Source organism: Bradyrhizobium sp. B124 (assembly GCF_038967635.1).
Lineage (GTDB): Bacteria > Pseudomonadota > Alphaproteobacteria > Rhizobiales > Xanthobacteraceae > Bradyrhizobium.
On sequence record NZ_CP152413.1, the window covers coordinates 1,475,524 to 1,531,139 of the forward strand.

Sequence of the window (55,616 nt, forward strand, 5' to 3'; positions counted from 1 at the left end):
TACAAGCAGAACGTCTATGATCCGAAGGAATCCAAGATCGGGACGATCGACGACGTGCTCGTCGACAAGGCGGGCAAGGTGACCGGCCTCGTCATCGGCGTCGGCGGCTTTCTCGGCGCCGGCGAGAAGGACGTGATCGTGCCGTACACGGCCGTCAAATCGCAAAAGAAGGACGACAAGTGGTGGCTCACGCTCGACGAGACCAAGGACAGCCTGAAGGCTGCACCGGGCTTCAAGTACGATCGGGCCAGCACAACCTGGATGCCTGAGAACAAGTAACACCGAAAGTCCCGTCTGCTCGGCGGTGCATTGCCGATCAGGCAGCTTGACGAGCAAAGCGGAAACACTAGCCCCGGCGCATTCGCGCGCCGGGGCTTTTGCTTGCGCCTCGAACTTCGCCGCAGCCGGGTGAACAAGACGCAGTGAAGCCGGATTCCCGCGTTGATGACGATACCGCTGGCGACCAACCCTTGGGCGTGTTTCGGTTTCAAGACTGCTTGCTTGATCCGCAAACCAACGATCCCCGGGCGCCGGAGGTTTCACAGCGCCGGGGATCGCTACTCCCGGAGGGCTTGGGGGCAAAGGCCGGGAGCTGCGAGTCTACTCTGTCGATTTTCGTTGGTTCCTCGACAGAACAAGGGCCACGGACCGTCAGAGATCAGCGGCTCTGCTGGGTGTCGATCCGTTTGGATATGTGTCCCTCGCTGCTGCTCGGGCCGCATGTGAGCGATCTCACCAAAGATCCGCTGGTCAACTACGCCGCCAGGGAGCCAACGGCGAAGCCTGATCCGGAGAACTCGCGGCCCCAATACCTGCTCGGTGAAAGAATCGTCACGACTTCGACGAGCAGGGACAAGCGAACCCTGCAGTGCAGCGGCGGGATTTCGGTATCCGTCGGCGACGTCAAGGCGTCGAAAGAGGTGGAATTCACCGCGCAAAAATCAGCCGACGGAAAATTGTCCGTTTCGGTCGCTCCATTTCAGTTTTGACTTCGTAGCGGCGGCGTGAAGTCCGCCAATATGACGGCGGATCGCATCGATCGTCGCTTTGCCTGGAACCGGAACGGCAAGCTCAGAGTTGTGGTCATAGTCCGGGAGCGCGGAGAAACTTCCGTCCCGGCAATTTTCAATTCGGAAAGCCAGGTCGCTTCATTCATTCGCGCTCGCATCGCGAAGGGACGGTCGTGCATGCCGACGAAGCGGCATCATGGGATAACTGACATGAGCGTTTCGAGATCAAGGGAATCAACCATCAGGCGACATACAGCCTCGATGGCGCGTGTACTGACATGGCTGAAGAATACCTGCCCCGCCTGCGACGTGCCGGGACCAGAGCTCGCCACATCGCCGGTGCGCGTCTCCACCGATACGCGCCGGAGTACCCCTGGCTTCAGGGCTGCCGCCCGATCTCGAACCGGGATCAGGTGAGCCGGATTGCCGGTGAGCGCTGACGCGCGGCAACGCTCTTGCCGCGCGCATTGGAGCAAGGGAATTGGTTGCTGAAGAAGCTTTGAGCTTGGAACCTTACGGTGTCCCGACAATTGGGCTCTTGTTCCGGGCAGGAACCGATAAAGGGAAATGCATGGGACAAATCCGCCGCCGCGTGAAGCAAGCCGATACGCTCGAAATCCGGCTCACGCAGGGAGCGAAAGAACTTCGCGACCGTGCCGGGCAACTTCCCGCTGGTCGAGACCGTGACGCGCTGCTCCAGCGAGCGCAGCATAATGAAGCCGCCGCGCACATGTCGGAATGGCTGATGTCCCCAAGTCAACGGACGCCCATCTAGGAGGGCGACGATGCAGGCGAACCATCACCGCAACCATCATCATTTCGACGGCGTGGAGCTTGCCTTTGTCGGCGCTGCGGTGGTGTCGCTGATGGCCCTGCTCGCCAGCGTGGCGTGGCTCCTGCTGCGGTGAGCAATCGAATCGAAAAGGACCGTCACACGGGCGGTCCTTTTCTGCCGGTTGGAATGGATCTGTAAAAACTCAAAAGTTAAAAAGTGCTCTGTAAACAAAAGTAGTGCCGGCAGAGTTGTACTACGGCCATCCTGGCTTGCGATGAAATCCGGATCAGTACGGTGTTCCGGCGACGGAACCAGGCCGGCGGCGTTTCCGGACACACAGAGAGCCGCAGAAACCAGGCCGCGTGCTTGACTTGCGCGGCCCCCCTCCCCGCGACGTGCGGCAAAACAACCCGACGGGCAACTCAGCAAAAACCTGTCAACCGCCTTGCGCAAAAATATTTCGCTTTATCCGAAATACAACTCAGTGTATGGTCTGCCCGTCTCACCCGATCGAGGGGCGCTGCGCATCGTCACGGGTGTTGCGGTGAGATGCGGTGGACGCCGAGCGTGCGACTGACGAAGGCACGCGAAGCGGACGGTGAAGTCGTGTGGTCCTGACGCCCTAGCGGTAGGTGTCTTTTCGCATTGCGCGATGCGCGTTGTGAAGACGGTGACAAACAAGCCCAGTCTCGCCGGGGAGAGCACGAAGTAAGCCGTAAGCCATCGCGCAGGGAAAGCCGGATTGCTCCGGTTACACCTGTGGTCCTACCCCCGAGCTTCCTACCCATTGCTCGGGGCCCATGGGTGCGATCGGCACCCGGCTTTCCCTGCGCCCTCTGCGAGAGAGAGGGCGGAACGAGTTGCAAAACTTCGGACAGATGATGTCGCGAGAATGCGAAGCTGCGTCCTCATTCTCACCTCATTCTCAGCTGTCATCGCCCGGCTTGACCGGGCGATCCAGTACGCCGCGGCCTCTCGGCTCAAACACTAGCGTCTCTGGAATACTGGATCACCCGCATGCGCGGGTGATGACACCGAATAAGCTGTTTGACAGGTGAATCAGGCTACGATGCCAGACCGCTACAGCCCGGTAAACCCGGCCTTCACATGGTCGGTGCTGCCGTCGAGCTGGCGCAGATAGGTCAGACCGCACACGGTCAACCGATGCGTATCGCGCTCGCCCGCCTCGAACAGCGTCTGCACGTACTCTCTCACCTTCGCCCGTGCTTCGTCGCTTGCAGCGGACGTGCGGTTGAGCAGCAGATCATACGTCTGCATGATCCGATCGATCGCGGCTTCCATTGATGTCTCCGGGTTGACGCTCAGGCGACCACCAGCGTCTCGGCCTCGAACTTCGCGATCGCCTTGTTGGCGAGGCGGAGTCGGTTCAGCTCACCGCGCTGGAACAGCTTCACGACGATGCCGAGCAGGCGCTCATTGGTGGCGAATGTGTCGGGAATGACGCCGGATTTGCGCAGGTAATTCGACGCGATCGCGTAGGCGTCACCGACGACCTCGACGTTCAGCACCTCAATCCCGCGTTCGACCAGCATATCCCTGCCTCTCCATCAGCGTTTTCAAGCGAAGTGGACACCGGTTCGCGTGAAGAGAACGCGCCCAATTAAAGGATTGCAGCGTCATGAGGTCCAATTGGTCCTCATGATGCCCGGGCTAACGGATAAGCCGCAGGGAACGCCTTGGTTCCTCGCCGGGACCTATTTATTTTCGCAGGTGCAGCACGAAAAACGCATCGGCCGGGCATGACCGATGCGTTGACTGGAGGGAGGCTGCCGGTCTTGTGGGGGGGCCGGCTTGGCCATCAGGCGAAACGAGGAAGGCTCAGAGGCGATACAGGATCTGGTCGGTCCAGAAGCGCTCGAGGCGGTGCAGCGACTTGTTGAGACTCGCGAATTCCTCGTTCGAGATGCCGCCGACCTGCTCGACCGTCTTGACGTGCTTCTGATAGAGCGCATCGACGATCTTGCGGACTTCCTGGCCCTGCGGGGTCAGACGGATGCGGACCGAGCGGCGATCGACGCGCGAGCGCTGGTGATCGAGGAAGCCGAGCTCGACGAGCTTCTTCAGATTGTAGGAGACGTTGGAGCCGAGATAGTAGCCGCGGGTGCGCAGCTCGCCGGCGGTCAGTTCCTTGTCGCCGATATTGTAGAGGAGCAGCGCCTGCACCGAGTTGATGTCGGCGCGGCCACGACGATCGAATTCGTCCTTGATGACGTCGAGGAGCCGGCGATGCAGCCGCTCCACCAAAGTCAGGGCTTCGAGATAGAGCGGCTGCACCGGAGCTTGACCGGTAGCGCGATCAGCGGCATCCGCCGCCGTTGTCGCAACGGCTTTCATCATGACACTTCCCCTGTTTGTCGTTTTTATCGACTTTATTTCGACGAAACTTGTGTCCCGCCTGATAGGTCCAACGTAAGGGGGGCCGTTTGAATATCCGCTTAAATAAGAGAATAAAGAGATCATGAATTTAAGACAGTGAATCGTGGATTAAGCCCATGGATCAAGGACTTTTCGCAACTGTTCATTGACGGTGGCGGGCCCTTGTTCACGCTTCGTGTGCCTCACCTGTCACATTCGGAAACAGCAGCGTCTGAATTCGAAACGGTGGCGTAACGGGTATGAGGGAACCCTTTACGGTGACCGATCGGTTACCGGAAAATTCTTCGAAAATTTTATGGGAGTGCCTCGGGGCGGGACGCGTGGGATGCGCGCAAGCGGCCCCCGTTCGTCGCCGCGGCAGATCGGTTCCGCCGTCGGCCCGCGCAAAGCCGGCCGGCACACGCGCCGAGATCCGGTGAAATGGGTCCCGACGGCAGGTCCCGCAAAGGCGCTGCCGCGATGGGACGCCTTAAATGGGGATGCGATCTGTGGCATCCACCTAGCAGAACCAGCGACGCTGTCTTCTCGTTGCGCGCACGACTGGCAAATATTGGCTGTCACCGTCAGCTCTTCGCCGCGCTGTCGCAGCCAGGCAACAGTGCTCAAGCCATCGCGGTGCGCAAGGCCTATGGCGGGCGTTCGCGCGCCGACATCCAGGCCAGCGCCAGATAAGCCGCGAGCATCACGGCCTCGAGCCCGACCACGGTGAGGCTGCCGCCATAGATGCCCGGAAACATCAGCTCGATGACGGCCATCGACACCACGGTGGTCAACCAGACCACGGCGCCCCACGGCGTCGCAAGCCAGAGCCCGACGGCGGCGACGAGCTCGATGACGGCGAAATAGATCGTGGCGGTCTGCCAGGCCATCGACTGGTTCTCGAAGGCCTCCTCCTCGCCGCCGACGAAGCCCGTCACCTGGGCCCAGTGATAAAGGCCCTTGGCGACCGAGACGACGGCCATGATGCGCAGGAAGATGACAAGGCGCCGCGTCCACGCATTGTCGTCCGGCTCGATCCGGTCGGACGAGATCGCGCTCACCGAGATGGCGTTGTCCCGCGCCTGATCGCGTGCAGAGGTGTCAGACATCCGAATCGCCGCATGGCGGCCGCAAAATGGGGTTCATGGCGCAGTCTTGGCCCGCCGGGGGCCCAAAATCAATCGCCGTTGCGGCAGATCAAGGGCGTCAAGGGTGCAACAAGGGTGCAACAGGGCTGCAATAGCGGCGCAATGACGGCGCCCCTGACAGGTGCTAGAAGCGAACTTATATCAAGTCCAGACCAGCCGTCCGTCGAGGAGAAGACAATATGGCGATCAAATTCGGGCGCCCGATCGAACTGCGCGATACGCCGCGGCGCCAGACTGATGCCCTCGCCTCCCCCTCACTCGACCTCACGATCCGGATGCGCCGCAATCGCAAGTCCGAATGGGCCCGCCGCCTGGTGCGCGAGAATGTGCTGACCACCGACGACCTGATCTGGCCAATGTTCGTGGTCGATGGCCACAACGCCCGCACGCCGGTGGCCTCGATGCCCGGCGTCGAGCGGCTCACCGTCGACCAGATCGTCCGCGACGCCGAGCGCGCCGCAAAACTCAACATCCCCTGCATCGCGCTGTTCCCCTTCACCGAGCCGGCCCTGCGCGACGAGCAAGGTTCGGAAGCCCTCAACCCCGACAATCTGGTCTGCCAGGCCGTGCGCGCGATCAAGAAAGAGTTTCCCGATATTGGCGTGCTCTGCGACGTGGCGCTCGATCCCTTCACCAGCCATGGCCATGACGGGCTGATCGAGGGCGGCAAGATCCTCAACGACGAGACCGTCGCGGTGCTGGTCAAGCAGGCGCTGACCCAGGCCGAGGCCGGCTGCGACGTGATCGCACCGTCGGACATGATGGATGGCCGGATCGGCGCGATCCGCGAGGCGCTCGACGACAACGGCTTCGGCGACGTCCAGATCATGTCCTACGCGGCGAAATATGCTTCCGCTTTCTACGGCCCGTTCCGCGACGCGATCGGCTCGGCCAAGACGCTGACCGGCGACAAGCGCACCTATCAGATGGACAGCGCCAATTCCGACGAGGCGCTGCGCGAGGTAGAGCTCGACATCGCCGAGGGCGCCGACATGGTGATGGTGAAGCCGGGCATGCCCTATCTCGACATCGTCCGCCGCGTGAAGGACCATTTCGCGATGCCGACCTTCGTGTACCAGGTGTCCGGCGAATACGCGATGATCGCGGGCGCCGCCGCCAATGGCTGGATCGACGGCGAGCGCGCGATGATGGAGAGCCTGGTCGGCTTCAAGCGCGCCGGCGCCGACGGCATCCTCACCTATTTCGCGCCGAAGGCCGCCGAGAAGATCAAGGCGGAATCGTAACGGCGCTATGCGGGTCCGGCCGGCGCGGCTGGACGTGGACCGCAGAGCGGGCGCAGCGCCTCGCGCTCGTCCTGCGACAGCACCCTCAGCGGGTAGATCGGTTCATTTGTCTCGCGCTTGAAGAACGGATGCGGCCAGGCCTTGCCGCGCAGGCGCCAGCCCAACACCTTGCCGATCGCGCGCAGGATCAGCGGCAGGTTGAAGCCGGTCGATCCCTTCGGAGCTTCGCCGATCGCATATTTGCCGAGGATTGCGCCGGTTGGCCTGCCGAACACCTCGTCCACGCGCACCGCGCCGCCGTCGAAGGCCTGCGCCACGATTCCGACGAACGGGACGGCAGGTGTCAGCGAGTTGCCCACCGGCGAATTGCAGCAGGTGGTGTGCCATCGGTACAGCCCTTTGGGGCGTCAGGCGCAGCCCGGCGATCCTGTCATGCCCCTGCACGAAACTGAGCGACGCCGGGGCGACCTGGACGATGTCGGTACCGCCGTGGACATCGAGCAGATCGGCCCGGCCGATCCGGTGCATGAACGCCTGGCAGTCGTCGCAGTAGCAGACGACGCGGTTGGCGGCCGTCGGCGCGGCGTTCGTGACCACACCCCGAACCTCGCCACAGCGGCAGCGCAACCCGATCTGTGTGCCCATCTGTCCCCCGCCGTCACGCAACCGCCAGCCTACACCGAGGCGGGCGGTTTCGGCCGCCGAATCGCCGGAATATTTCGGCTAGTTAATGTTCGCGCGGACTTGGCAGGCGAGCCTCGTGCTCCCATGTCCTGCGCGGGAGTTTCATCGGAGGTTGGTCATGTCTTACGGCAATGACAGCGGCACCTGGCGCAACGACGGCGGCGTTCCGCCGCACGCGTTCGATCCGTTGATGCAGCCGGAACTGTTCCGCGGCGTGCTGACGCGGCGTATCTTTGCGTTCCTGATCGACCTCTTCGTGCTGTCGGTGCCGGTGATCCTGGCGGTGATCTTCATCGCGATCTTCGGCGTCGTCACGCTCGGCCTCGGCTGGGCGCTGTTCTGGCTGGTGTCGCCCGCTTCGATCGTCTGGGCCATCGTCTATTACGGCGCCTCGATCGGCGGGCAGCACTCGGCCACGGTTGGCATGCGCATGATGGATCTGGAACTGCGCACCTGGTACGGCGCGCGCGGCTATTTCGTGCTCGGCGCCACCCACGCGGTGCTGTTCTGGGTGACGATCTCGTTCCTGTCGCCGCTGGTGCTGCTGGTCGGACTCCTCAACGGCCGCCGCCGGCTGCTGCACGACATCATCCTCGGAACCGTCATGATCAACAGCTCGGTCCGGACCCAGGTCACCCCGGCCGCGCGGGCCTCTTATTAGGCCCGCCTAAACCAATTGACCGTTAGCCTCCGGGGGGCGATGCTAACTCGGCTGCCTGTATTGTATGTGGAGCCCGACGATCAGACGTGACCCAGCACTCGCGTGATACCCCCCAGTTCTATCTGACGGCGCCCTCACCCTGCCCCTATCTGCCGGGCCGGCATGAGCGGAAGGTTTTCACGCACCTGGTTGGCGACAAAGCGGGCGATCTCAACGACTTGCTGACCCATGGCGGCTTCCGCCGGAGCCAGTCGATCGCCTACCGCCCGGCCTGCGACGCCTGCCGGGCCTGCGTCTCGGTCCGGGTCGTCGCCAACGAATTCCGTCCCTCCCGCAACTTCCGCAAGGTGCTGGCCCGCAACGCCGACATCATCGGCGAGCAGCGCACGGCGGTCCCGACCTCGGAGCAATATTCGGTCTTCCGTGCCTATCTCGACCGCCGCCACCGCAACGGCGGCATGGCCGACATGACCGTGCTGGACTACGCGATGATGGTCGAGGACAGCCATGTCGAGACCCGGATCATCGAGTACCGCAAGCGCAATGCCGACAGCGCCATCACCGGCCGCGGCGACGAGCTGATGGCGGTGGCGCTGACCGACGTGCTCAGCGACGGGCTGTCGATGGTCTATTCGTTCTTCGAGCCGGGGCTTGAGGCCCGCTCGCTCGGCACCTTCATGATCCTCGACCACATCGCCCGCGCCCGCCGGCAGGGCCTGCCCTACGTCTATCTCGGCTACTGGATCGAGGGCTCCAAGAAGATGGACTACAAGGGCCGCTTCCTGCCCCAGCAGCGGCTCGCGCCGTCGGGCTGGCTGCGCGTCGACGCGTCAGGCGAGGCGCTGGCCGAGCCGCAGGACTAGCGCCTCTTCAGTCAGGCGCTCTAGGTGCCGAAGATCGTATCGATCAGCAGCTTCACGTTCAGGATCACGATCAGGCCGGCGACGATCCATGCTGCCACCGCAACGGGGCGCGAAATCGCGAACGCGCCCATCTTGCGCTTGTCGGACACGAAGCGCACCAGCGGGATCACCGCGAACGGCAGCTGCATCGACAGCACGACCTGGCTGAACACCAAAAGCTGCGCGGTGCCGCTCTCGCCATAGAGCGCCGCCACCACGATGACCGGCACGATCGCGATGCCGCGGGTCACCAGCCGCTGCAGCCAGTCGGGCAGCTTGAGGTCGAGAAAGCCCTGCATCACGATCTGGCCGGCGAGCGTTGCAGTCACCGTCGAGTTCAGGCCAGAGGCGAGCAGCGCCACGGCAAACAGCGTCGAGGCGATGCCGAGGCCGAGCAGCGGCGACAGCAGCTCGAAAGCCTGGTCGATCTCGGCGACATCAGAGTGGCCGCTCTTGTGGAAGGTCGCGGCCGCCAGCACCAGGATCGCGGCGTTGACGAACAGTGCCAGCATCAGCGCGATGGTGGAGTCGGTGGTCGCCCATTTGATCGCGTCGCGCCGGCCCTCCTCGGTGCGCGGATAGGCCCGGGTCTGCACGATCGAGGAGTGCAGATAGAGGTTATGCGGCATCACGGTGGCGCCGATGATGCCGATCGCGATGTAGAGCATCTCCGGATTGGTGACGATCTCGCGCGACGGCATGAAGCCGCCGATCACGCCGGCAATCGGCGGCGCGGCAGCGGCGATCTGGACCACGAAGCAGACCGCGATGACGATCAGGAGCGCGATCACGAAGGCCTCGAGGAAACGGAAGCCGCGGTTCATCAGGAGCAGCAGCAGGAACGCATCGAGCGCCGCAAGCAGCGCGCCGCCGATCAGGGGAATGCCGAACAGCAGCTTGAGTGCGATCGCAGTGCCGATCACCTCGGCGAGGTCGCAGGCGATGATCGCGGCTTCGCAGGCGAGCCACAGCAGCAAATTCACCGGCCGCGAATAGGTCGCGCGGCAGGCCTGTGCCAGGTCGCGGTCGGTCGCGATGCCGAGCCGGGCCGAAAGCGCCTGCAGCAGGATCGCCATCAGGTTGGAGAGCAAGATGACCGACAGCAGCGTGTAGCCAAACTTCGATCCGCCCGCGAGGTCGGTCGCCCAATTGCCGGGGTCCATATAGCCGACCGAGACCAGGTAGCCCGGCCCGGCGAAAGCCAACAGCCGCCGCCACCACACGCCCGTGCTCGGCACCGCAACGGTCGCGTTCACCTCGGGCAGGCTGCGCGCATGGCCGGCATCGCCCCGCCAGCCATCTGGCACGGCGTCAGGAGCAGAAACGGAAGACATTTCAGGAGTCCGAGCGTCCATTCGAGAAGCATGACCGATCCCTCCCGTTATTGCAACTCATTTGCAACTGCATCTAGGCTCACGAAAATGATACCGACTGCCTGTCTTGTAAAGTACTCAGGAAGTGCTTTACGTTAGACGCATGATCAAGCTATCCGTCGAGACGCCAACCGCAACGCTGCGTTACGCCCTCGCCCCCTACCCGTCGGGCATCGAGGCGATCGAGGCGACCTTTGCGGCCTACGACCGGATGATGGCGATCCTCGCCGAGGTCGCCCCCGTCGGCGCCAACCTCGTCTCGCTGCACGCCCAGGCCTACGAGAAGATCCGCAAGGAAACCGGCCTGCCCGCACGGCTGGTGACGCTCGGCCTGCGCGACCGCGCCAACTACATCGCAGGCGCCGCCGTCCGCCGGATACCGCTCGACGACAAGTTGTTTGCGATCAAGGGGCCAACTTCACTGACCATTAGCACTGTCAGCGGACGCGTCTTGGTGCCGTTCGACGTGCCGGGATATGTCTCGGGCTGGGAAAGCCCCTTCCCGGCGCATTTGATCTCGGATGGACGCGGCTACGAAATCCACATCGCCGTCAAATCGAAATCAGCACAACCGGAGGAGAAGACCATGCTTCACGAAGGCATCCTTGCGCGCATGGGCCGGCTTCTTGCCGCCATCGCCAGCCAGACCATCGACAACGTCGAGAGCAACAACAAGGTCGCGCTGGTCAAGCAGGCGATCCGCGAGATCGACGCGGGCGCCGACGAAGCGCGCTATGCGCTCGGCAAGTCGCGCGCCGAGGAATTCCGTTTGAAGAGGCGCCGCGAAGAACTGGATACCGAGACGACTGCTCTGAACGAGAAGATCCGTCTCGCACTTGCGGAAAGTCGCGAGGATCTCGCGCGCGCCGGCGTCGCACGGCAAATTGACCTGGAGTCGCAGGTGATCGCGCTGGAACGCGCGATGGATTTCATCGAACTCGAGATCGACGAGCAGACCAAGGCGCTGCAAGCCATGCTCGGCGCGCGCCGCGAGGCAGAGGCGCGATTGGCCGATCTCGAACAAAGTCTGATCCGCGAGGCCAAGGACGAAACCAGCCGGAGCCCATCGACGACCAATACATTGAGTGCCGAACGCGCCATGGCGGCGATCGCCCGGGTTACCGGTGTCCCCGCTGCAAGCGTGCTCGGCGACAAGGAGCTCGACGAACTCGATCGCCTGCACCGCGAAAAGGAAATCGCGGCGCGGCTTGAAAGGATCAAGTCAGAAAAATGAGTGCAGTTGGCGACATTCTGCTCGCCCCGGACGTGCGGCCCTTCGCGGTCGCGGCTGCGATCATGGTGGCACTTGGCGGTATCGAGCTGCTGACCACCATGGTCGGACTTTCGATCAGCGAACTCGTCGGTAAGGATTTCGCGGTCGAGGCCGAGAGCCACAATGCTCTCAGTGGCCTGTTTCTCTGGATCAACGCCGGGCGGCTTCCCCTCCTGATCCTGATCATCCTGATACTTGGCATATTCTCGATCGGAGGCTTCCTGCTTCAGGGACTGGCGCATGCCGCAGGCACCGCCATTCCGGTCTCGATTGCCGCGGTGATTGCTGCCGCAGGCAGCATCCCCGTGATCAGAAATACGAGCCGCGGCCTCGCCCGCATCATTCCGCGCGACGAGAGCTATGCGGTCAACGACAGCGACTTTGTCGGCAAGGTCGCAACCGTGTCGGTCGGCCCGCTCGATCAGGGCCTGCCCGGCAGGGTCCGTCTCAAGGATGTCTTCGGCAACTGGCACACCGTGTCGGCGCGGGCCAGCGCGGAGTCCGAGGCATTGCCGGTCGGCGCCAGCGTGTTGCTGGTCGACCGCGATACCAAAGGATTCATTGCGATCGCCGCTCCTTCCGACCTCATTGAACAACAACGATCTTCCAACAGGGCATAACATATGTGGGAACTTGCTGTACCCGTCGCCATTGGCGTCCTCGCGATCCTCGTCATTGGCCTGCTTTTCGCAAAACTCTACAAGCGCTCGACACGCGATGAGGCCTATGTGCGCACCGGCCTCGGCGGCCAGAAGGTCGTGCTCGACGGCGGCTCGCTCGTGCTGCCGATCTTCCACTCCACCGCCGCGGTGAACCTGAAGACCCTGCGGCTCGAGGTCGCGCGCGGCGGCCCGGATTCATTGATCACCAAGGACCGCATGCGCGTCGATATCGGCGCCGAGTTCTATCTGCGCGTCAAACCCGACTCTTCGTCGATCGCGCTGGCCGCGCAGACGCTCGGCAACCGCACCAATGACGCGGCCGAGCTCCGCGAACTGGTCGAAGCCAAGTTCGTCGACGGCCTGCGCTCGGTCGCCGCGACCATGAACCTTGAGGAATTGCAGGAGCAGCGCGCGACCTTCGTCAAGGCGGTGCAGGACGCGGTCGGCGCCGACATCCAGAACAACGGCCTCGAGCTTGAATCGGTGTCGCTGACCCGGCTCGACCAGAGCGACATCAAGCACTTCAATCCGAGCAATTTCTTCGACGCACACGGCCTCACCACCCTGACCAAGATCACCAAGGAGCGCGAACAGGAGCGCAACCAGATCGTCCGCACCACCGAGGTCAATATCGCCCAGCAGGATCTGGTGGCGCGGCAGACCACGCTGACGATCGAGAGCACCAAGCGCGAGGCCGAGCTCGCCCAGCAGCGCGACATCGCCAACAAGACCGCCGCGATGCGCGCCCAGACCGCGCAGGTCGAGCAGACCGCGTTGCAGAACGAAGCCGAGTACCGCATTCAGCAGGAGCTTGCGGTCGCCAACAAGCAGACCGAGGCCAACCAGGCCCGCGACACCCGCAAGATCGAGGCCGATCTCGCCGTCAAGCGCCGCACCACCGAAACCGACCGCGAGCTCCAGATCGTGGCGCAGGAGGCTGCGATCGCGGTCGCCACCAAGAGCAAGGAGCAATCGGAAGCCCAGACCATCGCCGAGACCGCACGCGCACTCGCGATCGCAGCCGAGGAAAAGGTCACCACCGCCCGCGCCACCGAGGTCGCCGAGCGCGACAAGATCATCAACGTGATCGCCGCGCGCAAGGTCGCCGAGACCAATGCGATGCCGATCACGGTGATGGCGGAGGCCGAAAAGCAGGCTGCAGCCAACAAGGCCGAGGCCACCAACGTGCTGGCGAAAGCCGACGCCAACGCAGCCACCACCCGCGCCGCCGGCGTCAAGGCGCTCGGCCAGGCTGAAGCGGAAGTCGCGACGTTGAAGGCCGAGGCGCGCAACAAGCTGAGCGCCGACATGATTGCCTACGATCTCAACCTCGCGCGGATCAACGTGATCCCGAGCGCGCTCGCCGAGGCGGTGAAGCCGATCGAGAAGATCTCCGACATCCGGATCTTCGACACCGGCAGCATGCTGGGCCGCGGCGGCACCAACGGCCATGCCAACGGCAATGGCGGTCTCGGGCTCGGCGACGGCCTCGCCGCGCAGTTGCTGTCGGTCTCGGCGTTCAAGCCGATGATCGACAAGATCCTCTCGGAGGCAGGCTTCCCGGCCGGCCCCGATGCGCTCACCAGCCTGACCAGCGCGCTGGCGCAGCGCAAGACGGAGGTTACTCCGGCGCCTGCGGTCAGCGACGACAGCCGGCCCGCGACGTTGGTCGGCACCATCACCGGTCAGCTCGCTCCGGGGCCCACACCGTGATGGTGTGACCGCGCTCTGCTATCAGTGACAAGGCCCGCCTCTCACGGCGGGCCTTGTTTTTGGCGTTGTCGGGAAACGGGTGGGATCGGGCGTCTTCCAATCACACACTATGGCCAGATCGAATTTCCCTGAGGATTCTGCCATGTCCGCCGATACGCCGCGCCTGCCCGCCACCTTCAATCGCCTGGCCTGGTCCAACCTCGCCGCGCAATCGGCCGAGCAGATTGCGCTTGCCGCCGCCCCCATCGTCGCCGTGCTGGTGCTCGGCGTCGGCGAAGGCCAGACCGGCCTGTTGCAGACCGCACTGACGCTGCCGTTCATCCTGTTTGCAATTCCCGCCGGCCTGCTGGCCGACCGCGTGTCGCGGCGCTGGGTGATGGCGGGCTCCGAGGCACTACGCGCCGCCGCACTTGCCGCGATCCTGCTGTTGCTGTGGTTCGGCGCGATGACCTTGCCGATGCTCGCCTTGCTCGGCTTCATCGCGGTCTGCGGCACGGTTGCATACAGCGTCGCAGCTCCTGCGCTGGTCCCGTCGCTCGTGACCTCGCAGCAGTTGCCGGCCGCGAATGCCCGTATCGAACTTGCGCGCACCGTCGCATTTGCCAGCGGACCCGCGCTCGGCGGCGTGCTGGTCGGCTGGGTCGGCGCTGCGCCCGCATTCGGCTTTGCCGCGGCGCTGTCGGCGATCGCGGTCGTGCTGCTCGCCGGCATCTACGAGCCGGCACGCCAGCCTGCCCCGCGGCGTCATCCGATGCAGGACATCAAGGAAGGCGCGGCCTTCGTGATGCATCACGCCTTGCTGCGGCCGGTGTTCATCACCCAGTTCATCTTCAACACGGCATCGTTCCTGCTGCTCGCCGTGTTCGTGCCGTATGCGGTGCGCCATCTCGGGCTCAGCGCCACCGGTGTCGGTACGACGCTCGCGATGTACGGGGTCGGCATGGTGGTCGGCGCGCTGTTCGCAACCCGCGTGATGAAGCGGCTGGCGTTCGGCACCGTGATCGGGCTCGGCCCGGTCACCGGCCTCGTCGCCTCACTCGTAATGGCGCTGACCACCTGGATTGCGACGCCGCTGCTCGCGGGCCTCGGCTTCTTCCTGCTCGGCGTCGGCCCGATCCTGTGGGTGATCTCGACCACCACGCTGCGGCAGTCGGTGACGCCGCCGTCGCTGCTCGGCCGCGTCTCGGCGATCAACATCATGAGCTACGGCGCCCGGCCGCTCGGCTCCGCACTCGGCGCCGTCGTCGGTGGCCTCTACGGCGCCGAAGCCTGCCTTTACCTCGCCGCTGCGATCTTCGCCGTCCAGGCGCTGGTGATCCTGATGTCGCCCGCGGTGTCGCTGAGGCGTCAGCCTGACATGGTCGGCGAACCGGTGCGGTGCTAGTCTCGCCCCTCAACGTCATTGCGAGCGAAGCGAAGCAATCCATTCCCCCGCTTGTGAGGACATGGATTGCTTCGCTTCGCTGTGCTCCTCGCAATGACGGGGAGAGAGATCAGCTCGCCAGATAGCGCTCGTACTTGCCGCCGACGACCTCGTCGGCGGTAACGGCCGGATCCAGCGTATAGAGATCCTGCGCATGGCTGATGCCGCGCAAGGCGAAGCGGCCGGTGGAGACCAGATAGTTGCGGCCGGCGGCGTCGAGGCCGGTGCGGAAATCGGTCGAGGTCAGCAATTCGCGGTCGACCGAGGCGCACATCGAGGCAATCCGGCTGACCTCGTTGACGGCGGGCCCGACCACCGTGAAGTCCAGCCGGTCCTCGCTGCCGATATTGCCGTAGAAGACCTCACCGACATGGAGGCCGACATAGGCCGTGGTGGTCGGCCGGCTCTCGTTCTCGCGACGATCGTTCAGCACGCGGATGTTATGGCGGAATCTGTGCTCGGCGCGCAGTGCCGCGCGCCTGGCGCTTGCCATGTTCTCGCCGGTGAACATCGCGAGCACGCCGTCACCGATCAGCTTCAATACTTCGCCGCCGGCATCATGGATCGCGTCGATCGAGGCCTGCGCATAGTCGTTGAGGAACGGGATGATCTCGTCCGGACCGATGCGCTCGCTGATCGCGGTCGAGCCGCGCACGTCGGAGTACCACAGCACAGCCTTGATCTTCTCGGTGATGCCGCGCTGCATGCGCCCGCGCAGCACCTGCTCCGCCGTCTCGCGGCCGAGATAGACCCGTCCGAGCGTGCGGGCGATCTCGACCTGGGCGGCCGATTTGATCGCGAGCCCGAGCACCGGCACCAGGTCGCGCAGCGCCGACATATGGTTCTCGTCGAAGCCATCCGAACGGCGGGTGGTGTAGTAGGAGTAGAAGCAGTCCATCTCGCCGATCGTGCCGGCCTCGCCGAAGCGATGCACGAAGGCGGCGAAGTGTTTGTGGCCCTTCTCGGCGAGCTCACCGATCATTGAAAAATCGTGCGAGCCGTTGAGATCGATCACCATCTCGTCATGGCCGTTTTCGAGCATGTGATGGAACGCCGACCGCCGCCAGTTCTGGCTGGCCTCGCCGCTGCTGGTCGAGCCGTATTCGAAGATGTCGGCCTCGTTGCTCTCGCCGTCGTTCCAGCGGAAGCCGCGTCCCTCGAAGATCGGATGCAGGGTGTCGATGAAGACGATCGCCCGCGACAACGGCATGCCGGCCGCCCGGCAGCGCTCGCAGAAGCCGCGCAGCAGGTCGTTTTCCGGCAGGCCGGTCAGACCCTGGCGGACCAGCCAATTCATCAGGCGCAAACGGGGCGTCAGTTCCATACGTAGGATTATGCCGGGCAATTGGTGCGGGAGGAAGGGCTGGTCGTCGCGTGACAGATGCGGACGCTAGTCCAGTATTGCAAGGCCGCCCGCCTCGCCATTTTCGGGCGGAACGATGCCGCCGAACGGCGGCGATTCCGCTTCCCTTTGCCCCGGCCTTCGCGCAAAAGGGCGCATGGATAACGACGCCGGCCAGCCGAATCCGATCCGACGCCTCATGCGATGGGCGATCACCCCGCCGCAATCCTATGGGGTCTATCTGGCCGGCATCATCCTAGTCTACGCCCTGTCGTTCTACGCCGGCACGATGAAGCCGAAGCACGCGCCCGCCCCGCCGGTGACCGCGCCGTCCGCCCCGCACAGCTGATCAGGCTGGTTTGGTCGCGATCCAGATTCCAGCGAAGACGGCGATCAGACCGACCACCAGATTGGTCGTGATCGGCTCGCCGACCAGCTGCTTGGCCAGCAGCCCGGCGGCGATCGGATTGACCGTCATGGTGTTGGCGACACGGGTCGGTGAGGCCCGCTCGAGCGCCAGCACCCACAGGATGAAGGCCAGCGCGCCGCCAGCTATCCCGAGATAGAGCCCCGCGATCCACTGCGATGGACCGAAATCGCGCAGCGTCGCCAGGCTGCCGGTGAACGCCCCTACCGCCACGAGCGCCGCCGCGCCCGCGCCCATGCCCACCGTGAGGAAGCCGAGCGCGCTTGAGCGGCGGATGAACGGTCGCGACAGCACGTTGTAGAACGCCATGCAGAGCACCGCGGCGGCCATGATCAGTTCGCCGCGCCATGCACCCGCCGGCGCCGCCGACAGCCCGGATGCCAGCGCGGCGGCCACGCCGAGCACCGCAATTGAAACTCCGATCGATTTGCGCATCGTCAGCGGCTCGATGCCAAGCAAGGCACCGACCACCATGGTCGAGAGCGGCAACGTCGCGAGCGCAAGGCTGGCGCGCGCCGCCGTCGTGTAGGACATCGCGATGTTATAGAGCACGAAGAACACGCCGAAGAAGGCTATGCCGAGCGCAGCGACCGCCGGCAGATCCTCGCGCGGCGGCCACTTCGCCCCGAGCAGGAGCGCGGCGGGAAGCACGCAGAGAAAGCCGATCGCCCAGCGCAGGATCGCAAGGGTGATCGGATCAGCATTGCCTGCCAGGTAACGCGTGATCGCCGCCGCCGTGCCGCCGAGGCAGCTCGAGACCAGTGCAATCGCGACGCCGATCCACTCGCCCATCCCGGTCCCCATGCGTTTCATGCTCGCTTGTGGCATCTTGCCCGGCGAGACCATTCCGGCAACTACCTGGTAGGTATTCATGTCGCAGCAGCGCGATTTTGCAGCCAGCCTGCGCTGGTGCCGGCAGCGCAAGGGCCACTCGCAGCTCGAGCTCGCCGGACGCGCGGATATTTCGCAGCGCCATCTGAGCTTCCTCGAGCTCGGCCGCGCCGCACCGAGCCGCGACATGGTGATCCGGCTCGCCGCGGCGCTCGACGTGCCGCTGCGGCAGCAGAACGCGCTGCTGGTCGCGGCCGGCTTCGCGCCGGTGTGGCGGCAAACCGATCTTGCCGCGCCCGAGCTCGCCCAGATCCGTTACGCACTCGATTTCATATTGGCGCAGCAGGAGCCCTTCGCTGCGGTCGTGGTTGACCGGCACTGGAATCTGCTGCTCGCCAATGCGGGCGCCGGGCGGCTGGTAGAATTCCTGGTCGGGCCGCTGGCGCCCGGCACGCCCATCAATCTCGCCGATGCACTGGTCGCGCCAAGCGTGCTGCGGCCCTGGCTCACCAACTGGACCGAGGTGGCGGCCTACTTCGTCCGCAGCGTCGAGGCCGATGCCGCCGCCGACGGCACCAGCGCGACGGCTGACTTGCTCAAGCGCCTCTTGGCCTATGGCGGCGTCGAGGCTGCGTTGGCCGCGCCGCCCGCGGCGCCCGTGTCCGGACCGGTGCTGCCGATGCTGTTCCGCAAGGGCGACGTCCGCCTCCAGCTGTTCACCACCATCGCGACGCTGGGAACCCCCCAGGACGTCACGTTGCAGGAGCTGCGCATCGAAAGCTTCTTTCCGATGGACGAAGAGACCGCGCAGATTTTTCGAAACTGGTCGAAAGCGCGCGGCCCCGAAGCCGTTCAGTCATAGAAGTCCGGCGACAGCTTCAGCCCGTCGCGCTGGGCCTTGTCGTGGTTGATCCAGAGCTGCGCCTTCTCCTTCGTCAGCGTGTCGGCGATCTTCTGCATCGAGGCCAGCGTCTGCTCCTTGCTGGCATTCAGGCTCGGCACGCGCCGATTGTCCCAATTGTCCCTGAAGTGAACCGCATCGCCGGTCAGCACGACCGCGCCGGTGTTCGGCAGCTTCACCAGCAGCGACTGGTGGCCGGGCGTGTGGCCCGGCGTCGACAGGATGGTGACGCTGCCGTCGCCGAACACGTCGCGGTCGCCGTCGAGTTTCGTCACGGGATGCTCGGGCTTGAAGCGTGGCGCGTTGTTGGCGCCGGGCCATTCATACTCCGCCTTCTGCACATACAGCATCGCGGCCGGGAACAGCTCGACATTGCCGATGTGATCGGGATGGGTATGCGAGACGGCGATCGCCTTGACGTCCGACGGCTTCACCCCGATCTGCTCGAGCTGCGCGGCCAGCGTCTTCGGCCGCCGCCAGGTCACGGCCTTGGGATCGGCAGGCGCAAGACCATTCGGCATCGCCGCCACCGCATCGGGAATGCCGGTGTCCCACAGGAACCAGCCCTGCGCGTGCTTGATCAGATAGCAATTGTCGACGAAATCCATCGACTTGCCTTCATTAACGCCGGGCGACCAGCGTGAGATGTCGCCGGCAACGCCTTCGCCGCAGTTGAGGATGTAGAGCCGCTCGACGCCTGTTTTCGCCGGCTCAGCGTCTGCCTGCGACGTCGCGCCCACGAGCCAGAGCAACATCGCAAGACCGATTGCCTTCTTCACGTTGCCCTCCATTGATCGAGCCCGCTTTTTGAACGCGCGCGGCCGCAATGTGCCGCCTCATCGGCAGGCGTGGAAGACACGGACATGGGTCGATCGATCAATTGAACGCGAGTGAGAGCTCGCCGCGGGCTAGACCATTTCCGCCGGCGCCAGCCGGCAGGTCTCGCTGCTGATCTCGACCTGCAGGGTCGCGTGGTGGATGCTGAATCGCTCCGACAGCTCGGCGCAGACGCGATGCAGGAAGACATCGTCATGTCCGCCGGGCCGCACCAGGTGTGCGGTCAACGCCGTCTCGCTGGTGCTCATCGCCCAGATGTGCAAATCGTGCACCTCGGTGACGCCCTCGAGCGCGCCGAGATAATCCCTCACCCGCTTGAGATCGATGCCCCTCGGCACCGCATCGAGCGCGAGATTGACGCTGTCGCGGGCAAGCTCCCAGCCGCTCAGCAGCACCACCACGGCAATCACCAGGCTGATTGCCGGATCGAGCCACTGCCAGCCGGTCGCCATGATCAGCAGCGCGGCGATCACGACGCCGAGCGAGACGCCGGCGTCCGCCGCCATGTGCAGATAGGCGCCGCGCACGTTGAGGTCGCTGTCGCGGCCGCGCATGAACAGCAGCGCCGTGCCGCCATTGATCAGGATGCCGAGCGCCGCGACCCAGACCACGGTCCAGCTTGCGACTTCGGCCGGCTCGCGGAAGCGGTTGATCGCCTCGACCGCGATGCCGCCGACCGCAATCAACAGTAGCCCGGCATTGAACAGCGCCGCCAGGATCGAGGCACGACGATAGCCATAGGTGTGGGTGTCGGTCGGACGCCGGCCGGCCAGCCACGCCCCGCCCCAGGCCAGCAGCAGCGCGATGACGTCGGAGAGATTGTGAACGGCGTCGGAGACCAGCGCCAGCGAGTTGGCGGAATAGCCGAAGATCAGCTCGGCGATGACGAAGGCAGTGTTCAGCGACGCGCCGACCGCAAAGGCGGTGCCAAAGCTCGCGGGCGCATGGCTGTGCCCGGCATGGGAATGCCCGGCGTGCGAGTGCCCAGCGTGGGAATGTCCCGCGTGGGAATGTCCATGAGAATGACCGCTGTGGTCGTGGTCGTGATTGTGCGCCATGGCAACCGTCGCCCGATATCGTTGGCGACGGTTATAGCGCGGTGAAATGCGGATACTATCACACCGCGGCTGTCGAACGGCGGGTTACGGCTTGCGCCTAACCCGCCCTACGCGACTACTCCACGCCGCGATTGAACTTGTTCGACTTCGGCAGGCCATGGGCGAGCCGGCCGGCGTCGGCGCGGTTGCCGCGCCAGTCGGCCAGTTCCTTCAAGGTCATGCTGTGCTCACGGCCGGCAGAGTCCTTCCAGGTCAGGCCGGTCTTGGCATCGAACACCGCGACATCGGACAGCTCAGAACTGGTGTATTTCTGCAGCCGAACGCCGCGGCCGCGCGCCATCTCCGGCACCTGGTCGAGACCGAACAGCACCATCTTGTGGTTGGTGCCGATCACCGCGACGGTGTCGCCGGTCACGGTCGTGATCGCACGGGCCTCGTTCGGCATCTCGACATTGAGCACCTGCTTGCCCTTGCGGGTATTGCCGACGCAGTCCTCTTCCTTGACGACGAAGCCCTGTCCCTCGCTGCTCGCAATCAGGAACTTGCGCTCGCCCTTGTTGACGAACAGCGAGATGATCGCGGCGTCCTGCTCGAGGTCGATGAACATGCGGATCGGCTCGCCATGGCCGCGGCCGCCCGGCAGCTTGGCGACGTCGAGCGAGTAGAACTTGCCGTTGGTGGCGAACAGCAGCAGCTTCGAGGTGGTCTCGGCAAAGAACGAGTGCTCGAGCTTGTCGTCGGTCTTGAAGGCGAGTCCCGAGAGATCCTCGACGTGGCCCTTCAGCGTCCGCACCCAGCCCTTCTCGGAGATCACGACCGTGCACGGCTCGCGTTCGACCAAGGCTTCCTCGATCGCGGCGAGGTCATGCTCGGGCGCATCGGCGAAGGTGGTGCGACGCTTGCCGAGCGGGGTCTTGGGCCCGAAGATATCGCGGACCTTGCGGACCTGATCGCTGACCTTGGCCCATTGCTCGGTCTCGGAGCCGAGCAGGCCCTCGATGCCCTTCAGCTCCTTGCGCAGCTCCTTGTCCTCGGTGCGGATCTCCATCTCCTCCAGGCGGCGCAAATTGCGCAGGCGCATGTTGAGGATGGCATCGGCCTGGACCTCGGTGAGGTTGAAGGTCTTCATCAGGACCGGCTTCGGCTCGTCCTCGGTGCGGATGATCTTGATCACCTTGTCGAGGTTCAGATAGGCGACGAGGTGGCCGCCCAGCACTTCCAGCCGGTGCTCGATCTGCGTCTTGCGGAAGTTGGAACGGCGGACCAGCACGTCGCGCAGATGATCGAGCCATTCGCGCAGGCACTCGGCAAGGCCGACCACCTTCGGGATGCGGCCCTTGATCAGCACGTTCAGGTTCAGCGAGATCTTGCTTTCCAGCTCGGTCAGCCGGAACAGCGATTCCATCATCAGCGCCGGATCGACGGTGCGCGATTTCGGCTCGATCACGAGGCGGATGTCTTCGGCGGACTCGTCGCGGACATCGCCGACCAGCGGCAGCTTTTTCTCGTTGATGAGTTCGGCGATCTTCTCGACGATCCGGGACTTCTGCACCAGCCACGGGATCTCGGTGACGACGATCACCCAGGTGCCGCGCGCACCCTCCTCCTGGGTCCAGCGCGAACGGGTGCGGAACGAGCCGCGGCCCGTGGTGTAGGCCTCGATGATCGATTCCTTGGAATCGACGACGATGCCGCCGGTCGGGAAGTCCGGGCCCTTGACCCATTTCAGCAGCGCCTTCGACTTGGCGTCGGGCTTCTCGATCAGATGCAGCGCGGCGTCGCAGAGTTCGGCGGCATTGTGCGGCGGGATCGAGGTCGCCATGCCGACCGCGATGCCCTGCGCGCCGTTGGCGAGCAAATTCGGGAAGCCGCCGGGCAGCACCACCGGCTCTTTCGTCTGGCCATCGTAATTGAGACGGAATTCAACACCGTCCTCGTCGATACCTTCGAGCAGGAGCCGCGCGACCTCGGTCATGCGCGCTTCGGTGTATCGGTAGGCGGCCGCGTTATCGCCGTCGATATTGCCGAAATTGCCCTGGCCGTCGACCAGCGGGTAGCGCGAGGAGAAATCCTGCGCGAGGCGCACCATGGCGTCATAAATCGCCTGGTCGCCATGCGGATGGAACGAGCCCATCACGTCGCCGACGATCTTGGCGGACTTCTTGAATGCCGCGCGCGGGTCGAGCCCGAGCAGGTCCATGCCGTAGAGGATACGGCGATGCACCGGCTTCAGCCCGTCGCGGGCATCCGGCAGCGCACGATGCATGATGGTCGAGAGCGCATAGGCGAGATAGCGCTCCTCGAGCGCATCACGCAGCGGCACCTCGTGAATTTCGGCCGGCTTTTCCGGCGGTACCTGTCGTTTTCCCATGGGGAGGCGTTAAACCTTGGCGGTGAATCGGGCAAGCCGCGAATCACCGGGAATTTAGGGCCCGAAGCGGCCTTACGGAACCGCCGTTCGGCTCCGCGGCCTGGTTACGGCGTTGATAAACCCGTCGCGGGCGTCGGAATGGCCCTGACCGCGGGGCTCCAGCACGTGGCGCAGCAGGAACAGGCCGGTGATCTGGAAGCCGTCGCGCAGGTCCTGCTCCGACCAGCCGTTGGCGCCGCCGTCGCCTTCGCGCAGGAACGCCGGCAACGGCAGCAGCCGGTCGCGCCACGGCTCGCCGGCAGCGCGGGACACGGCGCCGCCGGATTTCGGCGACACGTAGATCAGGTCGGTGGTCTCTCCGGTCGCCGCGCAGTTCTCCAGGTCGAGCCCGAAGCCGAGCTCGGTCAGCATCGCGAGCTCGAACCGGATCAGGTGCACGGCCGCGACGCCGGCATCGTCGAAATCGTCGAGCGTCCCCTGCAGCATCTCGTAGATGTCTTCATGCGGATCGCGCTCCGGCAGCAGCCTAGCCAGAGCCGCCAGGTGCGTGACGCCATAGACCGCATGCGACGAGGCGAGCAGCGTCGCCGCGCGCAGCCGGGTGCCTTCCAGCGCGTACATGCCGAGATGCTCGTCGAGCCGCGCCCGCCACACCGCGGTGACGCTGTTGCCGGGCTGCAGCAGCGGCCGCATCCGCGAACTGGCGCCGCCGCGCACCAGGCCGAGATGGCGGCCGTGCTCGCGCGTCAAGAGCTCGACGATGGCGGAGGATTCGCCATGCCGCCGCACGCCCAGCACGATGCCTTCGTCGGTCCATTCCATGGTTGCAAAAGTATCATGTAGGGCGGATTAGCGCAGCGTAATCCGCCGATATCGCCAGGAAGTTACACGGCGGGTTGCGGCGGAGCCTGTCATCGGGCCGCGCTGGCGCGGACCCGTTGGGCTAACCCGCCCTACGCAGCCCTACGCGTTGAACCAGCCCTGTGCGTCGCCGGTGAAGGAGTAATACAGCCCGGCCGTGGTCAGGATGCAGGACACCACCTCGATGGCGCTGTCGAGCTCCAGGCCCTTCTCGCCGATCACCTGCACCAGCGAGATCACCGACAGCACCAGCATCGCGCCCAGCGCCCAGCGCGGCCAGTTCTTGCGGTGCTGCGCGGCGAGCCGGACGAAATACACCAGCAGCAGGATCATGCAGCCGGCGGTCAGCGTCTCGCCGCTGATCATCTGATCAGTCCTCACGTCGGTCGGCGTGCGGTCCTGGAACGCCACCGACAACGCATCGAGCGTCAGCGACAGATAGAGCAGCACCTCAAACCACAGCACATTTCTGGGCACGTTCATCGCTTTGGGCACGCTCACTGCTCTGGGCACATTCAGGCGCCGGCTCATTCCTTGGGGAAGTCCAGTCCCATTTCCTTGTAGCGGTCGGGATCGTCGCCCCAGTTCTCGCGCACCTTGACGAACAGGAACAGGTGCACGGGCACGCCCATGATCTCGGCGATCTCGGCACGCGCCTGCGCGCCGATCGACTTGATGGTGGCACCGCCCTTGCCGAGCACGATCTTGCGCTGGCTCTCGCGCTCGACAAAGATCGTCTGCTCGATGCGGATCGACTTGTCCTTGCGGTCGGTCCAGCTGTCGGTCTCGACCGTCGACTGGTACGGCAATTCCTGATGCAGATGGCTGTAGATCTTCTCGCGGGTGATCTCGGCCGCCAGATGCCGCATCGGCGCATCCGACATCTGGTCCTCGGGATAGAGGAACGGTCCCGCGGGCACGAGCTTGGCCAGCGCCTCGCGCAGGTCGGCAACGCCGTCGCCCGACAGCGCCGAGATCATGAAGGTGTGCTCGAAGCGCATCCGCTCGTTGGCGGCCTGCGCCAGCGCCAGCAGTTTCTCGCGCTGCACGAGGTCGACCTTGTTCAGCACCAGGATCTTCGGATGCGCGACGGTTTCGAGCCTGGCCAGGATCGCGTTGGCCTCTTCGTCGATGCCCGACTTCGCATCGAGCAGCACACAGACGAGATCGGCGTCGTGGGCGCCGCTCCAGGCGGTCGACACCATGGCGCGGTCGAGCCGGCGCCGCGGCGCGAAGATGCCGGGCGTGTCGACCAGGATGATCTGCGCGTTGCCCTCGATCACGATGCCGCGGATCAGCGCGCGTGTGGTCTGCACCTTGCGCGAAACGATGGTGACCTTGGAGCCCACCAGCGCGTTGACCAGCGTCGACTTGCCGACATTGGGCGCACCGATCAGCGCGACGAAGCCACAGCGCGTCGCGTCCCCCTGCCCTTTGGGTTCGTCAGTCATTGGTGCCGACGCCTTCACGCTCGATCATCGCGGATGCTGCTGCTTTCTCGGCCGCGCGCTTGTTGCCCCCGAGGCCCTCGGCGGAGGCGAGGCCCGGCAGGTCAACCGCAACGCGGAATTGCGGATCGTGGTGCGGGCCGGTGCGTTCGACCTCGCGATAGACCGGCGTCGGCAATCCCTTGCCTTGCGCCCATTCCTGCAACACGGTCTTGGGATCGCGCAGCGGCCGGCGCAGCTTGTGCATCCGCTCGGTCCAGTTGCGCTCGACGAACTGGCGCGCGGCCTCGTAGCCGCCGTCGAGAAAGATCGCCCCGATCACCGCTTCGCAGATATCGCCGAGCACGGATTTGCGCAGCCGGGCGCCCTCGACCGCCTTCACCATGCCGAGCTTGATGTCCTCGAGCAGCCCGAGCGACTTGGCGACGTCGGCGCAGCTCTCCTTGCGCACGAGATCGGCGAGCCGCTTCGACAATTCGCCCTCGTCAGCCTTCGGGAACGCCCGGAACAGCATGTCGGACACGATCAGCCCGAGCACGTGGTCGCCGAGGAATTCCAGCCGCTGGTAGCTGTCGGCGCGGTTGCGGGTGGCGGGCTTCAGCGCGGAGACGTGGGTGAACGCAGTGGTCAGCAGCGCGGCATCCGAGAACGTATACCCGATACGCGCCTCGGTGCCGGCGATCGCGGCCTTCTCTTCAGCCGCCTTGGCGGCCTTGCTGCGCCGCTTCCTCGGCGCGGCCGTGCTTTCGGCGGCGGGCGTCTGGCTCGGCTCGCCGGTGGGCGCTTGGTCGTTGATGGCTGCGGTATCGTCGTTCATCGCACGATGGAGAATAGGCGGTTCCACCGCACTGCGAACGGCCAGCGCCAGATCATCCAGGCCTGCTCGCCTTCGGCGATCGAGAAGAAGATCATCTGGGCACGCCCGATGATGTTCTCGAACGGCACGTAGCCGACCTGCGACAGGAAGCGGCTGTCGGTGGAGTTGTCGCGGTTGTCGCCCATCATAAAGAAATGCCCGGGCGGAACGGTGTAGACGATGGTGTTGTCCATGTAGCTGTTGTCGGTGCAGTCGAGCGACTCATAGCTGACGCCGTTCGGCAGCGTTTCCTTCCAGCGCTTGACCCGCGCGGTGGCGTCCGCCGAGCCGCAGGGATCCTCGCCGACGAAATCGCTCAGCCGCTCGCGCTTGATCGGCTCATCGTTGATGTAGAGCAGCCCGTTCCGGACCTCGATGCGGTCGCCCGGCAGCCCGATGACGCGCTTGATGTAGTCGGTGGAGTCATCCCGCGGCAGGCGGAACACCACGATGTCGCCGCGGCTCGGTTCCGAGCCGAAGATGCGCCCCGAGAAGATGTTCGGCGAGAACGGGATCGAATAGTGGCTATAGCCATAGGAATATTTCGAGACGAACAGGTAGTCGCCGACCAAGAGCGTCGCCTTCATCGACCCCGAGGGGATGTTGAACGGCTGGAACAGGAAGGTGCGGATGACGAGCGCGATCAGAAGGGCATGGATGACGACGCGGATGGTCTCGCCCAAGCCGCTTTCAGATTTGGTGCCGGTGGTCGCGCTCATTGCTTTCCCAATTCCCGCGGGCCCTGATGCCCACGCGGTGGCAGAACGTTCTCTCCACGCGAGGCGTTCGACCCCCGCGTGAGGAAAATGGCCTTGATTCTGATCTTGAGGGCAAATTCCGGCTTAAAACTGGAATCCGCGTCTCGCTCGATACCCTGCGGCGTTTTAGACGGTTGTTCGCAGGGGCGCAATCAATCGCCGCCTCAAAACTTCGCAATTCATTGAAATGTCAATGATTTTTTAGTTTGCTGAAGTTTTCTGGCAAATTCCGGCGCCGCGCGCTCATCTGGCGGGAGCAACCGCCGAAATTATGACGAAGGCCTGTGCCAGCGGCCAATCGTCCGTGATCGAAAGGTCGATCTGCGCCTGCATGCCCTCGGGCGTCAGCTCCTGGAGCCGGGCCAGCGCCCCGCCAGTCAGCTGCATCGACGGCCGCCCTCCCGGCAGGTTCACCACCCCCATATCCTTCCACCACACCCCGCGCCGGATACCGGTGCCGAGCGCCTTGGAGCAGGCCTCCTTCGCGGCGAACCGCTTGGCGTAGGTTGCGACCACCATCTTCTCGCTGTTGGCACGGCGCACCGCCTTGGCGCGCTCGGCGTCGGTGAAGATGCGATCGAGAAAGCGCTCGCCGTGCCGCTCGATCACCTTCGCAATCCGGGTGATGTCGATCAGATCGGAGCCAATGCCGATGATCATGCGCTGACGGCACCTTGCGCCCTGGCACGGCCGCGGTCCATTGCCGCACGCATCTCGCGCACCGCGGCGGCGATGCCGACGAACAGCGCCTCGCCCATCATGAAATAGCCGATGTTGAGCTCGCGGACTTCGGGCAGCGCGGAGATCGTCTCCGCGGTCTCATAGTCGAGCCCGTGGCCGGCATGGACCTCGAGCCCGGCCGCCTGCGCGAGCTTGGCGCCGGCGACGATGCGCTTCCACTCGGCCTCCGCCTTCTCCTTGTGACCGTCGACCACGGCGTCGCACCAGCCGCCGGTATGGATCTCGATCACGGGCGCCTTCAGTTGCGCGGCCATCTCGATCTGCCTTGGATCGGCGGCGATGAACAGCGAGACCCGGATGCCGGCATCATTGAGCCGCGCGATGAACGGCGCCAGCGCATTGTGCTGGCCGACCACGTCGAGGCCGCCTTCGGTGGTGAGCTCCTGGCGCCGTTCCGGCACGAGGCATACCGCATGCGGCTTGGTGGCGAGCGAAATCCGCAGCATGTCGTCGGTCGCCGCCATCTCGAAATTCAGCGGCTTGGAGATCTCGGCCTTGAGCCGCGCCATGTCCTCGTCGCGGATATGTCGGCGATCCTCGCGCAGATGCGCGGTGATGCCGTCGGCGCCGGCCGCGATCGCGGCAAGCGCCAGCCGCACCGGATCGGGCCGCGCCCCGCCCCGCGCATTGCGCAGGGTCGCGACGTGATCGACATTGATACCGAGACGGAGCGGAGCAGCCTTTGACATGTCCCTAACCTGCAATTCTAGCCTGTCATGCGCGGGCAAAGCCGTCCGAAGGAAGGCGTCGCTTCCGCCCGCCTATGCCCTGCGCATGCATCTTTACCCATTGACGCGTTCGACCCGTGCAACGACGGCCTTGGCGCGCAACTGCGCGATGATAGCGCTGAGATGCTTGAGGTCATAGACCTCAAGATCGATGGTCAGCTCCGTGAAGTCGGGCGATTGGCGCGACATGTGGATGTTGTCGATATTGCCGTCGTGCTCGGCGATCACGGTCGCGATCTGGGCGAGGCTGCCCGGCTCGTTGACATTGTGGACCAGGATGCGCGCGGGGAAGCGTTGCGGCATCGTCTCATCGATGTCCCAGCGCACGTCGAGCCAGCGCTCCGGCTCCTCCTCGAAATCCTTCAGCGCCGGCGACTGGATCGGGTAGATCGTGATCCCCTCGCCCGCCGTGACGATGCCGACGATCCGATCGCCCGGCACGGCGCCGCCGTTCGGCGCGAACTTCACCGGCAGTTCGGAATTGATGCCGCGCACCGGGATCACCGAGGTAGCGCGCGCCGGATGCGGCGGGGTCTGCGTCTTCAGCTTGGCGGCGAGCCCCTTCTTGGCGCCATAGCGCACCATCCGCTCTTCCTTGTAGTCGGGATACATCGCGCGCGCGACGTCGGAGGCCTTGATCTCGCCGCGTCCGACGGAGGCCATCACGTCCTCGATCGAGGTGCGGGCGAGCCGCGGCAAGGCGCCCTTCAGCTTGTCGTCGGCATATTCGATCTTGGCGCGGGCAAACAGGCGGTCGACGATGCGGCGGCCGAGGCCGGCATACTGGTCGCGCACCGCATCGCGGGTGGCACGCCGGATCGCGGCGCGCGCCTTGCCGGTGCGGGCGAGCGCTTCCCAGGCCGACGGCGGCGCCGACTGCGCCTTCGAGGTCAGCACCTCGACCTCGTCGCCATTCTGCAGCTCCGAGGACAGCGGCGCGAACTTGCCGTTGATCTTGCAGCCGACCGCGCTGTTGCCGACACCGGTGTGCACGGCATAGGCGAAATCGATCACGTTGGCGTTGCGCGGCAGCGCGATCAGCTTGCCCTTCGGCGTGAAGCAGAACACCTGGTCGTGGAACAGTTCGAGCTTGGTGTGCTCGAGGAATTCCTCGGGATTGGAGCTTTCCGAGAGGATGCCGATGGTGTGGCGCAGCCAGGCGAAGGCGTTCGACTCGTGCTTCAGCCGCTCATGCGGCGAGCCCGCCCCTTCCTTGTAGAAGGCATGCGCGGCGATGCCGAACTCGGCGATCTGGTTCATCTCCTCGGTACGGATCTGCAGTTCGACGCGCTGCTTGCCCGGCCCGATCACGGTGGTGTGGATCGAACGGTAGTCGTTCTGCTTCGGCGTCGAGATGTAGTCCTTGAAGCGGCCCGGCACGACCGGCCAGGTGGTATGGACGATGCCGAGCGCGCGGTAGCAGGCGCCGACATCGTCGAGGATGACGCGGAAGCCGTAGATGTCGGACAGCTGCTCGAAGCCGACCGACTTGCGCTCCATCTTGGTCCAGATCGAAAACGGCTGCTTGCGGCGGCCGAACACCCGCGCGGTGATGCCATTCTTCTGCAGGTTCTTGGAGAGCTGGGTTTCGATCTCGCCGATCAGGTTGCGGTTGCGCTCGGCCAGTGAATCGAGCCGCTGCTTGACCACTGCATAGGCCTCGGGATCGAGCACGAAGAACGACAGGTCCTCCAGCTCCTCGCGCATCTCCTGCATACCCATACGGCCGGCCAGCGGCGCATAAATATCGAGCGTCTCCTCGGCGATGCGGCGGCGCGAGGCCGGCGGCACGAATTCCAGCGTGCGCATGTTGTGCAGGCGGTCGGCGAGCTTGATCAGCAGCACGCGGACGTCGTCGGCGATCGCCAGCAGCAGCTTGCGCAAATTCTCGGCCTGCTTGGCCTCGCGCGACACCAGCTCCAACCGCTTCAGCTTGGTCAGGCCTTCGACTAGCGCACCGATCTCATGGCCGAACACATGGTCGATCTCGGCCCGCGTCGCCTCGGTGTCCTCGATCGTGTCGTGCAGCAGCGCCGCCACGATCGTGGCATCGTCGAGCTTTAGGTTGGTGAGGATCGCGGCGACCTCGAGCGGATGCGAGAAATAGGGATCGCCGGAGGCGCGCGTCTGCGTGCCGTGCGCCTTCATGGCGTAGACGTAGGCGCGGTTGAGCAGGTCTTCGTTGGTGTCGGGGTTATAGGACCGGACGCGCTCGACAAGGTCATATTGTCGCATCATTCGGGTCCGCGGCTTCGCCGGCCTTTCCGCCGTGGACGAGGCCGGCGCGACCGCGACCGTTTCGGTTGCAGCCTGCATCTGGATGGAACTGCGGCGTCGATACGCCATGAACTCGCTGCCTCTCGCGGGACCGGAACGTCCCTTCTTCCTCAATCTAGTGCGCTTTCGAACGAAGCAGCACCCCGCGCGGGCCCTGGAACCATTCAATTTCCCGCGCCCGCATAGGACGCACCGTAACAGCAAAATTGTCAACAAAAGCAAAGGCCCGGAGCAATGTCCGGGCCTTTGGCAAATTGATCCGAGATGCGGAGCCGAAACGACGAGCTTACTCGTCTTCCTCGGGCTGCTCTTCCGGGGGCGCCAGGCCCTCGAGGCCCTTCAGCAGCTCTTCCTCGGTCATGCGCTCGACCGCGACCTCGGTGTCGTCGGCGTCGACACTGGCACCGGCGGAACCGATCAGCGGCACAGTGTCCGGCTCGGGCTCGTCGACCTCGACGAACTTCTGCAGGGAGTGCACGAGTTCCTCTTTCAGGTCCTCCGGCGAGATCGTCGAATCGGCGATCTCCCGCAGCGAAACGACCGGGTTCTTGTCGTTGTCGCGATCAACCGTGAGTTGCGATCCCGACGAGATCATCCGGGCACGATGCGCAGCCAACAGGACGAGGTCGAAACGATTGTCGACCTTATCAATGCAATCTTCGACGGTGACGCGAGCCATCTCGAGGCGCTCCGTGGTAAAAGGGACCGAACATGTAGGTTATGAGGGTTAGTTATAGGGCTAGCCCTCGTTTCGCAAGGTAAAATTTGTGATTTGCCTTCCCAACAGGCTCTGATAACCCCCTCTGCCGGGGCCAGAAGGGCCGGAGCGTCTGACGACATGGCTAGGTTGCTGTCCCAGACAAGTAAATCTCTTCATTGCAATGTCAAAGCTCTAGGCTTTTTGCCCTCGCCTCACCATAATTGCGGTGGTGACTGTCGTGGGGAAAGATTCACAGAACTTTAGGCAGCAACGCCGGAAATTACGCGCGGTTGATCACCGCCGCGCTAAGAACACTAACAACCACGCGAGAACACTTTGATGTCGTCACCTGTTTCCAACAAGATCGCGCTCTTCATCGATGGAGCCAATCTTTACGCAACCGCAAAGACGCTCGGCTTCGACATCGACTACAAGCGCCTCCTCAAGGAATTCCAGAGTCGCGGCACCCTGCTCCGTGCGTTCTACTACACGGCGATCATCGAGGATCAGGAGTATTCGTCGATCCGTCCGCTGATCGATTGGCTCGACTACAACGGCTACACCGTTGTCACCAAGGCGACCAAGGAATTCATCGACGCCAGCGGCCGCCGCAAGGTGAAGGGCAATATGGACATCGAGCTCGCCGTCGATGCCATGGAGCTGGCCGAGCACATCGACCAGATGATCCTGTTTTCCGGCGACGGCGACTTCCGCTCGCTGGTCGAGGCCGTGCAGCGCCGCGGCGTCCGCGTCACCGTCATCTCCACCATTGCGAGCCAGCCGCCGATGATCGCCGACGAGCTGCGCCGCCAGGCCGACGTCTTCACCGACCTCGTTGAGCTGCAATCCAAGCTTGGCCGCGATCCGTCCGAACGTCCGGCCCCGCGCGAACCGCGTCACCACTCCCCGCAGTTCCTGCAGCGCGCGACAACGATGGCCCCCCGGGGAGCCGATGACGATTTCGACGAGTAATCTCGTCGCCGCACCGACGCGCCCCGACAGCAACTGTCAGCTCTGCGTCAGGCTGGCCGATTTTCGTGCACAGGCCCGCACACTCCACCCGGACTGGTTCAACTCGCCGGTGGAATCGTTCGGCGATCCGAATGCGCGGCTGCTGATCGTCGGGCTCGCGCCGGGCATGCAGGGCGCCAACCGCACCGGCCGTCCCTTCACCGGCGATTACGCCGGCGATCTGCTCTACGCGACCTTGCTCGAATATGGCTTCGCCAGCGGCGTCTATCAGGCGCGGCCGGACGACGGCTTGAAGCTGGTGGACTGCCGGATCAGTAACGCGGTGCGCTGCGTGCCGCCGCAAAATAAGCCACTGCCGGCCGAGATCAACACCTGCCGGCAATTCCTCCGCGCAACCATCGCCACGATGCCGAAGCTGCGCGCGATCGTGCTGCTCGGGCGAATCGCACACGAATCTACGTTGAAGGCGCTGGATGTTCGTCTGGCGGCGGCGCCCTTTGTGCACGGCGCCGTGCATAGCGCGGGCACTTTCAAGCTCTACGACAGCTACCACTGCTCGCGCTACAACACGAACACGGGCGTGCTGACGACCGACATGTTCCGCAAGGTCTTCGCGACCGTGCGTAAGGAGCTCGGCTAGAGCCCTTCTCCCGGTATCCACTTCGCGAACCGGTATCCACTTTACATGGAAGCGCTCTCATCTTTCCGCGGATTGGCCTGCAGCCATTCCAGCACGTCGCCGGCATTCCGGTCAGGCGGGAACACCGGATAGAACACGTGCGTGATGCGCGCATCGTCGATGATGAGCGCAAGCCGCTTGATCAGCGTCAGGCCCGCCACTGACATCGTCGGCAATCTCAGCGCGTGCGTCAGTTCCAGCGCTTCGTCCGACAGCACTGGGAACGGCAGATGCAGGCGCGACGCCATCTCGGTCTGGTACGCATTGCTCTGCGTCGACAGCCCGAACACCTGGGCGGCACCAGCCGCCTTCAGTTCGGCGAACAGGTCGCGGAAGGCGCAGGTCTGCGGCGTACAGCCGCGGGCCCCGGGGATCATGTCCCAATCGTCGACCAGCCCGATCTTGCCGGGCTCGCCGGTTCGCGGATAGGCGAACACCACGATGCGGCCCTCGAGCGCCGACAGCGCCACCGAGGTGTCGTCGGTGGCGCGCAGCCTGACCGGCGGGATCGTCATGCCGGTCAGATGCGCCGCGCCGCCATCGTCCGTGGGTGCCGGGATCCTGCTCCAGTCGACGTCGGTGAGGCTGCTCTGGTTCATCGGACCAATCTCCATCCGCCGTCGTCGCAGTGACGGCACTCGGAACGCCCTAGCCCCGCGCCCGCATCAGGCGGCCCTTTTCGCGGCCCCAGTCGCGCTTCTTCTCGGTCTCGCGCTTGTCGTGCAGCTTCTTGCCCTTGGCGACCGCGAGCAGCAGTTTGGCACGGCCGCGCTCGTTGAAGTACAGCTTCAGCGGAATGAGCGTCATGCCCTCGCGGTCGACGGCCCCGAGCAGCTTGTTGATCTGCTTGCGATGCAGCAAGAGTTTTCGCGGCCGCTTCGGCTCGTGGTTGAAGCGGTTGGCCTGCAGATATTCGGGGATATTGGCGTTGATCAGCCAGATCTCGCCGTTCTTGGAATCCGCATAGGATTCCGCGATCGTGCTCTTGCCGCTGCGGATCGACTTCACCTCAGTACCGGTCAGCGAAATGCCGGCCTCGACCGTATCCTCGATGGCGTAGTTGAAGCGGGCCTTTCGGTTTTCAGCGACAACCTTGATCTGACGTTCGTTCTTGTCGGCCACGTTAGCCCTTCTTGAGGAGGTCGCGGATTTCCGTCAGCAGCACGACCTCGTCGGACGGCTTCGGCGGCTCGGCGGACTTGGCCTCGTCCTTGCGCTTGAACTGGTTCATGGCGCGAATGACCATGAACAGCACGAAGGCGATGATCAGGAAGTTCAGCGTCAGCGTCAGGAAGTTGCCCCAGGCCAGCACCGCGCCCTGCTTCTTGGCATCGGCCAGGTTGGTTGCGGTGACGGCCTTGGAAAGCCCGGTGAAATAGTTGGAGAAATCGAGTCCGCCCGTGATCGCGCCGATGATCGGCATGATGATGTCGCCGACCAGCGAGGTGACGATCGCGCCGAAGGCTGCACCGATGATGACGCCGACGGCGAGGTCGACGACATTGCCCTTCATGGCGAATTCGCGGAATTCCTTCAGCATGCCCATCCCCTTCCCTTCGACATTGCGCACGGCATTGTTCACGGCGGTACCGGCCTGGCTCAGTTGATCAGGCCTGCATGCACCATGGCGCTGCGGACGGCCTGGCGGGTCGATTCAGAGACCGGCACCATCGGCAGGCGCAGCTTCTCGTCCAGCTTGCCGAGCAGCGACATCGCATACTTCACCGGCGCCGGATTGCTCTCGATGAACAGGTTGGTGTGCAGCGGCATCAGCTTGTCGTGGATCTTCAGCGCGGTCGTGACATCGCCCTTCTGCCAGGCGGTCTGGAACTCCGAGCACAGCCGCGGCGCGACGTTCGAGGTCACCGAGATGCAGCCATGGCCGCCATGCGCCATGTAGCCGATGATGGTCGCGTCCTCGCCCGACAGTTGATTGAAGTCCTCGCCCATCGCGGCGCGCTGTTGCGACACCCGCACCATGCTCGCGGTCGCGTCCTTGACGCCGGCGATGTTCTTCAGCTCGAACAGCCGTGCCATGGTGTCCACGGACATGTCGATCACCGAGCGCGGCGGGATGTTGTAGATGATGATCGGAATGCCGATCGCATCGTTGATCGCCTTAAAGTGCTGGTACATGCCTTCCTGGGTCGGCTTGTTGTAGTACGGCGTCACCACCAGCACCGCATTGGCACCGGCCTTCTCCGCGTGCTCGGCGAGCTCGATCGCCTCCTTGGTCGAATTCGAGCCGGCGCCGGCGATCACGGGCACCCGGCCCTTGGCCTCCTCGATGCACCACTCGACCACGCGCTTGTGCTCGTCATGGCTCAGCGTCGGGCTCTCGCCTGTGGTGCCGACCGGCACCAGGCCGTGCGTGCCCTCGGCGATCTGCCAGTTCACGAGGCTGCGGAATGCCGCCTCATCCACCGAGCCGTTTTTGAAGGGCGTCACCAAGGCAGTGAATGATCCCCGGAATTTTGTCTTGGCTGCCATGGACTTCCTCCAAACGCTTCAGGCTAAAGGCTAGGTCGACGGACCCTTGTTATTGTCGTGCTTCACGTCCGTGCAACCGGCACCCGGTTGATGCGAAACGCCATGAAAGGCAATTCATATCGGGTCTGACCGGCAGGCGAAAGGGCCGTACCGAACCTATTCCCAGGCGGTTCCAGCCGCGATTTCGCCGTTGTGCTGGCGCAAACAGCCGCACCGGCAGGCTTCTTAGTATTTTGTCTACGTTTTCAATCAAATAAGAACCCATGGCCCAACCGACCAGATGATTCGGGGCCGCAGAGGACTTCTGTGATCCGTTCCGCCCGCGCAGGCACAGTGCGATCGACGGCGCTGGCGACGAGCCTGGCGCTCATCGTTGGCCTTGCCGCCATCACGGCCGATGCATGGGCCGCCGAGGATGTTCCGGCCGCGAGGCCGGCTGCCCAGGATGCAGCTTCCAAGACAGCTGCCTCGAAGAATGCGACTTCCAAGGGAGCTTCCAAGACCGACGCTTCCAAGGCCGGCACCTCGAAGGCGCACGCTTCAAAGCCAGGCGCCGCCAAGAGCAGCGAAGCCAAGACCAGCGCTGCCAAGACGGAGGCTGCCAAGACGACCTCTTCGAAGTCCGGCGCGGCGAAGACCGACGGCGCCAAGGCCGCGCCTTCCAAGACCGACGCTTCGAAGGCCGCCGCGTCAAAGAGCAGCACGTCCAAGACCACTACGACGAAGACCACTGCGTCGAAGCCCGCTGCTCCGGCTGCGACAGGAAGTCTGCCGAACAAGCCGGTGCCCGTCCGCGCCGCCGCCCCCGCGCTCGTTCCGGCGACCCGCCAGCATGCCGCGCCGATCGTGCGCAAGCCGGTGCTGCCTGCAGCCGTGGCCGCGACGTCGTCGACGTCGCAGTCCGACAAGGAGGCGCTTGCGAGCGTCGTCGAGCTGCTGCGCAAGCGCAAGCCGGCGGACGCCACCGAGGCCGAGGCCTCGATCTCCGATCCGGTGGCGCGCAAGCTTGCCGAATGGCTGATCCTGCGCAGCGAGGACAATGGCGCCTCGGTCGAGCGCTACCGCGCCTTCCTTGACGCCAATCCGAGCTGGCCCTCGCAGACCTTCCTGCGCCGCCGCATCGAGGCATCGCTATGGGACGACCATCGCGACGACTCCGCGGTGTGGGCCTGGTTCCAGAATGAATCGCCGGTTTCGGCCAAGGGCCGGCTCGCGCTCGCCAAGGTGATGATCGGACGCGGCGACCGCGGCAATGCCGAGCGCCTGGTGCGCGAAGCCTGGCGCAACGACCCGATGAGCGAGGACACCGAAACCACCGCGCTCGATCTGTTCGGCTCGTTCCTGACCGCAGGCGACCACAAGGCGCGCATGGACACCATGCTCTACGGCACCGACAACGAGGCCGCCGGCATCCGCGCGGCCAGGCGTCTCGGCTCCGGATACCTGGCGCTCGCCAAGGCGCGCATCGCGGCCAACCGCAAGGGCTCGAACCTGCGCGCGCTGCTCGAAGAGGTACCGCGCGAACTCTCCGGCGATACCGGCTATTTGTTCGCCAAGATCCAGCTGCTCCGCCGCGAGGAGAAGTTCACCGAAGCCGCGCAGCTGATGCTGAGCGCGCCGAAGGACGCGGCGCGGCTCTTCAACGTCGACGAATGGTGGGTCGAGCGCCGCCTGCTGGCGCGCAAGATGATCGACGTCAACGAGTTTCGCACCGCCTATCTGATCGCGCGCGACGCGGCGCTGCCCGCCCGCGACATCTACAAGACCGAGCAGGAATTCACCTCGGGCTGGATCGCGCTGCGCTTTCTCAACGACCCCGCCCTCGCCGCCCAGCATTTCGCGCGGATCGGCGTCGGCAGCGCCAACCCGACCGCGCTGGCGCGTGCCGGTTATTGGCAAGGCCGCGCCGCGGAGGCCGCCGGCCGCAGCCAGGAAGCGCGCGCCGCCTACGCACGCGCAGCCGAGCAGTCGACCAGCTACTACGGCCAGCTCGCGCGCGCCAAGCTCGGCCTGCCGCAGATCGAATTGAACAGCGCGCCGCGCGGCCGTGGCGCCGATCGGCTGGAAATCGTGCGCGCGGTCGGACTGCTCTACGAGATCGACGCGCGCGAGCTCGCGATCCCGATCTTCGGCGACATGGGCGACAATGGCGATCCGGAAGCGCTGGCCGGCCTCGGCGAGCTCACCGCGCGCCATGGCGATGCCCGCGGCATGCTGCTGATGGGCAAGGCGGCGCTCAATCGCGGACTGCCGTTCGACCACTACGCCTACCCGGTGAACGGCATTCCATCGTTCCGCCAGGTCGGACCGGAGGTCGAGCAGAGCGTCGTCTACGCGATTGCGCGCCAGGAGAGCGCGTTCAATCCGGCGGTGGTGTCGCCGGCCCAGGCCTACGGCCTGATGCAGGTGACGCCGGACGCCGGACGCTACGTCTGCAAGCGCGCCGGCATCGGCTTCGACCTCAACCGGATGAAGACCGACCCGGTCTACAACGCGATGCTCGGCGCGGCCGAGCTCGGCGGCCTGCTCGAGGACTATCGCGGCTCCTACATCCTGACCTTCGCCGCCTACAATGCCGGCCGCGGCAGCGTGAAGAAGTGGATCGAGCGTTATGGAGACCCGCGCGATCCCAAGGTCGATGCGGTCGATTGGGTCGAGCTGATTCCGTTCTCGGAGACGCGGAACTACGTCCAGCGGATCATGGAGAACCTGCAGGTCTACCGCGCCCGCTTCGGCGGCGGCACCAGATTGCAGATCGACGCCGACCTGCGCCGCGGCGCCAGCGTGGAATGAGCCGGCGCAGCCGGTTTTCAACAGCCTTGCAACGGGCGGCTGTCGGCCCCGCCCAAACCTCGATCTAATCTATTGTTATAGCTTGCATTTCTTGCATTCACCCGAGCCGCCGCGTCCAAATCGGGGCGCAATATAAAGGCTCAGTGCCCGCTCCCGGGCCGCCGGCGGCGCAGCTGCCACCAAATCACCTTGCCGCAAACTGAATCTGCCGCTTGCGGCTTAGCGCCCTCTCGGGCATATCGGCGCCATTGGAGACGTGGCCGAGTGGCTGAAGGCGGCGGTTTGCTAAACCGTTATAGGCTTGTAAAGGCCTATCGAGGGTTCGAATCCCTCCGTCTCCGCCAGCCAACCTTTCGGATCTTGACCAGGACGGCCCGTGTAGCGGCTGCCGATCGGGTGCCGCTGATATCCGACCCAACTTCGTTCCATGGTTCGCTAGCCGCCAGAGCCTCCCTGGCTCGAACCGGCAGTCACCTCCGCGTGAATGAAACACCATTTCCGGTGCGTTGAAGCGAGCGCGAAACAAACCGCGCGCAGCATCCCCTCAATTTTTCATCACCTGAATATTTCCGGAGCAAAGCCATGCAGCAGGACAGTGGCATTCAATTCCAGGATATCGACCAGGTTTTGCGTAACGCCCAGCTTCGCCGATCCGCCGATTTGGCTCCCTGGTTACGGCAGCGTTTCTCATCCAAAGCCGGCAGGCTCGTCATCGCAACTTCGCTGGCCTGCATGGTTGTTGTGCTGGCGATCGCTGCAGCCCCACGGCCCGTCTCGAGCGCTGCACTTGGCAGCGATTGGCAATGTAGCAAGGCAGCGTTTGTCTTGACGACCTGTCGTCAAACCGACCCTGCGCGCTCATAGCAAGCGGCCTCGAATGGTCGCGACGTCAATTGGCTGGCGAAACCATCTATCCGGTGACACCGTAGCTCGACAGCCGGCCCACTCTTCCATTTTGGTACCGCGGGCCGGCTGAGGCCGTTCGGTCGATCCCAGTCACGAACGGCCTCACCTTTGGGTCCATCAATGAAATGCGTCAGCGGCTACGCGATCGATAAACGAGCCTTGAGGCTTGAGGTGATTGTGGCGGCTGGCGTAGCCACGGAGCCGGATGAGGGTTAGAGCCGCGGTGGAAGTCGCAGCTTCCCCTCGGCTTGATTATTTGGCATCAAATAATCATGAAGCCCGCACGAAGTATCCGCTGGTCGAGATCGGGCTGAAGGCGAAGACATAAGATGGATGGCCCGAGTCGCGGTCTCAGGTTAGCGCTCTGCTTAGCACTGGCGATTGTCCTGCCTGCTGCTCAGACGCCGCCAACAGTGCATTCGCGGGACGCGCGTCGTGTGGTTGACAAGGAATGTCGCGATGTCTTGCCCGCGCAGGCAAAGATACAGGCATGCCTCAACCTGCTGAGCGATCGACGACTGTCGACTGCCTATATTGCGCCGATCAACAGCGAAATATCGAGCACCTTCCAAAGCCTGCGGGACTACGACAACGCCATCAAATACAAGAAGATCGAAATTGAACGCGCGCAGAGCGCGGCGCAGCAGCCTGCTGCTTCGGCCGAAGCACTTCCTGCAAGTTTCGGCGCGATGTCTCAACGGTATACGGAGCTCGGAATACTCCAGGCGCTCAATCGCCTGGCCAACATCGACAGTCAATCGGATGAAGCGCGCCGAGGCGCCACTGAGGAGCAAAGCAACTACACCATGGCGCTTCAGTACAACCCGATGAACTACAGGGCATATCGATACCGGGCTGAAATTCACAGCCTGTTCTGCGATAGCGCGTCTGCCTCTCAGGACATGGAGGCAGCGGTCAGGTTTGCGGAAGAATCCGGAGATCAGAACGCCGCTCGAGACTACAGGCGCGTCACGCTAACCGCTTGCATTCCGGCTTGGCGCCGAGAATAGCGAGACCCATCAGACTTACGCCCCGACCGTATTCTTACGGACCCGCTCCTGGCAGGCGACTTGCGATGCGTCCGTGAATAGTTCGGCGCCAGCTGTTCCCGGTGTACCGAACTCGGACATTCGGAGCACGCACATGAACATGCATCATCGTTTTGAGACAGCTCGCGAAAGCACCGGACGAGAGTCGACGGTTGCGAAGATGCTGTCCGATCTTGTCCTGGCCTGCCAGCAGATCGAAGCCGACATCGCGACCGAAGAAGCGCGCGCGGGAATCTATGACCCATCGGACGCAAGGTATCCGACCCTGGCAAGGTCGCTCAATGAGCGGTACGACAATCTCAAGGGAACCATCGCCATGCTTGAAAAGCGTGTCACTGAGCGATCTCAGCACAAGTTGGTCACCGACGCGGCATAGCTCGCTCCTTCGACCAACCTCTTGTTCGATGGAAGAGGCATCCTCCGTCCTCACCAAGCAACGGGGCCCGCGAGAAGCAGGCCCCTGCCACCTCACTGCACCCCGAAGCACTGCCGCTTGCCGTCGTTGGGGCAGTAGAAGCAGGCTTTCGAGGAGCAGCCCGTCAGGTCTCCAGCCTTGTTCAGGGTATAGTTGCAGCCTGCGGTTCTGTCGCATGCCTTCACGACTGCTCCGATGGGAGCGGCAGAAGCCGCCTGACCGAACGTGAACAGAGCAATCGCAGCTGCGACGACAAAGCTCAGTGAAATTGAACGCATGACACCCTCCTCCACAATTGGGCCGACGCACCATTGCATCGCCCTGGCCGAAACACTCCCAGATGGGCTCCGGGAGTGATGTGAGGCGGGTCACTCGGGTACGCCGGAGCAGCCCTGGAACGATCATCCTCGCCACCGATACGCCGGCGCGGGCAACGTGATCGACGTGATGGAGCTGCGGCGCTGACCGACGTCAGCCGCTACCTCGCGTGGATGGATCGAGATTTCGGTTCTCGCCCGGCGGGATCGGCCCGAAGCCGGGATATCTGTACCCGCCAGGTACGACCACCTCTTCGCTCGGACGGAAGATGAGGTGCTGTCGCACGCGCCGGTGATGCGCAGTGGCCGCGTCGGCAACCGCACTCCACAGGATCACAAGAGGCAACGTCAAGACCAAGGCAACACGCATGGCGATCACTCCGTTTCACCGAACAAGTGACCGCCGATCGCGGCGTTCTATTCTGCCGCGGCCTTTCACATGTGATCAAAATCGCGAGATCGCCGACGTAGAGCCTGCGCGTTATCACGCAACGTGAGCCCGCCGATGTCTAGGGGCGCACCTCTGCCGAGCGACGCGTTGATGCCCATTCTGCCCAGTACTTCAGGAGCGGGATCGCGCTGCCGATCCAGCCTCCCGCCATCCTGGCCTCTTCCTCTCGATCCAACATGCCCGCGGCAGCAGAAAGTTCGCCGATTGAATAACGCCGCGATGGACACAGGATTTCACTCGCTTGCGCCCAGCAATCCCATTCGCCGATCGTTACGCCACCCAGCGCCCCCGTCTTGCGGTTATAGAGAACTGCCTTGGGCGATGAATTGGAGACGATGACAAGCCAGTTTGGGTCACTCGCTATGCCGGTCGCGTAAAAGGTCGACTCGTCGCCAAACAAGTCTCCGCGGGCTGGCATCATCAACAGCGTGCCGTCACTCGCTGCCAGCGCGCCATAGGCAGCCCGCACAGTCTTGTCGAACATCTGATAGCTCGGCGCATCGAACTGGACGGATCCGCGCGACGTAACCGAGGGGTATCGAAATCGCGATTGATCCGCGATGTAGTTCCATCGTGGGTATCCGAACTCGAAAGACGTTGTCACAGCTCCGCTGATGGCGATGAGCCTGTCCTGGTAGGTGGACAGAATATAGACCGCGTCCTTGTCCCGATAGGCACAGAACGGCGCGGACAGATTTGCATGGGTCGGACCGTTCGCGCCGTAGACGTCCTTCACTTGAAGGCTCTTGGTCATCGTGAAAACGACGCCGGACATTGGATCCGAACCAATCAGATCGCCGGTGCTCTCGTCTTCGTTGATGCAAGTGGCAAATTGAATCGACTGAGAGCCGATGTTTGCAATCCTGGCGAGCTCTTGCCCGGTTTCAATCGACAGCTTGACAATGCTCCCCTGGCCCGAGGCGAAGACCTCATCTCCGATCATCGCGATGCCGTGAGAGGCCAGCAAATCCCGCTTCCAGCGCAGGATCCATTTGTCATCTACGCGTTCGAACATGGAGACCACGTTGCCGTCGTAGTCCGCCACGCCCATGAATCGACCTCCTCGCGAGATCGCCACTCCCTCCGCCCCCTTGATACCGATATCCACTATGCGCTCGGTTACATGAAGCTTCGCGCCGGCCCTCGTTCGCTCAAGCTGGGCGACGACAATGTCCCCTCCAACGTAGTTCGCGATGAAGACCCTGTCGTAGAAGGCCGAGTAGAACACGGCAGTAGGATACCAGACAGGCAGTTCGACGTCGATTTCAAGCGGCACCGCGGTGCGCTGATCCTGGTCGAACAGATAAACATCCCGATAGTTGGCGATCAGAAATTCTCGCGCCGAGATTTTTGTCATGGAGACCGGCGTCATCGGTCCATCTTGGCTTTTAGGCAGCGAAACCTGAATCGAGTTGCCCTGCAGATCGGGCGCAGGCTGACCGCGCTTCTGCGTGTCGATGACCGCACCAATATCCGCCCGCAGTTTATTGACGGTCTGCTCCAGCTGACTTGCAGTCTGCTCCAGCTTGTTTGCTGCCTCGTCCTGCTTGATCGCAATCTGCTCCTGCTTAATCGCAGCCTGCTCCTGCTTGCTCGCAGCCAGCTCCTGCCTGCTCGCAGCCTGCTCCTGCTTGTTCGCAGTCTGCTCCTGCCTGCTCGCGGCCTGCTCCTGTTTGCTCGCGGCCTGCTCTTGCCTGTTCGCCGTCTGCTCTTGCTTGTTCGCGATCTGCTCCTGCGCGTCCAGGCGGCTGATAATGGTAGCCATGCGTTGACCGCTAAAGAGCAGCGTCTCCGTCAGGAGATTCGCGGCGGTCCTGATCTTGTGCGCGAACAGGGCCAGGACGATTGCGCCAACCAGAATCGCAGCAAATGCGATCTTCTTTTTCATAATTCGCTCGAGACAACTATCGATGAAACGAGCAAACCCTCACGACTCGAAGTGAGAAGCTAGATATCCTTTAGTTTGATCGCGCTCGATGTGAAGCTCATGATCCAAACGGGCTACAAACACGCCGATTCGGCAGTGATCGAACATCGATCAGCAAAGATTGGAAACATCCTCTCGCGTTTTAGAACTCGGGAGTTGTGCGGGCACAATGTCGCGACGCCAGCTCAGCGAGAAATCGATCCAGCATTGCTGTGACGATGGGTCACATGCTCAGGCACCCTGCGCCCGCAACAGCGGCCGCGGAAAAGCCTGCGCGCAGGCGACGCCAAGCAGCGCGAGGCCGCCGCCGATGACGTGGAAGGGTCTGACCGGCTCGCCCAGCATCACGATCGCGGCCGCTGCCGTCAGCACCGGCAGCAGGTTCATGAATATCGCGCAGCGGTTCGGGCCAAGCTGCGCGACCCCGCGGATCCAGAGGAACGGCAACACCACCGAGGCCAGCGCGCCGGCATAGACGATCAACGGCCAGGTCGCCGCGTTGATCTGCCGCAGCGGCGTCGGTGTCGCGAGGAACGCGGGAAACATCACGGCCAGCGCGCACAGTGCCTGCATGTAGGTGGATTGCCACCCGGTGATCGGTAGATTCCAGCGCTTCAAAAGCACGCCGTACAACGCATAGACGATCGCGGCCAGCAGCATCAGTGCGTCGCCCGCATGCACGCCGTTCTGCAACAGCGACGACAATTCGCCGCCGCTGACGAGATAGACGAGGCCCGCGAACGACAGCGGCGCGCCGCAGATCATGCCAAGCGTCGGCTGCTCGCCGAGCAGCGCGGCGCTGAGCGCGACCGTGAGTAGCGGCGTCAGCGCGGTGAACACGGCCATGTTGGTCGCAGTGGTGGTCTCGGCCGCGAGATACGACAGGCTCTGGAACAGGCACATCGCAAGGAAACCGAGGATCGCGAGCGGCCCGAGATGCGGCCAGATCGCGCGACGATTGCGCCAGGCTGCGCGCGCCACGAACGGAGACATCAGGAGCACCGCGACCAGCAGGCGATAGAAGGTAATCGCCTGCGGACCGATCGTGTGGGCAGAGAGACGCGAGACGATGATGTTGCCGGCCCACAGCACGATGGCAACGAAGGGATAGAGAAGTGCAGCATTCTTCTTGAGCATGATCCGGCAGCGCATTGGTGAAGGACGCACCAGCAACTACCTGTCGCGCCAAAGTCCGTCTCACGCTAGAATGACCTCACCTAGCGAGATTGGGACATGCGAGATGAAGACGTGTTGAACGAGCTGATCACACGGCACCTCGATTATCACGCCACGGCGCGGCCGATGGCGGCGATGGAGATCGACTATCCGAGCGGCACATCGACCGGCCTGCATGCGCATCCGCGCGGCCAGCTGCTCTACGCGATCGAAGGCGTGATGATCGTGCGCTGCGCCGAGGGCACCTGGGTGGTGCCGCCCAATCGCGCGGTGTGGCTGGTGGCCGGTCTCGCGCACGAGGTCCGGATGTGCGGCGCGGTCAAGATCCGCACCGTGTTCGTCGACGCCGATGCGGCCCCCAATCTGCCGCGGACCAGCTGCGTGTTCACGGTCTCGCCGCTGCTGCGCGAATTGTTCGTCGCCGCGATGGGGGTGCCGCTGGATTATGCGCCAGGCACAAGCGACGAGCGCCTGATGCGCGTGCTGCTCGACCAGCTGCGCGAAATCGATGTGCTGCCGCTGCATCTGCCGATGCCGCGCGACCAAAGGCTCGCACGGATCTGCGCGGCGCTGGTGGCCCGCCCGGACGACGCCGCCACGGCGGAGCAGTGGGCGCGCCGGCTGAAGCTGACCTCGAAGACGATCCATCGTCTGTTCGCCAGGGAAACCGGCATGACGTTCGGCGAGTGGCGTCAGCAGGCTCGCCTGTTGTTCGCGCTGGAACGCCTCGCGCGCGGCGCGCGGGTGGTCGATGTGGCGCTCGATGCCGGCTATGCCAGCCAGAGCGCCTTCACCGCGATGTTCCGCAAGCATTTTGGCGTGCCGCCGAACGCGTTCTATCGATAGAGCGTTTTCGAGCGAAGTGGATACCGGTTCGCGTAAGGAAAACGCGTCAAAGCAAGAATCTAGAGCCCCGTTCCGATTCCATCGGAACGGGGCTCTAGACCCGCCGCGGTGGCGACACAACTAGTTCGCCGCATATGCCGACTGGGCCACCGGCCCCAATATCCATTCCCTGAACGCCGCGATCTTCGGAAGCCCCTGCCGATTGTCGGGGCAGACGAGATAGTAGGCGAACTCCTCCAGATGCGCGGTCTCCAGCAGCTGGATCAGTTCGCCGCTCTCGATCTCGTTTGCCACCATCGCTGCCGGCAGCAGGCCCGCGCCCTGCCCGGTCAGCACGGCTTTGAGGAGGAGACCGCTGTCGTCGAACGAAGGGCCGCGCGGCGGACGCACCTCCGCGATGCCGTTGGCTTGAAACCACAGGCTCCACCCCTTGCGATCGGCATCATGCACCTGCGGCCAGCCCGCAAGCTCGCCAGGGGATGTCGGCCGCCCGAGACGCGCAACCAGCGACGGCGAGGCGACCGCCACCATCTCGACCGTGACGACGCGGTCGCTGCGCAGCCCCGGATAGCGGCCGAGACCGTGGCGCACCGCGACGTCGATTCCGCTGCGCGAGAAATCGACCAGCGTGTTGCTGGTGACGATCTGAAGATCGATCTCGGGATGCACGCCCTGAAACGACGCCATGCGCGGCACCAGCCAGGCCGACGCAAAGAACGGCGTGACGCTCACCGTCAGCGTGCCGACGTCGGTCGATGCAGCGACGCGGCGCGATGCCTCCGCGATCTGGCGAAACGCATTGCGGATCGACGGCAGATAGTCGCGCCCGGCGTCAGTGAGATAGATGCCGCGCGGCACCCGCTCGAACAGCTTGACGCCGAGATGGGCTTCCAGCGTCTTGAGCATCTGGCTGACCGCACCCGGCGTCACGCACAGCTCCTCGGCCGCGAGCTTCACCGAGAGATGGCGGGCGGCGGACTCGAACGCCTTGAGCGCGTTCAGGGGTGGAAGCCTACTCTCCATGATTTAGATTTTCTAATCTTAACTGCGCAGCAAATCTGGTTTGCCAACGGGACCATCGCGGCGCTTAGTGAGCTTATCGTAATGCTGAGAGCCACGTCAACTCAGAGGAATTCAGGCCAATAAGGATAGATTTTCTAATCTTTATCATGGCTCGCGACGGCGGCTCTCGGTTCCCTGATGGAGCCGGAACAGGACATGACTGAGGTCCCCAATAAACTCGCTCTGCGCGAGATCGGTGGAGGCAGCGATCCCCGCCAACGCGTCGACCGTATCAACGCATCGCAGCCCGGCAGCCTGCCCGGCCTGCTGGACTTTCAATGGCTCGAAGCCGAACGCGGCCTCATCCGCGGCCGCTTCGAGATTGCCGCGAAGCACTTCTCGCCGCACGGGCTCTTGCACGGCGCGAGCATCGTCGCGCTGGCGGATACCGCGTGCGGCTTCGGCTGCCTCGCTTCCTTGCCGGATGGCGCGACCGGCTTCGCCACCGGCGAGTTGAAGACGAACTTCATCGGCGCCGCGCGCGAAGGCGGCGTCAGCTGCGAGGCGCGCCTCGTTCATGCCGGCCGCACGACCCAGGTGTGGGATGCCGAGATCCGCAGCGAAGTGACGGGCAAGGCCATCGCGCTGTTTCGCTGCACGCAGATGCTGCTCTATCCGCCGGCCAAGGCAGGCGGCGGCGCATCACAGGGAGAACGATCATGAGGAACGCCGTCATGCACGCCGGTTATCAGAGAGCAAAGCCGTTCTATGGCTGGTATGTCGTCGCAGCCGCCTTCGTCGTGACCTTGATCGGCTTCGGCAGCGCCTACACGTTCTCGTCCTTTGTCGAGCCGTTGCAGCAGGAGTTCGGTGCCTCGCGCGGCTCGGTCTCGCTGGTGTTCTCGTTCGCGGGCTTCCTGTATTTCGGCCTCGGCATCGTCTCCGGCCCACTTGCCGATCGGTGGGGCGCACGCAGGCTCGCAGTCCTTGGAATGGCACTGGTCGGTCTCGGCATGGTGCTGGCGGGACAGGCGCAGACCATCCTTCAGGTCTATGCCGCCTACAGCATCGGCATCGGCGCCGGCGTCGGTTGCGCCTATGTTCCGACCTTGGGCGCCGTGCAGCGCTGGTTTGTCCGGCGGCGCGGTTTTGCGTCGGGCCTCGCCGTCAGCGGGATCGGCGTCGGGACACTGGTGATGCCGCCGCTCGCGACCTGGCTGATCACGAGCCTCGGCTGGCGCGATGCCTACGTCGTGTTGGGCGTCGTCGCTGCCGTCGCGGGGATCGGAGCATCGCTCCTGATCGCCGACGATCCGCGCCGCCATGGCACCGGACCGGATGGTGATCCGCTTGAAGCGGCCTCTAGCGCTCCGCTCCGTCAAGGCGTCTCGATCCCCGGCGCAGTCAAGACCGCCCGCTTCGCCGGGCTCTATGCGGCCTGCCTGATCAGCGCGTTCGGGGTGTTCGTGCCCTTCGTGCACCTGGTGCCGTTTGCCGTCGATCATCAGGTGGCGCCGACGCTCGCCGTGCTGCTGCTCGGGATGATCGGCGTCGGCAGCACCGCCGGCCGGTTCTTCCTCGGCGGCATCGCCGACCGGGTCGGCCGCGATGCGTTCCTGATTGCGATGTATCTCGGCATGGCCGTCTCGCTGGCGATCTGGGCGATCGCCGGCAGCTTCTGGTCGCTCACGGTCTTCGCGCTGCTGTTCGGCGTGTTCTATGGCGGCTGGGTCGCGATCCTGCCCGCCGTGGTCACCGACCATTTCGGCGGCCGCAATGTCGGCGGCATTATCGGCATCCTCTACACCAGCGTCGCTGTCGGCACGCTGCTGGGTCCAAGCGCCGCCGGCTTCGCATTCGACATTAGCCACAGCTACTTCATCCCGGTGGCGATCAGCGCAGCCGCCAACCTCGCCGCCGCCCTCATCGCTGTCGCGACGATGCGAACGGCCTCGCCGATGGCTTCAGTCGCGCGGCCGTGACGGTCGGAGATCCCCGTGCTACGCTCAGGGATCACCAACCCCTCGGTCCGAGCCTCTGTGATCACCCGGTTCGCCATGACCAATGCCTGGACCTATCGGCGCGCCGCCAACGACGACATCGTCGAGCTGGCATCGTGGTGCGGTGCCGGCTCGCTCGCCCTCAGACCGCACTTCCATGACGAGAGCCAGATCGTGCTGGTGCTGTCGGGATCGCGCGCCTTTCGCATCGACGGAGCGACCGCCACCGTGCCTGCGGGCCATGCCGCGCTGATCCCGGCGGGAATGCTGCACGCACCGGTGGCGACACCGGGTGAGGAGACGGTTTGCCTGAATGCCTACGTTCCGGCGAACCGCGCCTGCTCGTCGCTCCGGCTCGTCAATGTCGGGGACCGCTGGCGGAGCATCGACGAGATATCGCCCGAGCACATCAGCGAGATCGCCAACGACATCCTGTCGCGCGAGGAGCCCGGTTCGACCGAGCAGACCGGCAGAGCCAAACTCGGCACGGCCTTGACGGAGAGCCCCGAGCCGATCGGCGAGATTGCCGCCAGCTTCGGGCGAAGCCGCGAAGGGTTCAGCCGCATGGTGAGGCGCGAGCTCGGCGTCGCGCCGCATGCGTTCCGGCTACTCGCCCGGCTCAATCTTGCCCGGCAGTTGCTGCGCGCCGGCGAGCCGATCGCAGCCGTTGCGGCGGATGCTGGCTTTTCCGATCAGAGCCACCTCACCCGTCTGTTCCGCCGCACCTTCGGCACGACGCCGGGCGTCTACTGGCGCGATTGAAGCGGCGTCACAGACGTTCGAGACCAGCCGCTGCTCCGCCCGCTAGCCTGCTCACCCTGCAAAGGGGTGAAGGATGGATACCCAGACAAGTCTTCTGCTGCTCGCGGCCGGCTGCGCCGGGGGCGTCATCAACGCATTGGCCGGCGGCGCGACGCTCATCACCTTTCCGGCGATGCTTGCCGCAGGCCTGCCGGCGGTCATCGCCAATGCGTCGAATGCGGTGGCGATCTCGCCGGGGCATTTGATCGCAGCACTCGCCGATCGCGGCAAGCTGCCGCCGCCGACGTGGCGCACGAGCAGCTTCGTCGCCGTCTCCACGGTTGCAGGCGGAGTCGGTGCCGGCGTCCTCTTATTGCTTCCCGAGCGGCTGTTCGTCCTGCCGGTGCCGGCCCTGATCGCATTCGCAACGCTGCTGTTTGCCTTCGCGCCGCAGATCCAAGCATCGCAGATCCAGGCGTGGACCACCGGACATCAGAAAGCCGCAGCTCTGCCCTCGACCGGTGCGAGCAGTGCTGTCCTGGGATTGGCGTGCGTCTATGGAGGGTTCTTCGGTGCCGGGCTCGGCGTCATCCTGACCGCGGTGCTGTCGATCACGGAACCCAACGACATCAGGGCGATCAAGGCATTGAAGAACCTGCTGGCGACCTGCGTGTCGCTCGCCGCAACGCTGATCTTCATCGTGCAGGGAGCGGTACGATGGCCGGAGACATCTGTGATGCTGCTCGGCGCCGTGGTCGGCGGCTATGCAGGAGGCCACCTGATCCGGATCCTGCCGGCTCAGATCGTCCGGCAGTTCGTCATCGCCGCCGGAGCACTGATGACCGTGATCTACGCGGCACGCTACTGGTTCTAGATGGAGCGAGGGAGCCGAGGCTCCCAGCTCGAGCTGTGCGTTTTCGAGCGAAGTCGACTACCGGTTCGCGTGAAGAAACGCGTCAAAACGAAAACTTAGTGCGTCGTCATCCAGGCGCGGGCTTCGCGCTGGGCGGCAGCGATCTCGACATCGGACATCTGCTCGGCGACTTCGCGGCGGTGCGCGATCGCGTCGGTACGTCCCTTGAGCGCCGCCAGATTGAACCATTTGTGCGCCGCGACGAGGTTGACCACGCCGGATCGGCCGCTCGCCCAATACATGCCACGCTCGAACAGCACGTCCTGGATTGCGGTCGCAGCAACCGGGACAGCGCCTTCCTGATCGATGACCCCCTGAAACATTGTCGTCATTCCCCGTTTTGTTGTTGGCCGCCCTCCCCCGAGCGCGGCCCCCGTCCACTGTTAAGCTACCCTGTCATTCCCGGGCTGATCCTTTGGATCATGCCCCGCGCCGATCACTTGGATCACCGCGCGCCGTTTGCCGGCTTGTTGGGATGATCATGGCCCATCAAATTTGAAGAGCGGTTTAAGTATCGCGATGAACGGGATGTAAATCGGGCCCGCCCGGCACGTTCCCCGGAATCGCAGAAGTGCCTGTGCCGCAGGCATTTCCGTGCATTCGTGAACGCCGGTTTACCCTGGTGCTTTGGACTAGGATAACCATCGCGGACAATGGCCGCGGGCGCCGGCCGGTGCCGGCCGCCGACGCATGTAATCAGTCGATGAGGTGATAGCGGGCTGGCACGCCTGGCGGGACGGTCCGCGGAGCCGCGGTGCGGTCGAGCGCGCAACAACAACGCGAGGCTGTCAGGCCCGACGTCGATCCGGAAAATGGGATGTGGAAAGTGGCTGCCGGGCGCGGACTGCGCGGGCCGCCGGAACGAGGGGGTCGGCGAACACGTCAGGACCAGATTTCAGCTCGGCATTCTCGCCGGTGAAATTGCGGAACCGAGCCGGCCCCGCACCGAACGAAGAAATCTCTGTTTCTTCTGCCGGACCGCTTTTGGGAAGGTTGCCCTCTCCGAAATTCGATCCAGCCGTTTGACCTGATGTCTCGCCGACACCCTCTTTCGTCAGCCAGAGCCTTGGGGTGGGATGTGCCTCTCAGCAGTCCGTCCGCTGGCTCTCGCGACGTGCCGGCATCAAGCCGCCGGCAATCCTCTCAAGGCGAGAGGCTTACTTCTTCTTGGCGACCTTGCGGGTCTTCTTCGCAGTCTTCTTCACTGCGCTCTTCGCCTTCTTCGCCTTCTTCGCCTTCTTTGCCTTCTTAGCCATGTTGCCCTCCAGTATGTGAGATGGCTCTCGCTGCGTGCACTCGGGAATCGATATGCACTACTTCCCGAATACACCAACAGACCGAAAAAAACAGTGTCCCGCTTAAGGAAGTGTTGACGCAGCGGTGGCAGTGCGCACAGCGCGCGGCACCGATCAAATCGGCATTGCGTTCGCGCGACGATGCAAGAAGTGCAAGAGCGGCCGACATCGGCATTTGTCAACGTTGCAGGAAACGCCTGTATTGCAGGCATTTCTTGAATTCGCATTCGAGCGATCGACGCGCGATCGTCATTGCGCTGAGTCGCAAGCCGTGACGAAAAGCGGCGCGTCGCGAACGCCGAGTCGTAATTTTTGGCAACGAAAAAATTTTCGTGGGTAAGACCGCTTTTGCCTCGTTTGAGGTCACCGGGACCGGATTCGCGAACGAATCGCAGCTTCGCCGATTCGGCGTCGAAGGCGTCAGCGCGACCGTCGAGGGCGGGTGTGAGGCAGGATCACGCCGCGTTCACGCGCGCGCGACGACGCCGATGGCGACGGCGCGAGAGCGTGATCCGACTGGATCATGCGCCAAGGACAACATCATTGTCCTGTTCGTTCAGATGCCGAGCTTGGACTTCAAGAGCTCGTTGACCGCCTTCGGGTTCGCCTTGCCGCCCGACGACTTCATCACCTGACCGACGAACCATTGAAGGGCTGCGGGCTTCGCCTTTGCCTGCTCGACCTTGTCAGGATTGGCCGCGATGATGTCGTCGACGACCTTCTCGATCGCGCCGAGGTCGGTAACCTGCTTCATGCCGCGCGCCTCGACGAGCCCGCGCGGATCGCCGCCCTCCCGCCAGACGATCTCAAACAAGTCCTTGGCGATCTTGCCGGAAATCGCTCCCTCGCCGATCAGATCGACGATCGCGGCGAGTTGCTCCGCCGACACCGGCGAGGCTGCGATCGCGACGCCTTCCTTGTTGAGACGGCCGAACAGCTCGTTGATCACCCAGTTGGCGGCAAGCTTGCCGTCGCGCGCCTTGTCGGCGAGACGAGCGAGCACCGTCTCGTAGAACTCCGCGCTCTCGCGCTCGGCAACCAGCACGCTCGCATCATAGGACGACAGGCCGAAGCCCGTAATAAAACGGGACTTCTTCTCGTCCGGCAGTTCCGGCAGCTGCGCCTTGAGTTCATCGACGAAGGCCTGGCTGAATTCGAGCGGCAGCAGGTCGGGATCGGGGAAGTAACGGTAGTCGTGCGCCTCTTCCTTGGAGCGCATCGAGCGCGTCTCGCCCTTGTTCGGGTCGAACAGCCGGGTCTCCTGGTCGATCGAGCCGCCGTCCTCGATGATCTCGATCTGGCGCCGCGCCTCGTACTCGATCGCCTGGCCGATGAAGTTGATCGAGTTCATGTTCTTGATTTCGCAGCGGGTGCCGAGCGCGGTCTCGCCATGGCGGCGCACCGAGACGTTGACGTCGGCGCGCAGGCTGCCCTTCTCCATGTCGCCGTCGCAGGTGCCGAGGTAGCGCAGGATCGAGCGCAGCTTGGTGACGTAGGCCTTGGCCTGCTCGGCATCGCGGATGTCGGGCTTGGAGACGATCTCCATCAGCGCGACGCCGCAGCGGTTGAGGTCGACATAGGACATCGTCGGCGACTGATCGTGCAGCAACTTGCCGGCGTCCTGCTCCAGATGCAGCCGCTCGATCCCGATGGTGACGCTGCGGCCGCCATCGAGCTCGAGCACCACCTCGCCCTCGCCGACGATCGGCGACTTGTACTGGCTGATCTGGTAGCCCTGCGGGGAGTCTGGATAGAAGTAGTTCTTGCGGTCGAACACCGAGCGCAGGTTGACCTTCGCACTCAGCCCGAGACCGGTGCGCACCGCCTGGCGGACGCACTCCTCATTGATCACAGGCAGCATGCCCGGCATCGCGGCATCGACCAGCGAGACATGGGAGTTGGGTTCGCCGCCGAACGCGGTCGACGCGCCCGAGAACAGCTTCGCGTTCGAGGTGACCTGGGCATGGACCTCCATGCCGATCACGACCTCCCAATCGCCGGTGGCGCTCTTGATTAGCTTGTGAGGGGCAGCGGATGCGGTCATGGATCTCGGTTTCCGGATAAAGTGATATCTGGGATGGATTGGGCTTCGCGCAACCGATCGCGCCAGTCAAGCCGCCTTGCAGTCCCCTTGCGGCCCGCACTGGCGCATCTGGTACAGATCAGAGCCCGCGCCGGAACTGCTGATAGGCCTTGCTTGAGCGTAGTGCGTCCGCGCCGCCCGTGATCAGCTGGTCGACCTGCTCCGGCGGCAGCGAAAGCCGCGTCGGAATGGCGTTCAGGATGCCGGCGCGCTCCGGTCCGAGCCGGTCGAAGCCGAGCCGCTCGACATAGATCGCGACGTCACCGCATTTCCAGCCGGCGCCGACGCCGAGCCTGGTGCGATCCGCCGCCGACAGGCCGCAGCGCCAGTGCTTCAGCTTGCCGGACCAGTCGCTGGCGAGCGCCGTGAAGGCGGCGTAGCTGGAGCGCACGCTGGCATCGATCGCGGTGTCGGCGGCCGCGGACACCAGCTCGACGCCGCTCGGCCCTTCGAGCGTCTGCACGAAATCGCCGGAGATGCCGCGGCCGGCATCGACCACCAGGAACAGGATGCGCCTGAGCTTGGCCGCCTGCCGTTCGCTCAGCGGCTCGTAGGGGCGTTGCGCGGCGAGCAGGCCGATGCTCAGCCCCGACAGGCCGTAATTGTCGACGAGGCCGCCATCGAGCAGCTTGACGTAGCGCATCGAGCCGTCGCGGTAGCGTGCCTGGGCCTCGGCATAGGAGCGCAACAGCGGCTGCGCGTTCGGATCGTTGCGCACCCGATCGAGCCAGGACGGCAGCGGCGCGGCGCAGCCGCCGGGATAGGTTTGCAGCACGATCGGGGCGAATGCCAACGGTACCGCGGCGGATGCCGCCACCGCTTCGGCGACACGATAGGAGCGAATGTCGCTGCACAGCGCATCGAACGACGTCTTGCCGAACACGAACGGCGTGCGATTGTAGATGTCTGACGCGTTGATCCACACCCGCGGCCGGCGGTCATCTGGCAATGCCTCGAACCGCGCGCCGTCGAACAGGTTTTGATCGAGCCAGTCGGTGAACTGGCTGTCGTTGACGCCGCCGCCCAGCGCGCGCCCGATATTGCCGAGTGAGATCCTGGTCTTCAGTCCCTCCTCGGCATTGCGCAGCAGGAAGCGTTCGCGGAAATCGTCGAGCGCCGCACGGCGCTTCAATCCGAAATAGGCGGCGGTGACCGATCCGCCGGAGACGCCGGAGACGAAGTCGACACGGTCGAGCAGTGTCTTGGTGCCGGCGGCGCTGGAGCGCACCCGGTCGAGCTCTTCCAGCACGCCGAACGAAAACGCCGCGGCGCGCGTGCCGCCGCCGGAGAACGACAGCGCAAGCAGCAGATCGTCTTCATAGCTTGGAATATCGCTGACACCGTTGGTGTCGGCAGCCGCGGCGCCGAGCGGCACGTTGCCCGGGAGATTGTAGACGGTTGCGCAGCCGCCAAGGCCCACCGCCACCGCAGCCACCAGCAATGCTGACAGCCATCCCCCTATGCCCGACCCACGCACGAATACTCTCTTTGCCGCTGGCCCCCGCCCGGTTCCACCAGCCTATCACGGCCAATCTGGGCGGCGGCATGGCGGCCGAAACAGGGTTAATGCTCGCGGTGCCAAGACACCGCACTTGGCACCGGTTGTTCAGACCAAAAGTGCGGAGACGATCCGCTCCCACTCGGCCTCTACGGTATCGTTCGCGACAGGCTGGCCGGCCCGGCGATACCAGTAGCCGGCATTGCCGAGATCGCCCTCGACGCGATGCAGATAGGCATGCACCCAGGCCGAATTGGCGTCGTTCTCGTCTTGCACGATGCGGTGCGCCTGATCCCAATCGCCCTTCCTCGCCCACCACAACGCGGCAAGCGGCGGCGACAGCGCGCTATCCGGCGCAGCGTCAGCGAGACTGGCGCGGAAATCCGCCATCGCTCACCACCATCTTGGCGCCGCGAACCGGCCGGCCGCCTGCTCGATCACCTCGCCGAGCGAGAACAGCGTCTCCTCGTCGAACGGACGGCCGATCAGTTGCAGGCCGAGCGGCAGGCCTTGCGTCTCCTTGCCCGCGGGCACGGCGATGCCCGGCAGGCCCGCCATGTTCACGGTCACCGTGAAGATGTCGTTGAGATACATCTCGACCGGATCGGCACCGCCCTTCTCGCCGATGCCGAATGCCGCCGACGGCGTCGCCGGCGTCAGGATCGCGTGCACGCCCTTGGCGA

The 55,616-nt window shown here is 64.3% G+C and carries 57 protein-coding genes and 1 tRNA gene (2 of these 58 only partly in view); 24 read left to right on the forward strand and 34 right to left on the reverse strand.

Going from position 1 to position 55,616, the window contains the following annotated elements:
* On the forward strand, positions 1-279 hold the 3' portion of the coding sequence (locus AAFG13_RS06935) for a PRC-barrel domain-containing protein (protein ID WP_212315030.1). The gene continues 111 nt to the left of window position 1, outside the view; the window shows 279 of its 390 coding nt (coding positions 112-390); the start codon falls outside the window, past its left edge; its stop codon occupies positions 277-279.
* Positions 280-674: 395 nt separating this feature from the next.
* Entirely contained in the window at positions 675-989 is a 315-nt protein-coding gene (locus tag AAFG13_RS06940) for a hypothetical protein (protein ID WP_342711559.1), read from the forward strand.
* A 430-nt stretch (positions 990-1,419) separates the two neighbouring features.
* On the opposite strand, the gene AAFG13_RS06945 is transcribed toward AAFG13_RS06940, so the two are convergent.
* Positions 1,420-1,722, reverse strand: a complete 303-nt coding sequence (locus AAFG13_RS06945; RefSeq protein ID WP_212315033.1) for a hypothetical protein — start codon at positions 1,720-1,722, stop codon at positions 1,420-1,422.
* 73 nt (positions 1,723-1,795) lie between these two features.
* Between AAFG13_RS06945 and AAFG13_RS06950 the strand changes: the two genes are divergently transcribed.
* The gene (locus tag AAFG13_RS06950; protein ID WP_276327612.1) at positions 1,796-1,918 is read left to right on the forward strand and encodes a hypothetical protein; all 123 of its coding nucleotides are present in this window, start codon (positions 1,796-1,798) and stop codon (positions 1,916-1,918) included.
* Positions 1,919-2,865: 947 nt separating this feature from the next.
* On the opposite strand, the gene AAFG13_RS06955 is transcribed toward AAFG13_RS06950, so the two are convergent.
* From AAFG13_RS06955 to AAFG13_RS06970, 4 genes are all read right to left on the reverse strand, one after another.
* Positions 2,866-3,087, reverse strand: a complete 222-nt coding sequence (locus tag AAFG13_RS06955; protein ID WP_212318770.1) for a hypothetical protein — start codon at positions 3,085-3,087, stop codon at positions 2,866-2,868.
* 20 nt (positions 3,088-3,107) lie between these two features.
* Entirely contained in the window at positions 3,108-3,338 is a 231-nt protein-coding gene (locus AAFG13_RS06960) for a hypothetical protein (RefSeq protein WP_092125669.1), read from the reverse strand.
* Between the two features lie 286 nt (positions 3,339-3,624).
* On the reverse strand, positions 3,625-4,143 hold the full coding sequence (locus tag AAFG13_RS06965; RefSeq protein WP_018271925.1) for a MarR family winged helix-turn-helix transcriptional regulator: 519 nt from the start codon (positions 4,141-4,143) through the stop codon (positions 3,625-3,627).
* A gap of 665 nt (positions 4,144-4,808) precedes the next feature.
* On the reverse strand, positions 4,809-5,270 hold the full coding sequence (locus AAFG13_RS06970) for a DUF6163 family protein (protein ID WP_050422596.1): 462 nt from the start codon (positions 5,268-5,270) through the stop codon (positions 4,809-4,811).
* A gap of 218 nt (positions 5,271-5,488) precedes the next feature.
* Here AAFG13_RS06970 and hemB point away from each other — a divergent pair, with 218 nt between their 5' ends.
* Positions 5,489-6,553 carry a porphobilinogen synthase gene (gene hemB, locus AAFG13_RS06975; RefSeq protein WP_212318768.1) on the forward strand — a complete coding sequence of 355 codons (1,065 nt, stop codon included), beginning with the start codon at positions 5,489-5,491 and terminating at the stop codon, positions 6,551-6,553.
* Between the two features lie 5 nt (positions 6,554-6,558).
* Here hemB and AAFG13_RS06980 read toward each other — a convergent pair whose 3' ends face one another.
* On the reverse strand, positions 6,559-6,948 hold the full coding sequence (locus AAFG13_RS06980) for a DUF6151 family protein (RefSeq protein WP_342713563.1): 390 nt from the start codon (positions 6,946-6,948) through the stop codon (positions 6,559-6,561).
* 407 nt (positions 6,949-7,355) lie between these two features.
* Here AAFG13_RS06980 and AAFG13_RS06985 point away from each other — a divergent pair, with 407 nt between their 5' ends.
* Entirely contained in the window at positions 7,356-7,898 is a 543-nt protein-coding gene (locus AAFG13_RS06985; RefSeq protein WP_212318765.1) for an RDD family protein, read from the forward strand.
* An 86-nt stretch (positions 7,899-7,984) separates the two neighbouring features.
* On the forward strand, positions 7,985-8,761 hold the full coding sequence (locus tag AAFG13_RS06990) for an arginyltransferase (RefSeq protein ID WP_092114746.1): 777 nt from the start codon (positions 7,985-7,987) through the stop codon (positions 8,759-8,761).
* A 20-nt stretch (positions 8,762-8,781) separates the two neighbouring features.
* On the opposite strand, the gene AAFG13_RS06995 is transcribed toward AAFG13_RS06990, so the two are convergent.
* Positions 8,782-10,155 (reverse strand): Nramp family divalent metal transporter, encoded by a 1,374-nt coding sequence (locus AAFG13_RS06995; protein ID WP_212318763.1) that lies wholly within the window; start codon positions 10,153-10,155, stop codon positions 8,782-8,784.
* 121 nt (positions 10,156-10,276) lie between these two features.
* On the opposite strand from AAFG13_RS06995, the gene AAFG13_RS07000 reads away from it, so the two are divergent.
* From AAFG13_RS07000 to AAFG13_RS07015, 4 genes are all read left to right on the forward strand, one after another.
* The gene (locus tag AAFG13_RS07000; RefSeq protein WP_342711560.1) at positions 10,277-11,407 is read left to right on the forward strand and encodes a PspA/IM30 family protein; all 1,131 of its coding nucleotides are present in this window, start codon (positions 10,277-10,279) and stop codon (positions 11,405-11,407) included.
* Entirely contained in the window at positions 11,404-12,066 is a 663-nt protein-coding gene (locus AAFG13_RS07005; protein ID WP_212318759.1) for an OB-fold-containig protein, read from the forward strand. The genes AAFG13_RS07000 and AAFG13_RS07005 overlap by 4 nt, the downstream gene beginning before the upstream one ends.
* A gap of 3 nt (positions 12,067-12,069) precedes the next feature.
* A complete protein-coding gene (locus AAFG13_RS07010; RefSeq protein ID WP_342711561.1) occupies positions 12,070-13,821 on the forward strand; it encodes a flotillin domain-containing protein in 1,752 nt (583 codons plus the stop codon).
* A gap of 142 nt (positions 13,822-13,963) precedes the next feature.
* On the forward strand, positions 13,964-15,205 hold the full coding sequence (locus AAFG13_RS07015) for an MFS transporter (protein WP_212318755.1): 1,242 nt from the start codon (positions 13,964-13,966) through the stop codon (positions 15,203-15,205).
* A gap of 109 nt (positions 15,206-15,314) precedes the next feature.
* Here AAFG13_RS07015 and AAFG13_RS07020 read toward each other — a convergent pair whose 3' ends face one another.
* Positions 15,315-16,568, reverse strand: a complete 1,254-nt coding sequence (locus tag AAFG13_RS07020) for an adenylate/guanylate cyclase domain-containing protein (protein ID WP_342711562.1) — start codon at positions 16,566-16,568, stop codon at positions 15,315-15,317.
* Between the two features lie 175 nt (positions 16,569-16,743).
* On the opposite strand from AAFG13_RS07020, the gene AAFG13_RS07025 reads away from it, so the two are divergent.
* Complete coding sequence (locus AAFG13_RS07025; RefSeq protein ID WP_342711563.1) at positions 16,744-16,935, forward strand: hypothetical protein; 192 nt, start codon at positions 16,744-16,746, stop codon at positions 16,933-16,935.
* Here the strand turns inward: AAFG13_RS07025 and AAFG13_RS07030 are convergent, their stop codons facing one another.
* Positions 16,936-17,805, reverse strand: coding sequence for a DMT family transporter (locus tag AAFG13_RS07030; RefSeq protein WP_212318797.1), 870 nt, complete (start codon positions 17,803-17,805; stop codon positions 16,936-16,938).
* Positions 17,806-17,884: 79 nt separating this feature from the next.
* Here AAFG13_RS07030 and AAFG13_RS07035 point away from each other — a divergent pair, with 79 nt between their 5' ends.
* On the forward strand, positions 17,885-18,706 hold the full coding sequence (locus tag AAFG13_RS07035) for a helix-turn-helix domain-containing protein (RefSeq protein ID WP_342711564.1): 822 nt from the start codon (positions 17,885-17,887) through the stop codon (positions 18,704-18,706).
* Here AAFG13_RS07035 and AAFG13_RS07040 read toward each other — a convergent pair.
* The 12 genes from AAFG13_RS07040 to rpoZ all read right to left on the reverse strand — a co-directional run bounded on the left by AAFG13_RS07040 (position 18,697) and on the right by rpoZ (position 31,359).
* Positions 18,697-19,500: an N-acyl homoserine lactonase family protein gene (locus tag AAFG13_RS07040; RefSeq protein ID WP_342713564.1), complete on the reverse strand. Its 804-nt coding sequence runs from the start codon at positions 19,498-19,500 to the stop codon at positions 18,697-18,699. The two genes, AAFG13_RS07035 and AAFG13_RS07040, sit on opposite strands and share 10 nt — an antisense overlap.
* Positions 19,501-19,653: 153 nt before the next feature.
* A complete protein-coding gene (locus AAFG13_RS07045) occupies positions 19,654-20,640 on the reverse strand; it encodes a cation diffusion facilitator family transporter (RefSeq protein WP_342711565.1) in 987 nt (328 codons plus the stop codon).
* Positions 20,641-20,755: 115 nt separating this feature from the next.
* On the reverse strand, positions 20,756-23,011 hold the full coding sequence (gene parC, locus AAFG13_RS07050; RefSeq protein ID WP_342711566.1) for a DNA topoisomerase IV subunit A: 2,256 nt from the start codon (positions 23,009-23,011) through the stop codon (positions 20,756-20,758).
* Positions 23,012-23,083: 72 nt separating this feature from the next.
* The gene (recO, locus tag AAFG13_RS07055; RefSeq protein WP_342711567.1) at positions 23,084-23,833 is read right to left on the reverse strand and encodes a DNA repair protein RecO; all 750 of its coding nucleotides are present in this window, start codon (positions 23,831-23,833) and stop codon (positions 23,084-23,086) included.
* A gap of 141 nt (positions 23,834-23,974) precedes the next feature.
* The gene (locus AAFG13_RS07060) at positions 23,975-24,355 is read right to left on the reverse strand and encodes a hypothetical protein (protein ID WP_342711568.1); all 381 of its coding nucleotides are present in this window, start codon (positions 24,353-24,355) and stop codon (positions 23,975-23,977) included.
* A gap of 44 nt (positions 24,356-24,399) precedes the next feature.
* Positions 24,400-25,323, reverse strand: coding sequence for a GTPase Era (gene era / locus AAFG13_RS07065; protein WP_342711569.1), 924 nt, complete (start codon positions 25,321-25,323; stop codon positions 24,400-24,402).
* Positions 25,316-26,137 carry a ribonuclease III gene (gene rnc / locus AAFG13_RS07070; protein WP_212318735.1) on the reverse strand — a complete coding sequence of 274 codons (822 nt, stop codon included), beginning with the start codon at positions 26,135-26,137 and terminating at the stop codon, positions 25,316-25,318. Before rnc ends, era begins: the two co-directional genes overlap by 8 nt.
* Positions 26,134-26,895, reverse strand: coding sequence for a signal peptidase I (lepB, locus tag AAFG13_RS07075; protein WP_212318733.1), 762 nt, complete (start codon positions 26,893-26,895; stop codon positions 26,134-26,136). Before lepB ends, rnc begins: the two co-directional genes overlap by 4 nt.
* A 282-nt stretch (positions 26,896-27,177) precedes the next feature.
* Positions 27,178-27,594, reverse strand: coding sequence for a holo-ACP synthase (gene acpS / locus AAFG13_RS07080; protein ID WP_212318731.1), 417 nt, complete (start codon positions 27,592-27,594; stop codon positions 27,178-27,180).
* Complete coding sequence (locus tag AAFG13_RS07085; RefSeq protein ID WP_342711570.1) at positions 27,591-28,364, reverse strand: pyridoxine 5'-phosphate synthase; 774 nt, start codon at positions 28,362-28,364, stop codon at positions 27,591-27,593. Before AAFG13_RS07085 ends, acpS begins: the two co-directional genes overlap by 4 nt.
* A gap of 93 nt (positions 28,365-28,457) precedes the next feature.
* A complete protein-coding gene (locus AAFG13_RS07090; RefSeq protein ID WP_212318728.1) occupies positions 28,458-30,749 on the reverse strand; it encodes a bifunctional (p)ppGpp synthetase/guanosine-3',5'-bis(diphosphate) 3'-pyrophosphohydrolase in 2,292 nt (763 codons plus the stop codon).
* A 217-nt stretch (positions 30,750-30,966) separates the two neighbouring features.
* Positions 30,967-31,359, reverse strand: coding sequence for a DNA-directed RNA polymerase subunit omega (gene rpoZ / locus AAFG13_RS07095; RefSeq protein WP_016844003.1), 393 nt, complete (start codon positions 31,357-31,359; stop codon positions 30,967-30,969).
* A 360-nt stretch (positions 31,360-31,719) separates the two neighbouring features.
* Here rpoZ and AAFG13_RS07100 point away from each other — a divergent pair, with 360 nt between their 5' ends.
* The gene (locus AAFG13_RS07100; protein ID WP_016844002.1) at positions 31,720-32,352 is read left to right on the forward strand and encodes an NYN domain-containing protein; all 633 of its coding nucleotides are present in this window, start codon (positions 31,720-31,722) and stop codon (positions 32,350-32,352) included.
* On the forward strand, positions 32,333-32,992 hold the full coding sequence (locus tag AAFG13_RS07105; RefSeq protein WP_342711571.1) for a uracil-DNA glycosylase: 660 nt from the start codon (positions 32,333-32,335) through the stop codon (positions 32,990-32,992). Before AAFG13_RS07100 ends, AAFG13_RS07105 begins: the two co-directional genes overlap by 20 nt.
* Before the next feature lie 41 nt (positions 32,993-33,033).
* Here the strand turns inward: AAFG13_RS07105 and AAFG13_RS07110 are convergent, their stop codons facing one another.
* Genes AAFG13_RS07110 through dapA form a run of 4 tightly spaced genes read right to left on the reverse strand, consistent with a single transcriptional unit; the run spans position 33,034 to position 35,521 of the window.
* Positions 33,034-33,630: a peroxiredoxin gene (locus tag AAFG13_RS07110; protein WP_342711572.1), complete on the reverse strand. Its 597-nt coding sequence runs from the start codon at positions 33,628-33,630 to the stop codon at positions 33,034-33,036.
* 49 nt (positions 33,631-33,679) lie between these two features.
* Positions 33,680-34,153, reverse strand: coding sequence for an SsrA-binding protein SmpB (smpB, locus tag AAFG13_RS07115; RefSeq protein WP_212318722.1), 474 nt, complete (start codon positions 34,151-34,153; stop codon positions 33,680-33,682).
* A gap of 1 nt (position 34,154) precedes the next feature.
* Positions 34,155-34,571, reverse strand: a complete 417-nt coding sequence (gene mscL / locus AAFG13_RS07120; protein ID WP_212318795.1) for a large conductance mechanosensitive channel protein MscL — start codon at positions 34,569-34,571, stop codon at positions 34,155-34,157.
* Positions 34,572-34,630: 59 nt separating this feature from the next.
* A complete protein-coding gene (dapA, locus tag AAFG13_RS07125) occupies positions 34,631-35,521 on the reverse strand; it encodes a 4-hydroxy-tetrahydrodipicolinate synthase (protein WP_212318720.1) in 891 nt (296 codons plus the stop codon).
* Between the two features lie 387 nt (positions 35,522-35,908).
* Here dapA and AAFG13_RS07130 point away from each other — a divergent pair, with 387 nt between their 5' ends.
* From AAFG13_RS07130 to AAFG13_RS07150, 5 genes are all read left to right on the forward strand, one after another.
* Positions 35,909-38,314, forward strand: a complete 2,406-nt coding sequence (locus AAFG13_RS07130; RefSeq protein WP_342713565.1) for a transglycosylase SLT domain-containing protein — start codon at positions 35,909-35,911, stop codon at positions 38,312-38,314.
* Positions 38,315-38,564: 250 nt separating this feature from the next.
* Positions 38,565-38,658: transfer RNA gene (locus tag AAFG13_RS07135), tRNA-Ser, on the forward strand.
* A 238-nt stretch (positions 38,659-38,896) separates the two neighbouring features.
* On the forward strand, positions 38,897-39,178 hold the full coding sequence (locus AAFG13_RS07140; protein WP_092114768.1) for a hypothetical protein: 282 nt from the start codon (positions 38,897-38,899) through the stop codon (positions 39,176-39,178).
* A 479-nt stretch (positions 39,179-39,657) separates the two neighbouring features.
* Positions 39,658-40,230 carry a hypothetical protein gene (locus AAFG13_RS07145; protein ID WP_342711575.1) on the forward strand — a complete coding sequence of 191 codons (573 nt, stop codon included), beginning with the start codon at positions 39,658-39,660 and terminating at the stop codon, positions 40,228-40,230.
* 133 nt (positions 40,231-40,363) lie between these two features.
* Positions 40,364-40,645, forward strand: a complete 282-nt coding sequence (locus tag AAFG13_RS07150) for a hypothetical protein (RefSeq protein WP_212318716.1) — start codon at positions 40,364-40,366, stop codon at positions 40,643-40,645.
* 92 nt (positions 40,646-40,737) lie between these two features.
* Here the strand turns inward: AAFG13_RS07150 and AAFG13_RS07155 are convergent, their stop codons facing one another.
* The 3 genes from AAFG13_RS07155 to AAFG13_RS07165 all read right to left on the reverse strand — a co-directional run bounded on the left by AAFG13_RS07155 (position 40,738) and on the right by AAFG13_RS07165 (position 44,516).
* Entirely contained in the window at positions 40,738-40,962 is a 225-nt protein-coding gene (locus tag AAFG13_RS07155) for a hypothetical protein (protein ID WP_342711576.1), read from the reverse strand.
* Between the two features lie 548 nt (positions 40,963-41,510).
* Positions 41,511-43,340, reverse strand: a complete 1,830-nt coding sequence (locus tag AAFG13_RS07160; protein WP_342711577.1) for a hypothetical protein — start codon at positions 43,338-43,340, stop codon at positions 41,511-41,513.
* Between the two features lie 270 nt (positions 43,341-43,610).
* Positions 43,611-44,516: a DMT family transporter gene (locus AAFG13_RS07165; RefSeq protein WP_342711578.1), complete on the reverse strand. Its 906-nt coding sequence runs from the start codon at positions 44,514-44,516 to the stop codon at positions 43,611-43,613.
* Between the two features lie 96 nt (positions 44,517-44,612).
* Between AAFG13_RS07165 and AAFG13_RS07170 the strand changes: the two genes are divergently transcribed.
* Entirely contained in the window at positions 44,613-45,401 is a 789-nt protein-coding gene (locus AAFG13_RS07170) for a helix-turn-helix transcriptional regulator (RefSeq protein ID WP_342711579.1), read from the forward strand.
* Positions 45,402-45,521: 120 nt separating this feature from the next.
* Here AAFG13_RS07170 and gcvA read toward each other — a convergent pair whose 3' ends face one another.
* Entirely contained in the window at positions 45,522-46,424 is a 903-nt protein-coding gene (gcvA, locus tag AAFG13_RS07175) for a transcriptional regulator GcvA (protein WP_342711580.1), read from the reverse strand.
* A gap of 177 nt (positions 46,425-46,601) precedes the next feature.
* Between gcvA and AAFG13_RS07180 the strand changes: the two genes are divergently transcribed.
* The 4 genes from AAFG13_RS07180 (at position 46,602) to AAFG13_RS07195 (ending at position 50,018) form a co-directional block, all read left to right on the forward strand.
* Complete coding sequence (locus tag AAFG13_RS07180) at positions 46,602-47,126, forward strand: PaaI family thioesterase (protein WP_342711581.1); 525 nt, start codon at positions 46,602-46,604, stop codon at positions 47,124-47,126.
* Positions 47,123-48,385, forward strand: a complete 1,263-nt coding sequence (locus AAFG13_RS07185) for an MFS transporter (RefSeq protein ID WP_342711582.1) — start codon at positions 47,123-47,125, stop codon at positions 48,383-48,385. The genes AAFG13_RS07180 and AAFG13_RS07185 overlap by 4 nt, the downstream gene beginning before the upstream one ends.
* A gap of 15 nt (positions 48,386-48,400) precedes the next feature.
* On the forward strand, positions 48,401-49,165 hold the full coding sequence (locus tag AAFG13_RS07190; protein ID WP_342711583.1) for a helix-turn-helix domain-containing protein: 765 nt from the start codon (positions 48,401-48,403) through the stop codon (positions 49,163-49,165).
* Positions 49,166-49,238: 73 nt separating this feature from the next.
* Positions 49,239-50,018, forward strand: coding sequence for a sulfite exporter TauE/SafE family protein (locus AAFG13_RS07195; RefSeq protein ID WP_342711584.1), 780 nt, complete (start codon positions 49,239-49,241; stop codon positions 50,016-50,018).
* A gap of 95 nt (positions 50,019-50,113) precedes the next feature.
* On the opposite strand, the gene AAFG13_RS07200 is transcribed toward AAFG13_RS07195, so the two are convergent.
* The 5 genes from AAFG13_RS07200 to gatA all read right to left on the reverse strand — a co-directional run.
* Positions 50,114-50,380, reverse strand: coding sequence for a hypothetical protein (locus AAFG13_RS07200; protein ID WP_212318705.1), 267 nt, complete (start codon positions 50,378-50,380; stop codon positions 50,114-50,116).
* 1,528 nt (positions 50,381-51,908) lie between these two features.
* Positions 51,909-53,396 (reverse strand): Asp-tRNA(Asn)/Glu-tRNA(Gln) amidotransferase subunit GatB, encoded by a 1,488-nt coding sequence (gene gatB / locus AAFG13_RS07205; RefSeq protein ID WP_342711585.1) that lies wholly within the window; start codon positions 53,394-53,396, stop codon positions 51,909-51,911.
* A gap of 118 nt (positions 53,397-53,514) precedes the next feature.
* Positions 53,515-54,876 (reverse strand): patatin-like phospholipase family protein, encoded by a 1,362-nt coding sequence (locus tag AAFG13_RS07210; protein WP_212318785.1) that lies wholly within the window; start codon positions 54,874-54,876, stop codon positions 53,515-53,517.
* Positions 54,877-55,041: 165 nt separating this feature from the next.
* On the reverse strand, positions 55,042-55,323 hold the full coding sequence (locus tag AAFG13_RS07215) for a hypothetical protein (protein WP_212318700.1): 282 nt from the start codon (positions 55,321-55,323) through the stop codon (positions 55,042-55,044).
* A 3-nt stretch (positions 55,324-55,326) separates the two neighbouring features.
* A protein-coding gene (gatA, locus tag AAFG13_RS07220; RefSeq protein ID WP_342711586.1) for an Asp-tRNA(Asn)/Glu-tRNA(Gln) amidotransferase subunit GatA crosses the window boundary here: on the reverse strand, positions 55,327-55,616 show its 3' end. It continues 1,186 nt past the right edge of the window; 290 of the gene's 1,476 nt are visible here — the last part of the coding sequence; its start codon lies off the right edge, out of view; it ends in the stop codon at positions 55,327-55,329.

Bases quoted from the DNA above. Each gene is read 5' to 3' on its own strand.
- AAFG13_RS07010 (WP_342711561.1), top strand. From the start codon at position 12,070: ATGTGGGAACTTGCTGTACCCGTCGCCATTGGCGTCCTCGCGATCCTC.
- AAFG13_RS07155 (WP_342711576.1), bottom strand. From the start codon at position 40,962: ATGCGTTCAATTTCACTGAGCTTTGTCGTCGCAGCTGCGATTGCTCTG.
- AAFG13_RS06985 (WP_212318765.1), top strand. From the start codon at position 7,356: ATGTCTTACGGCAATGACAGCGGCACCTGGCGCAACGACGGCGGCGTT.
- AAFG13_RS07150 (WP_212318716.1), top strand. From the start codon at position 40,364: ATGAACATGCATCATCGTTTTGAGACAGCTCGCGAAAGCACCGGACGA.
- rnc (WP_212318735.1), bottom strand. From the start codon at position 26,137: ATGAACGACGATACCGCAGCCATCAACGACCAAGCGCCCACCGGCGAG.
- AAFG13_RS07040 (WP_342713564.1), bottom strand. From the start codon at position 19,500: ATGTTGCTCTGGCTCGTGGGCGCGACGTCGCAGGCAGACGCTGAGCCG.
- AAFG13_RS07110 (WP_342711572.1), bottom strand. From the start codon at position 33,630: ATGAACCAGAGCAGCCTCACCGACGTCGACTGGAGCAGGATCCCGGCA.
- AAFG13_RS06995 (WP_212318763.1), bottom strand. From the start codon at position 10,155: ATGGACGCTCGGACTCCTGAAATGTCTTCCGTTTCTGCTCCTGACGCC.
- AAFG13_RS07100 (WP_016844002.1), top strand. From the start codon at position 31,720: ATGTCGTCACCTGTTTCCAACAAGATCGCGCTCTTCATCGATGGAGCC.
- recO (WP_342711567.1), bottom strand. From the start codon at position 23,833: ATGGAATGGACCGACGAAGGCATCGTGCTGGGCGTGCGGCGGCATGGC.
- hemB (WP_212318768.1), top strand. From the start codon at position 5,489: ATGGCGATCAAATTCGGGCGCCCGATCGAACTGCGCGATACGCCGCGG.
- AAFG13_RS07200 (WP_212318705.1), bottom strand. From the start codon at position 50,380: ATGTTTCAGGGGGTCATCGATCAGGAAGGCGCTGTCCCGGTTGCTGCG.
- AAFG13_RS06960 (WP_092125669.1), bottom strand. From the start codon at position 3,338: ATGCTGGTCGAACGCGGGATTGAGGTGCTGAACGTCGAGGTCGTCGGT.
- AAFG13_RS07185 (WP_342711582.1), top strand. From the start codon at position 47,123: ATGAGGAACGCCGTCATGCACGCCGGTTATCAGAGAGCAAAGCCGTTC.
- mscL (WP_212318795.1), bottom strand. From the start codon at position 34,571: ATGCTGAAGGAATTCCGCGAATTCGCCATGAAGGGCAATGTCGTCGAC.
- AAFG13_RS07140 (WP_092114768.1), top strand. From the start codon at position 38,897: ATGCAGCAGGACAGTGGCATTCAATTCCAGGATATCGACCAGGTTTTG.
- lepB (WP_212318733.1), bottom strand. From the start codon at position 26,895: ATGAGCGCGACCACCGGCACCAAATCTGAAAGCGGCTTGGGCGAGACC.
- AAFG13_RS06945 (WP_212315033.1), bottom strand. From the start codon at position 1,722: ATGCTGCGCTCGCTGGAGCAGCGCGTCACGGTCTCGACCAGCGGGAAG.
- AAFG13_RS07045 (WP_342711565.1), bottom strand. From the start codon at position 20,640: ATGGCGCACAATCACGACCACGACCACAGCGGTCATTCTCATGGACAT.
- AAFG13_RS07170 (WP_342711579.1), top strand. From the start codon at position 44,613: ATGCGAGATGAAGACGTGTTGAACGAGCTGATCACACGGCACCTCGAT.
- AAFG13_RS06950 (WP_276327612.1), top strand. From the start codon at position 1,796: ATGCAGGCGAACCATCACCGCAACCATCATCATTTCGACGGCGTGGAG.
- gatB (WP_342711585.1), bottom strand. From the start codon at position 53,396: ATGACCGCATCCGCTGCCCCTCACAAGCTAATCAAGAGCGCCACCGGC.
- AAFG13_RS07085 (WP_342711570.1), bottom strand. From the start codon at position 28,364: ATGTCAAAGGCTGCTCCGCTCCGTCTCGGTATCAATGTCGATCACGTC.
- AAFG13_RS07195 (WP_342711584.1), top strand. From the start codon at position 49,239: ATGGATACCCAGACAAGTCTTCTGCTGCTCGCGGCCGGCTGCGCCGGG.
- AAFG13_RS07030 (WP_212318797.1), bottom strand. From the start codon at position 17,805: ATGGGCGAGTGGATCGGCGTCGCGATTGCACTGGTCTCGAGCTGCCTC.
- gcvA (WP_342711580.1), bottom strand. From the start codon at position 46,424: ATGGAGAGTAGGCTTCCACCCCTGAACGCGCTCAAGGCGTTCGAGTCC.
- AAFG13_RS07025 (WP_342711563.1), top strand. From the start codon at position 16,744: ATGGATAACGACGCCGGCCAGCCGAATCCGATCCGACGCCTCATGCGA.
- AAFG13_RS07020 (WP_342711562.1), bottom strand. From the start codon at position 16,568: ATGGAACTGACGCCCCGTTTGCGCCTGATGAATTGGCTGGTCCGCCAG.
- AAFG13_RS07105 (WP_342711571.1), top strand. From the start codon at position 32,333: ATGACGATTTCGACGAGTAATCTCGTCGCCGCACCGACGCGCCCCGAC.
- AAFG13_RS06965 (WP_018271925.1), bottom strand. From the start codon at position 4,143: ATGATGAAAGCCGTTGCGACAACGGCGGCGGATGCCGCTGATCGCGCT.
- AAFG13_RS07015 (WP_212318755.1), top strand. From the start codon at position 13,964: ATGTCCGCCGATACGCCGCGCCTGCCCGCCACCTTCAATCGCCTGGCC.
- AAFG13_RS07060 (WP_342711568.1), bottom strand. From the start codon at position 24,355: ATGAACGTGCCCAGAAATGTGCTGTGGTTTGAGGTGCTGCTCTATCTG.
- parC (WP_342711566.1), bottom strand. From the start codon at position 23,011: ATGGGAAAACGACAGGTACCGCCGGAAAAGCCGGCCGAAATTCACGAG.
- AAFG13_RS06970 (WP_050422596.1), bottom strand. From the start codon at position 5,270: ATGTCTGACACCTCTGCACGCGATCAGGCGCGGGACAACGCCATCTCG.
- acpS (WP_212318731.1), bottom strand. From the start codon at position 27,594: ATGATCATCGGCATTGGCTCCGATCTGATCGACATCACCCGGATTGCG.
- era (WP_342711569.1), bottom strand. From the start codon at position 25,323: ATGACTGACGAACCCAAAGGGCAGGGGGACGCGACGCGCTGTGGCTTC.
- AAFG13_RS07165 (WP_342711578.1), bottom strand. From the start codon at position 44,516: ATGCTCAAGAAGAATGCTGCACTTCTCTATCCCTTCGTTGCCATCGTG.
- AAFG13_RS07180 (WP_342711581.1), top strand. From the start codon at position 46,602: ATGGAGCCGGAACAGGACATGACTGAGGTCCCCAATAAACTCGCTCTG.
- AAFG13_RS07215 (WP_212318700.1), bottom strand. From the start codon at position 55,323: ATGGCGGATTTCCGCGCCAGTCTCGCTGACGCTGCGCCGGATAGCGCG.
- AAFG13_RS07090 (WP_212318728.1), bottom strand. From the start codon at position 30,749: ATGGCGTATCGACGCCGCAGTTCCATCCAGATGCAGGCTGCAACCGAA.
- dapA (WP_212318720.1), bottom strand. From the start codon at position 35,521: ATGGCAGCCAAGACAAAATTCCGGGGATCATTCACTGCCTTGGTGACG.
- AAFG13_RS07005 (WP_212318759.1), top strand. From the start codon at position 11,404: ATGAGTGCAGTTGGCGACATTCTGCTCGCCCCGGACGTGCGGCCCTTC.
- AAFG13_RS07035 (WP_342711564.1), top strand. From the start codon at position 17,885: ATGTCGCAGCAGCGCGATTTTGCAGCCAGCCTGCGCTGGTGCCGGCAG.
- AAFG13_RS06955 (WP_212318770.1), bottom strand. From the start codon at position 3,087: ATGGAAGCCGCGATCGATCGGATCATGCAGACGTATGATCTGCTGCTC.
- AAFG13_RS07000 (WP_342711560.1), top strand. From the start codon at position 10,277: ATGATCAAGCTATCCGTCGAGACGCCAACCGCAACGCTGCGTTACGCC.
- AAFG13_RS07160 (WP_342711577.1), bottom strand. From the start codon at position 43,340: ATGAAAAAGAAGATCGCATTTGCTGCGATTCTGGTTGGCGCAATCGTC.
- rpoZ (WP_016844003.1), bottom strand. From the start codon at position 31,359: ATGGCTCGCGTCACCGTCGAAGATTGCATTGATAAGGTCGACAATCGT.